Here is a 42,580-nt window from a genome sequence, read left to right as displayed (position 1 = left end):
ATAATATCTGGTGGTTATGGCTTGAAGGTAACACCCGTTCCCATTCCGAACACGAAGGTTAAGCTTCAAAGCGCCGATGGTACTGCACTGGAGACGGTGTGGAAGAGTAGGTCGCTGCCAGGTAAGAATTAAAGCACTAAGAAATTTCTTAGTGCTTTTTTATTTATTCCTTCTTAGAATTTATTTTAATTTATGGGTAAATAATAATTTATGTATTTAATTTTAAGGAGGAATAAATGTGATAAAGAAAATTGCTATAGCTATTATGGCTGGAGTACTTATGATAAGCTTTAACAAATACAATTCTTTAACCAATACAACAGCAAAAACTATAGCTATGACTACTAAATCAAAATATGTAGAAGATATTGTATATAAATTTATGCCAAAAGATATGGAATTATACTCAGCAATAAAATCTAAAAGAAATAATACGATTAAGTATAAAGATTTAGATGGAGATAAGGAAAAGGAAATACTATTTACATTTAAGTCTATAAAAAATGATAATGTAGGAGGAATAATTGTATTAAAAGAGGATGGAGGAGAATGGAAGGAAATATTAAGAGATTATGGAGAAGGCAGACTAGTTTATGATATATATTATGCAGATATAAATGGAGATAATAAAGATGAGCTTTTAATAGGAAGCTTTATTGGATATAAGGAAGGAAATGATTTAAGAATATATAAGTTCAATGATGACTGCAAATTACAGCTTATTGGAGAAGAAGGGTACCACAAAATACTCATAAAGGATATGCCTAATACACAAGGAAGATGTGATGGAAGAGATGAAATTGCGCTATGGCAAAAGGCAAATGGAGATGCATATGTTGTTAAGGTATTAAGATTTAATGATGGAGGATTAGTTGAGGCAAGAGATGTATATCCTTACTACTTTAAAAAGGTAGTTGATTATTATAAGTTTAATTTAAAAAAAGATTATAATAAAAATAATGCATTAATGTGGTATTATTTCATAGATGCTCAGCTTAAAGCAAATAATCCTAAGGAAGCTTTAAATAGTATTTATGAGGTTAAAAAATTGTGTCCAGAGGGATATGGTAATATGAAAAAAATGTTTGATAGGTTAGAGAAACAGGCAATAGGAAGTTATAATTAGTTAAAGGATAGGAGTATAAACATACACACCTATCCTAATTTTTTATTTTTTTGTATAATTATAAATAAAGTTTTATTAGGAGATGATTATTATGGATAAGTTAAAATTGTTTAAAGAAATGATTGATAAAAGTTCAAATATTGTTTTTTTTGGAGGAGCTGGTGTCTCAACTGAAAGCAATATACCTGATTTTAGGTCTGAAAATGGTTTGTATAAGACTAAAAATAATTTTGCTTATTCTCCAGAGGTTATGTTAAGTCATAGTTTTTTCATGGAACATACAGAGGATTTCTTTGATTTTTACAAGGCGAAGATGATATATAAGGATGCAAAGCCTAATTATGCTCATATTGTTCTTGCAGAACTTGAAAAGAGAGGAAAGCTTAAAGCTGTAATAACTCAAAATATAGATGGATTGCATCAAATAGCTGGTTCAAAAAATGTGTTAGAACTACATGGTTCTGTCCATAGAAACTATTGCATGAAATGCGGCAAGAGTTTTGATTTAGATTATGTATTAAATAGTAAAGAGTTGACTCCATATTGCGATGAATGTAGTGGAATTGTAAAACCTGATGTGGTATTATATGAAGAACCTTTGGATATGGATGTGATGGAAAGGGCAGTGAAACATATTCAAGAGGCGGATACCTTAATTGTAGGAGGAACTTCATTGGTAGTATATCCAGCGGCAGGACTTATACAGTATTTTAATGGAGAAAATTTAATTCTTATAAATAAGAGTTCTACATCATATGACAATAGAGCAGATCTTGTGATAAATGATAGCATAGGAAAGGTGCTAAAAAGCCTCATGAGTTAATGAGGCTTTTTTTATATTTTATATTATAAGTTTTTAATTAATCTTTACTTTTTATAATCAATTATTGTATACTATTTACAATATATTTTCTGCAATGATTTTAGTTCTTAATTGGAATTAAGTACCAATTGATATTTTGATTATGGAGGAATAAGAGATGAAAAACAATAAGGGAAGAGAAGGATTTTCATCGGGCTTGGCAGCATTTTTTGCAACTCTAGGTTCGGCAGTAGGGTTGGGAAATATATGGAAATTTCCTTATGTAGTTGGCTCTAATGGTGGAGCAGCATTTTTATTAGTATACTTCATATGTATAATTTTTGTAGGACTTCCTGTTATGATAAGCGAATTTTACATGGGAAGGAAAACAAGAAAAAGCGTTGTAGGAGCAGTACAAGAATTAAACTCTCATAAGAAGTGGAGAAGTATAGGAATTTCATCTATTTTATCTTCATACTTTATAGTGTTTTTCTATAGTGCTGTAGGAGGATGGGTTTATTCCTATGTATTTAGAGCAATAAAAGGAGATTTCAATGAAGCTACTGCAGAAAATGTACAAGTGATGTTTATGGATACCATAACTAATCCAGTGAGTGCTATAGCTTGGCAGCTTGTTGTTATTGCTGTAGTCTCTATTATTCTAGCATCAGGAGTAAAGAATGGAATTGAGAGAATAACAAAGACTCTTATGCCTATATTGTTTGTATTGATTCTAGTATGTGATGTAAGAGCATTAACATTACCAGGTGTGAAGGACAGCTTTAAATTCTTATTTAAAGTAGATTTTTCTATGTTAACTCAGCAGGGAATACTCGTTGCTATGGGACTGGCCTTCTTTAAAATGTCCTTAGGAATGGGTACTATGACTACCTATGGAAGTTACTTTACTGAAAAAGATAATATGATGTCCACAGCTGCTAAGGTAGCTATATCAGATACTATAGTTTCCCTTTTAGTGGGCATAGCTGTTTTTGGAGCAGTTTTTTCATTTAATATGGAGCCAACAGCAGGACCAGGATTATTATTTATGACTGTACCTCTTGTATTTGGCAAATTGCCTTTTGGAAGCATACTTTTAGTAGTATTTTTTATATTATCTTCAATTGCAGCAACCACTGCTATGATTTCTATGTGTGAGGTTGCAATTGCATATTTTGTGGAACAAAAAGGATTTTCTAGAAAGAAAGCTGTTTTGATAAATGCAATTATAATACTTATCTTTGGGATACCAGCAGCTCTTTCAGCAGATGCATCTGGAGTTCTTGGAGGAATAACTGTATTTGGTAAAACATTATTTGATTTGTTTGATTATGTATCCTCTAACATATTATTGCCTTTAGGGGGCCTTATTATAGCAATTTTTATTGGTTATACAGTACCTAAAAAAGATATAGAAAAGGAATTATCCAATCAAGGTGCAATAGAGCAAAACAAACTTATAAATTTCTATTATTTTATTTTGAGATATGTTACACCTGTATTGGTGTTTATAGTATTCCTATCATCTATTGGAGTATTTGATAAAATATTAAAATAAATTTGATTAAAAGTCCTTTTAATATGGTTTATTTGGGGAATTATATTAAAAGAGCTTATTTTATTTTTTGAAAGGAAGATATTTATGGATGATTTTTATAGAAAAACAATTGAAGAAGCAATGGAAGCCTTAGAAGTTACGGAAAAAGGATTAAGTGCTGAAGAAGTAGAAAAAAGCCGACAAACATATGGCTTTAATGAGCTGGATGAAGGAGCTAAAAAAAGCACTTTTCAAATATTTTTAGAACAGTTTAAGGATTTTTTAGTAATAATACTTATAGCTGCAGCTGTAATATCAGCTTTTCTTGGAAAATTTGAAAGTACTATTGTTATATTAGTTGTATTAATTATAAACGCTATTTTGGGAACTGCACAACATGTTAAAGCAGAGCAGTCTTTAAGAAGTTTAAAAGCTCTTTCTTCTCCTACAGCTAAGGTATTAAGAAATGGAGAAAGAATAGAAATACCTTCAAGAGAAATAGCTGTAGGAGATATACTATATTTAGATGCAGGAGATTATGTAAGTGCTGATGGAAGAATCATTGAATCTCATAGCCTTCAAGTAAATGAAAGTTCTTTAACAGGAGAATCTGAAAGTGTACTAAAGGTTACAGAAAAAATAGATCAGGAAAATGTAGGTATTGGAGATAGAAAAAATATGGTCTTTTCAGGCAGCTTTGTCACTTACGGAAGAGGAGTTGTTTTGGTCACTGCTGTTGGTATGAATACAGAAATAGGTAAGATAGCTAATCTATTAGAAAATGCGAAAGAGAAGAAAACTCCTCTACAAGTGAGCCTAGATAAGTTTGGAAAAAAGCTTGCTGTAATAATATTAATAATATCTGCAATAATTTTTGCAATAAATATATTCAGAGGATCTTCTATCCTTGATGCTTTGATGTTTGCTGTATCTTTGGCAGTAGCTGCAATACCAGAGGCTTTAAGTTCAATTGTAACCATTGTTCTAGCTCTTGGGACTCAAAAGATGGCAAAAGAAAATGCCATAGTAAGAAAGCTTCATGCAGTTGAGAGCCTCGGAAGTATTTCTGTCATATGTTCAGATAAAACGGGAACCTTAACTCAGAATAAAATGACAGTTCAAAAAATATTTGTGGATGATAAAGTTATAGAAAAGGATAAGCTTGACAGCAATGAAAAGCTTCAGCGATTATTGGTGTTTATGGCACTTTTATGTAATGATGCGGTTACAACCGAAAATAAGGAAATTGGAGATCCAACAGAGGTTGCTTTAGTAAATTTAGGAGCTATATATGACTTAGATGAGTTAGAGATAAGGAACAAGTATCCGAGATTAGGTGAGATTCCATTTGATTCGGATAGAAAGCTTATGAGTACCATTAATAAATGTGAAGATGATAAAGTTTATATGATAACTAAAGGTGCTTTAGATGTGCTTTTACAAAGATGTACTCATATAAGAAAATCTGATGGAGTACATCCTCTTGCAGAAGAACAAAAAAAAGAAATAGAACGCATAAATAAGGAGTTTTCAGAAAGTGGGCTTAGAGTTTTAGCTTTTGCCCATAAGGAATTTGAGGAAGGAAAAGAAGCTACTCTAGAGGATGAAAGCAATTTAATCTTCTTAGGATTGATTTCTATGATGGATCCTCCAAGGAAGGAATCTAAAGATGCTGTAGCAAGCTGTATTAGTGCTGGAATTAAGCCTGTTATGATAACTGGAGACCATAAAGTAACTGCCTCAGCTATAGCAAAGGAGATAGGAATACTTCAAGGTGAAGATAAGGCTATGGAGGGATATGAACTTGATTCTCTAAGTGATGAAGAACTAAAGGAAAAAGTAGAAAATATAGCTGTATATGCTAGAGTATCTCCAGAACATAAGATAAGAATAGTAAGAGCATGGCAGGAAAGAGGAAATGTAGTTGCCATGACAGGAGATGGGGTAAACGATGCTCCAGCATTAAAGCAGGCAGACATAGGCATAGCTATGGGAATTACAGGAACAGAAGTTGCTAAGGATGCAGCATCTATGATATTAACAGATGATAACTTTTCAACTATTGTAAAATCAGTAGCAAACGGAAGAAGTATATATGCTAATATTAAGAATTCCATAAAGTTTTTATTGTCGGGAAATACTGCAGGTATAATATCCGTATTATATGCATCAATTGCAGGACTTCCAATTCCATTTGCGCCAGTACATTTGTTGTTTATAAATTTAGTTACAGACAGCCTTCCTGCTATAGCTATAGGTCTGGAACCTTATAATAAGCATATTATGAATGAAAAGCCAAGAGGTATAAATGAGCCTATATTAAATAGGGCTTTTGGAATTGAGGTAATAGTAGAGGGAATAATCATAGCTATATGTACCATGATAGCCTTTCATATAGGCTTGTTAACAAATAATACACTAATTGCTAGTACAATGGCCTTTGCTACATTATGTCTTGCAAGGTTATTTCATGGATTTAATTCTAGATCAAAAGAATCCATATTTAAAATAGGAGTGTTTTCAAATAAATTTATTTGGATTGCCCTAATAATAGGAATTATATTGCTGCAAATAGTTATAGGCTTTAAGCCACTGGAGAGGGTTTTTGAAGCTGCACAACTTAATTCTAATCAATATTTATGGGTTTACGCACTATCACTTCTTCCATTAGTGCTTATTCAAATATACAAATTGATATTTGTAAGAGAAAGAAAATAGTATAAAAATGATTATAGCCCAGGAAATTAAGAGCTTAGAGAGTTTAGTCGCTGCACTTAGTTTAGAAAAAACTAAACTCTCTAAGCTAATATCACTGAACTACCCGCTCTAGTATGTCAATTTCTCCTTTATAGCAGTCTATTCTTGCTTCAGCTCCTATTGGAATAGTGAGCTTTGGATAATCGTGTCCGGACATAAAGTTAGATAGAGTTGGCTTTTTAAGAGACAAGATTCTATCTTTTATAACTTCATTCAAAGTCAAACTTCTCTCATAATGAGGTAAGAAGCAATTTGTAAATTGACCAAGTATAAATCCTTTGCACTTTTTAAGTTTCCCAGCTAAATGAAGATGAGTGAGCATTCTGTCTATGGCATAAGGCTGTTCACCTACATCTTCAATAAATAGAATATTATCTTCTGTATCAATTTCGTAAGGAGTTCCCAAAGTAGAAGCAATTAAAGAAAGATTTCCGCCTACAATTTTACCTTTAGCATATCCTCGTATATTGCAATTCAGATTTATGTTTGAAGGGTTTGAGAGCTTATATGGACGATATCCGTTCATAAGAGTGCTTAAAAAGTTTTTTAAAGTTTCTTCATCCTGTAGATTAGAGCTTCCCATAGGGCCGTGAAAAGTTATAAGATCACATTTTTGAAAAATTGTATTTAAAAATACAGTTATATCACTAAAACCTACTAAAATTTTAGGATTATGTCTTATGACTTTAAAGTCTAAGAAGGGAAGTATTCTCATAGAGCCGTATCCGCCTCTTACACATAAAATCATATCTACTTCGTCATCTAAGAACATATTCATAAAATCTTCTGCTCTATCTCTATCATTTCCAGCAAGATATCCCCATTTATCGTATAAATGCTTTCCTTCCTTTATCTTAAAACCAAGGCTTTTAAAAAACTCAATTGATTTCTTTATTTTATCTGGATCTTCAGGGCTTGCAGGAGCAATAAGTCCTATGGTATCACCGAACTTTAATCGTTTTGCTATCAAAGTATCACATCCCGCTTAATTATATTTACTAACTATGATATGCTCAAGAACTAAATTGTGCAACAATTTAATTTTAGTGGATGTGCTGTAGGCACATCCACTCCTCCATTTTCCGCGAAGTTAAGCTTTTCTAAATGCAAATCCCATAAGTGATGTTAAAACATTCCTTTTCTATTAAGTATGATAATACTTGCAATAATGCTGACAATGATTAAGCCTAGTGAAATAGCAAACCCTGGGCCGTCAGGAGCTGAAGACCAAGGAAGTCCCGTAACGTTCATACCGAATATACCTGAATATATATCAGGTATAGACATAACTATGGTTATAGAGGCAAGGAGCTTCATAACTAGGTTCAAGTTGTTGGAAATTATATTAGCTGAAGCATCCATGGTTGCAGTTAAGATATTGGTGTATATTCCTGTCATTTCTATAGCTTGTTTATTTTCAATTATTACATCTTCCAGTATATCTCTATCTTCTTCATATTTTTGCATAACTTCAAGCTTTAACATTTTCTCTAAAGTTATCTCATTGGCTTTGAGGGAAGTGGAAAAATATACAAGAGAATTTTGTAGAGAAAGCAACTGCATAAGTACTTTGTTGCTCATAGATTTATGCAACTTTTTTTGAATCATTAAACTCTTTTTACCAATTTGACGAAGACAGAGCAAAAAGTAACTAGATACTTTATAAAGAATCTGAAGAGTGAATCTAGAACGCTTAAAGGTATAAAAAGAGCGTATGTTCCCATCAACAAAGTCTGTTAATAATTTACTATTTTTTAAACATACGGTTATAATAGCATTTTCACTATGTATTATAGCAAGAGGATATGTATCGTAAGTTAAAGAGTTTTCCTCCATCTCTGTGAAAGGTATGTCTACTATAAAAAGCAGATTATTATCTTCAACATCTATACGGGATGTTTCTTCTTCGTCTAGGGCTGCATTTAAAAATTGAGGCGATACTCCAGTTTTTTTAGATATTAGTAATATTTCTTGCTCAGAAGGAGATACCATATTGATCCAGCACCCAGGCTCAACAGTATCAAGCTCTTGCAATGTAGTATTTACTTCACTTACAGTTTTATATATACAAATCATAAGACTCAATCCTTTCCAGTATATATATTTATATTATAACTTAGTAAAAAGTATTTCTAAAGATAAAACGAAGTTTTAAGAAGAGTTTTATCTTGACTGAATATACTTACTATTTAGAAATATAAAGAAAGTAATAAGTAAGGATATAAAATATCATATCTTATTATATATAATCCGTAAAAATTTAGTTAAATAAACTTAAATAGATAGATAAAAGGACTAAAAGGGTTGAGAAGGATTATAAAAAGAAGTATAATTTGTATTGGACTATTAAAAATAGTGGAGGATAATATAAAATGTATAAGGAAACAGTAGTAAGAAAAAAGATTCCAACTATACTTACAATAATTATTTTGCTAGCTGTTTCTATAATAACGTCATGTGTAATTGAAAAGAGACAAATTTGCAAAAATGAATTTAGTACATATTTTATCATATTGTTAGTATGTATGATATCATTATTGATAATAATGCATATAAACAAATATAGTATAAAGTATAAATACTCTATAATTCAAGATGAACTAATAATATATAAGATTAAAGATTCAAGACAAGAAGTAATGGAGAGTATAAAGATAAAGGATATACAGTCTTTAGAAAATATGGGCAAAATTATTTCAAGGTTCAAAACTATTTTTTGTAGAAAATACAGCTGTTTAAATGTAGCTAATGATTTATATATGTGTTTATATGATAACGGCCGTATGAAAGTTAGATTTTATTTTGAGCCAAGTTATAAGCTTATTAGCAGATTAAACTGGTTAAGAACAAAACAGGTATTTTAAAACACTAGGTCTATTCCCTAGTGTTTTTTATTATACTGACTAAGTTCAAGCTTTGCCTCGGAAATTAAAGCTTCTTGGCTCATCAAATCAAGACCTGTAAATGCAAGAGCTTTAATAGCAGACATCATTTTTTCTTTGGCAAAGGAAGATAAAGTAGCCTTTGCAAACTCTTGTGATGCAAATTTAATGGAGTCATCTTCTGTAATCTTTATAAGAAACCTGAGAGTTGGAACGATGTGGCTTACATTTCCAAGACTTAATCCATGTGGAACATTTACTTCATCATCTAGCTCTATAATACCTTGCTCTTTTAAGTTGTGAGAAAATAGTCTGCACAAGGTTTTGTTTGATATAAGATTTTCATAAGGAGCTCCTGCAAGTGATACTTGTGAATCTATATTCATTAAGTCCTTTAATCCATAGGCAAGTTTTTCAAGCTTGCTTTTAATCTCTTCTGCTAAAGTAAGATTTGGAGCTTTAATGGTAAAGCTGCTTTCTATATTGTTAGTTAATACATTTGGAGCTAAATCTCCATTTATGCTTATTCTGTCAATAGAACATTCCTTAGAATATCCCTTTACTATAGTGTTTATAGAATTCAAGGTAAAAAGACACGCATCAAAAGCAGAGTAAGCATTATTTTCAGTACATCCAGAAGCTTTATTACAACGATATGTAATTTTAACTGGAAGTACAGCAGGAGAAGTATAACAATTAGCATTAATTACATTAGGCTGAACCATTAAAACGGCATCTATATCATTAAAGACACCTTGCTTTGCCATTACTACCTTGGAACCGCTTAAAAATTCTCCGGGACATCCTATTACAACTACAGAGCCATGAGTTTTAGGTATAATCTTTGAAAGTCCAAGAGCTGCACCTATAGACATTGCTGGTACTAAGTTGGTTCCTAAAATATGACCATCTCTACATATGCAGTCATATTCACATATGTAACAAATCTTTGGATGACCTTCACCATATTGAGCCATAAAAGCTGTAGGCATATCTAAATAATTTTCTTCTATTTTAAAGTCATTATTTTTAAGAATATTAGTTAAGTACTCGTAAGCTTTATGTTCACAGAAACTATCTTCTGGGTAATCATATAGATATTTAGCTATATCACAGATATCTTCCTCTATTAAGGTTAAGTGTTTTATAATCTCTTCTTTCATAAAATTTCCTCCTTTTGTAGAATATCATTTATTAGTATGCCCTTGCAAAGAAAATATATATAACTATTGAAAAACATATATAGAAATCGTATAATAGAAGAATAAGTTGTTGGAACAAATTGGAAATAAAAGGGGGGTAAAGTATGACAAAACTGAGAAGTTATTCATTGGTAAAAACAATATTTTTAGCTTTAATAATAACAGTATTTACTGGGGTTACAAGTGCTTATGCTGCAGAATCTCTTCCTAAAATACAGAGGTTAAACCTTGAATATGCAATTGTAAGGGAAGGAGATACTCAGACAATTGATATATTTACAAATTATGCAGGAAAGGTTCAGTATAGAGTCTGGATAGTAAATAGAAAAAACAATATATGGCAGGATATAACTAATGGATATACAGCAGCCCAAGATGGTAAAAAGGTATTTACTGTAACTACTCCTGAGCTAAAAGAAGGGGAATATGGTATATCAGTTTGGGTCAAAAGAGCAGGAGCTACACCAGCTAATACAAAAGGTTATGATAACTTTTTGGGGGATATGATGCTTTGCTTAAAGGATAATGGACAAGGGCCCAACGTTAAATTAAGCAGTATACAAAATAACTATTCAGTAGGAGGAAACATAGAGGTAAAAAAGGAAGAAGGAAAACAGTATTCATATAGTTATAGTATTGATGATCTTATACAAGGTAAAACTCTAGTTTCCTTTACACCTTATAAGGATAGTTTTTCATGGAAAGCCAGCAAAGATGGACTATACTTATTGAAGGTAAAGATTAAAAGCATAGAAAAGATTGCAGTTCCTAAGGTTAAAGAAGATAAAGATGATGAAAAGTCTAAATTAGATATTAAACCTCAAGAAAAAGATGGACAAGTAATTGAAGAAAAAGCTGCTGTAGAAAATCAAGACAAAGTGAATGTAGAAGATAAAAATAATATTTCAGCAGCATCTGATAAAAACAGTGTTGAAGGTGAAAGCAAAAAAGATGAAAATGGAATAGTTGATAATAAAGATGAAAATGGAATAGTTGATAATAAAGATGAAAATGGAATAGTTGATAATAAGGAAATCAGTAATGACAAAACAATTGATGACAAAGTAGTTGGTGATGAGAAAATTAATAATGAGGAAGTTGCTAATAATAAGATAGCAGATGATGGGAAAATAGATGAGGTTTCAACGACTGATGATGCTGCTTTAGAGGAAGATAAAGAAGACATTAGTAATGATACACAAAATCTTGATGTAAACTCTGAAGAAGACAAGGAAGAAATTGAGTACAAAGAAGTAGAAAAAATAACTGAGGTAAAAAAAATAATACTTGTAGGAGATCCATATAAAGTCAAGGAACCTACATCATCTACAGGATCTACAGCTCCAAGTGTTAGTTCTTTAGTAGTTGGAAATGCTGGAGAAACACAGCGTATTTATATTAAAGCACAGCCAAGTGCAAGTTCTAAAAATGTAGGATATTTTTATGGAAGTACAGTAGGAGTTAAAATTCTAAAAACTGTAGGTGACTTTTATTATATAGAAGCAACTGATTATAATTCCTTAAAGCCAGTAAAGGGTTATGTTTATAAATCTCAGTTAAAAACAATAAAGCCAAGAACAGATTACTCAATTAAGGTAGATTTAAGTGAGCAAAAGGTCTATATATTCAAGGAAGGAAAGTTATATAAAAGCTTTGAGTGTTCTACAGGACTAGATTCAACTCCGACGCCAACAGGAACATATGTTATAGGAGATAGAGGACCATATTTCTATACAGGAACGGGAAATTCGGTAATATGCTACAACTGGATTAGATGGAATAATAACTTTTTATTCCACAGTACTCTTCACACAAGAAGTGGACAAGAGATAGCCTCAGAAGCTAAAAAGCTTGGCTCTAAAGCTTCACATGGATGTATAAGAGTAGCAGTTCCTAATATACAATGGATGTATAAATATATACCAAAAGGAACATTAGTAATTATTCAAAATTAATAAAAAAACGCCAAGTTGGCGTTTTTTTATTATCTAGGAATTATTCTTCTAAAGATTTCTTCTATTTCAGCACCAAATTGAGAGAATGGCTTTCCTGCTCTTATACCTTCACCAATATTGGTAATTCTCTTAAATATATCAGCATCAGCACTTACAGCTACAGTTTGAATTCTTTTATCTGCATTTTTTACGACTCTTTCAACATTATTTTTTAACTCAGTAGTCATTTTACCTTCTTGAGCTGATCCAATATCTACACCAACAATTGCTCTATTGCCACTTACAATTACCCTGGAACTTCTAACACCTTTAACTTTATTTACAGCACGTTCTATTGCAGCTGCTCTTTTTATATCATTATTAGATGCATTTATGTTATCACTTCCAGAGTCATCTCTTGTTGTACTTTCTTGTAGTCCTTCCTTTGCAATATTATTATTTCTAGTATCATTAATGATATTAGTATTGTATCTATTAGTATATCCATTATTATATCTTGTAGTGTTATTTTCTATATTAGGATACGTAACTCTATTATTTAGTGTACCATCTGGATTAAGATTAGCTCCCATTCTACCGTTCCTTACTGTATTGTTTTGTCCTGTTCTTCCAGTAGGTGGTGGGTTTGTGCTTTGTTGATTATTACCACATGCTGATAAACTTAATGAAAGTAGTAAAGCTGTAAATACTGATATTGTAGTTTTTGCATTTTTATATTTCATATTTATCACCTCAAATCTAGTATGTACAGTTTGTATATTAACTATGAAAAAAGACAATATTAAATTTTTATAATAAGTTCCATAATATTACTAAAAAATAAATAAAAAAATTTTGTGGACAAAATAAGATTATATAGATCACTGAATAAAATATACTATAAGGGGCAATAATCCGAATATTAGTAATTGTTTTGAGGGGGTAAAAATGCAAAAACAAAAATGTATTATATGTGGAAAGCCTCTAAATGATGGTATAATGATAAATGGAAGAGGAATATGTAAAAGCTGTGAAGATAGAATAACTAATGCTGAAAGCGGTACAGATTTTTATGAGTATTATAAATGCTGTATAAAAAAATATATAGTGAACCATATGATAAGAGGAGAGGAATGCAAGTGCCAAAATTACCCCTTGTAGAAGGAGTTTTAAAGTATATAAAAGAGAATAACATAAGATTTTCTATGCCAGGACATAAAGGAAAGATAGGTTTCAATTCAACTGAAATTGGTAGAGAGTTATATAAAAATTTTATAGATATGGATATAACTGAAGTTGAAGGAGTAGATAATCTTCACAATGCTGAAGGAATAATAAAAGAAGCTGAAGAGGCTTTAGCTAAATTTTATGGAAGTAAAAGGTCATATTTTCTAGTGAATGGAAGCACTAGTGGAAACCTTACCATGATATTTTCTACATTTAATGAGGGCGACAAGGTTATTGTTGAACGAAATTGCCATAAGTCTATATTTAATGGAATTATATTAAGAAAGCTAAAACCTGTTTATATAAAAAATAAAATTAATTTAAAATACGATGCTCCTCTTTCTATAGATGAGGAGCATTTTTTGCATGTACTTGATGAAAATAGGGATGCTAAAGGAATTATAATAACTTATCCTAATTATTATGGAGTTTGCCCTAATTTAAAGTTTATAGTAGAAGAAGCTAAGAAAAGACAAATGAAGGTATTAGTAGATTCTGCTCATGGTGCCCATTTTGGAGTTTCAGAAGAACTTCCCAAAAGTGCAGTATCTCTTGGAGCAGATATGGTAGTAATGAGTTCTCATAAGACGCTTCCAAGCCTTACACAAACAGCTTATCTCCATTTGAATAATAGTGATGACATAGATAAGGTTAAATTTTATTTGAATATATTTTTAAGTACTAGTCCTTCATATATGTTGATGTGCTCTATGGACTATGCTAGATTTTATCTTGAGGAATATGGAAAAGATGACTATAAAAAACTTATAGACATAGCAAACAAGTATAGAAAAAAGATAAATAGGATTAAAGGAATTCATATATTAGGAAGAGAAGACTTAGATAATATAGAAGGAGATTTGGACTTATCAAGATACATAATTAATTTATCAAAAGATTATAATGCGGGAAAGCTATTAAGATACTTAAGAAAAAACAAAATTCAGGCAGAGATGAATGATAATCAAAATGTTATACTTATCTTTTCACCTTTTAATACGGAAGATGAGTTTGAAAAACTGTATAAGGTTCTCAAGAATTGCCCTATGGACATTTTAAAACATGATTGCAATAATATAAATTATAATATGTCAAATCATAATATACCAGAAACTAAGATGTTACCATATGAGGTAATAGATAAAGATAAAGAATATGTTAATCTAAGAGATTCAAAGGGAAAAATATGTGCAGAATCCATAATTCCATATCCGCCGGGAATACCTATAGTAGCTCTTGGAGAAGAAATAAGTGAAGAAGCTATAAAAACTATAGAATATTGCTTAGAAAGCAAAATAGATGTGATGGGAATAATAAACACAGATAATGGTATCAAAGTTAAGGTAGTAAAATTAACAAAAGGGTGATGGTAAACATATGAAGAAGGGTTTATTTGTAACATTAGAGGGGCCAGAGGGTTCTGGAAAGTCAACTATTATAAAGATGATAGAAGAGGATTTAAATAAAAGTAAGATTGAATATGTATCTACAAGGGAGCCTGGAGGTATAGATATAGCAGAGCAGATAAGAGAGGTTATTTTAAATAAAAGTAATACAGCTATGGATAAAAGAACAGAAGCTCTTTTATATGCTGCATCCAGAAGACAACATATGGCTGAGAAAGTAATTCCTGCTTTAGAAGATGGAAAAATTGTGATTTGCGATAGATTTATTGATTCTTCTCTTGCCTATCAAGGTTACGCTAGGGGAATAGGAATGGATGAAGTTATGAAAATAAATGAGTTTGCTATTGAAGGATATATGCCAGACCTTACAATATATCTTGACATAGAACCTAAGATAGGTCTTGAAAGAATAGGTAAAAATAAGGAAAGGGAAGTAAATAGGTTAGATCTAGAGAATTTAGAATTCCATAATAAAGTAAGAGAGGGTTATCTTAAAATTTTAGAAGTTTATAGTAATAGAATAAAAAGAGTAGATGCAAATAGGGAAATAGAATTGGTTTTTCAAGATGTAAGAAGACTTATAAAGGATAAATTAGATACTATTACTAAGGAATAATAAGTTAATATTATAAGGAATTTTTTGGTAAAGAAAAAACTTTTAATGAAATAAGAAATAAATATGTTAAAATATAAGGTAAAGAATAAAATTAATTAATAACAAATGAGGGCTTTAAATGAGTATTAAATTTATATTCATTTAAGATTCGATTAAATAAATTAGACTTTAATTATTAAGGGGGGATATATGGTGAAACTTGTAATTGCAGTTGTTCAAGACGATTATGCAGAGGACTTAACAGACGTAATTACAGAAGCTGGATACGGGGTCACTAAGCTTGCCACCACAGGAGGATTTCTAAAGTCAGGAAATACTACTTTAATGATAGGTGTTAAAAAAGAGGATGTAGATAATGTGATATCTATAATAAAAGATGTTTGTAAAAAAAGAAATCAGGTGGTTACAACACCTCCACCAGTAACTGGATCTACAGGAATTTATGTTCCTTATACAGTTGAGGTTGAAGTGGGGGGAGCTACTATATTTGTAATTGATGTAGATCAATTTATAAAAATATAAGCATAAACTAGTATGTTAATGTGAACTTGGATAAAAATAAAGAGTTCGCATAAAGGGAGGTATAAGATGGGCTTTGAAAATATAATAGGACATGAAGCAATTAAAACTCAAATACAAAACTCTATAGCGCAAGGAAAGTTTTCTCATGCTCATCTTATAATAGGTGAAGATGGACTTGGAAAAAGTCTTATAGCAAAAGGAACTGCTCTAAAGATTTTAGGGAAAGAGATAGATAGAATTTACGTTGACATCATAGAGTGGAGAATTGAAAAAAGCAAGAAATCTATAGGTGTAGATGACATAAGAGACATAATAAAAGAAGTAAATAAAAAGCCATATGAGGGTGATAAAAAAGTTGTAATAGTATATGAAGCTGATAAAATGACAACAGAAGCTCAAAACGCTTTCTTAAAGACCATAGAAGAGCCTCCCAAAGGAGTTACTATAATTCTTCTTTGCCAAAACTCAGAACTTATACTAGAGACTATAAAATCTAGATGCCAAATTCATAGACTTAAAAGATTAAATTTTGAGGAAATGGAACGGTATATTAAAAGAGAGTACCCTGATTTAGATAATGAGATGATAAGGCAGGTTATAAACTTTTGTGAAGGAATACCTGGACGGAGTGAGCTTTTTTTAGAAAATGAAACATTTAAAAATCTTAGAAATATAACTATGGAAATATTAGTTTTACTAAATAAGAAAGAAAAGTATATAATGAAAACATACGAGGAATTTTTCAACAAGTATAAAGAATGGTGGGAGGAAATATTAAATTGTTTTATCTCTTATATAAGGGATATTATCCTTTATAAAGAGATGGGAAAATACGATGTTATTATAAACGTTGATAAAATAAAAGAGATAAAGGGTCTTTCAAATATATATTCTTTTAAAGAACTAAGTAAAATCATTGATATAATAAACGATACGAGAGAGAAGATAGAAAGAAAAGTTAATTTAGTATTAGTTTTTGATATGATGTTGCTTAAGATGCAGGAGGTCTAAAATGGTAACAGTAGTAGGAGTAAGGTTTAAAAAGTCAGGAAAAATATATTATTTTGACCCTAACGAATTAGACATAAAACAAGGCGATAATGTAATAGTTGAAACAGTTAGAGGGATAGAATTTGGTCAGTGCGTTATTGGGCCTAAGAGTATAAGTGAAGATGAGGTTGTAACTCCACTTAAAAATGTTATAAGGAAGGCTACAGAAGAAGATGTAAATAAGCATATGGATAATAAGAGAAGAGAAGAAGAAGCTCTAAAAATATGCGAAGAGAAGATTCAAAAACATCAACTTCCAATGAAGCTTATAGATGTGGAGTATACTTTTGATAACAACAAAATTATATTTTATTTCACAGCAGAAGGAAGAGTAGATTTTAGAGAATTAGTTAAGGATTTAGCAGCTGTATTTAGAACAAGAATAGAATTAAGACAAATAGGTGTTAGAGATGAAGCTAAAATGATAGGGGGACTTGGACCTTGCGGAAGACCTATGTGCTGTGCTTCTTTCTTAGGAGACTTTGTTCCTGTATCTATAAAAATGGCAAAAGAACAAAATCTATCTCTAAATCCTACTAAGATTTCAGGAATCTGCGGAAGACTTATGTGCTGTCTAAATTACGAACAATCAACCTATGAAGATATAAAAAAGAAGCTTCCAAGGGTAGATTCTATTGTTGATACTCCTTATGGAAGAGGTCAGGTTATTAGCAATTCTGTGGTAAAGGAAAGCGTTAAAGTTAAAATAAAGACTCCAGATGGTGAGGATGATATAAAGGAGTTAAAAATACATGAAATATCTTTAGTATCTGGAGAATATGAATATGTACCTATAAATGAAGATGATATTGAATTAGAAGCTGAAGATATAGATGATGAGACTTTAAGAGAGTTATTAGACGATAACTAAGGGGGAGCGACATGAAAGCGATTATAAAAGTTTCTAATCTTCGATCTCAAAGTGACGTAGGAACTATAAGAACGGCTTTAAGTAATGAAGAAGGAATTATAGCTTGTCATATAAAAAAGGAAAAAGGAGAAGTGGATATAGTATATGACAGCTACTTTATAACCTTAGAAAAAATACAAGACTTGTTAGATGATATGGGATATAATGTAATATAAAATTATGGCTTTTAAATTTTAGACAAACGTGGTAAAATAGAAAGGGCATGTACATATTAAATAAATGCATGTATCTAAAGTTTTGAGGAGGTGTTTTTCATGGCATTTAAGATCGGTGATTCATGTGTAAGCTGTGGAGCTTGTGCTTCTGAATGCCCAGTTGGAGCAATCAGCCAAGGAGATACTCAATTCAACATCGATGCAAACACTTGCATAGACTGTGGAAACTGTGCTAATGTTTGTCCAGTTGGAGCAATTTCAGCTGACGAATAATAGTAATAAAAAAGGTCGTCTTTGTGACGACTTTTTTTATTGGACAAGTACATTAAAAATTTTAAATAAAACAGGAGCTAAAAATACAGTAATAAGTCCGGCAATACCAATAGATAATCCACTCATTGCACCTTCTGTTTCTCCAAGCTCTATTGCTTTTGTGGTTCCTACTGCGTGAGATGCTGTGCCTATAGCAATACCCACTGCAACTTTATTTTTTATTTTAAATAAGTTTAAGATTGCAGGTCCTATAACAGCTCCTATAATACCAGTAGAAATTATAGCTGCTACAGTAATAGATGGTATTCCTCCTAGCTGCTTTGATATCTCAACTCCAATAGGAGTTGTCACTGATTTAGGGATTAGAGAAGAATTCAGCGGACTATCTATTTTAAAAATATAGCTCAATATAATTATAGTAATAATTCCAATACAAGACCCGCTAGTTATACCAATCAATATAGGTATAGCATATTTTTTTAGCAGGTTTATTTTTTTATACAAAGGAACAGCTAGTACCACAGTAGAAGGGCCGAGAAAAAAGGATATGAATTGTCCCCCTATATTATAGTAAGTTAAGCTTATATTAAACTTAATAAGAAAACTTATTATCAAAGCAATGCTTATAAGTAGTGGATTAAATAAAGTTATTTTAGTTTTAGAATATATTAAACATCCAATTTCAAAAGCAATTAATGAAATTAATATTCCAAAGAGTGGAGTATCAATAAGACCTCTCATTGGTTTTCCCCTTTCATCATAAGTTGAACTATTATTCCTGTAACCAATAATACTACTATGGTAGAAAGTAAGGATACAATAATAATAGCAAGTAAGTTTCCTTTAAGCATGGAGAAACTTGAAATTAGACCAACGCCTGCTGGTATAAAGAAAAAAGCTAAATGGTCTAATAAAAAGTTGCTGATATCTTCAATCATTCTAAGTTTAATAACTCCTGTGGATAAAAGTAGTAAAAGTATAAGCATTCCAAGTACACTGCCTGGTATAGCAAGGCTTAAGGTTTTTTGGATTACTTCTCCTAAAAAGTATATACTAAAGATAATAGCAATTTGCCTTAATAATTTCAAATTGTCACCTCCAAATAAGTATTCAAAATATAAATTTTTATAATCTATCATTATAATGGCTTTAAGTATATTTTTATGTGCTTTTTAATACCACATTAAATATTTACTAGGTATTATAATACAACTTTTTTGGCGGGAAATAGCAATTGTAAGAATAGGAAAAAAAGAAAGAGTATTCTATACAATTTTAAAAAATTTATAATATGATATATTATAATAGGCTAAGGATAGTATATAATCTTAGAAGATGTTAGAATATTGGGTATAATATTATAAAGTGGTGATATAATTTGGATATGGATTTAGTAAAAAATGATGAAACTTTAGATGATCTACAATTAAAAAATCTTTATGTAATACAAAAAAAGAAAGGATTTAGGTTTGGAATAGATGCAGTTTTACTTGCTAATTTTGCACAGGTAAAGAGAGGAAGTAGTGTTATAGATTTATGCAGCGGAACAGGAATAATTCCTTTTATCCTTGCAGGAAAAACAGAAGCATCAAGTATAACAGGAATTGAAATACAAGAAGAAATGGTTGAAATGGCTAAAAGGTCAGTTCAACTTAATAAATTAGAACATAGGGTAAATTTCATAAATGGAGATTTGAGAAATTTAGATCTTTTAAAAAAGCTTCCTAAAGCAGATGTAGTTACAGTAAACCCGCCTTACAAGCTTGCAAATTCAGGCATAGTAAATCCTGAGGATAAGATGGCAATAGCAAGGCATGAGATTTGCTGCACTTTAGAAGATGTGATAATAGCCTGTAGAATTTTATTAAATAATAATAAGAGAATGTATATGATACATAGACCAGATAGATTAGCAGATATATTAACCTTGATGAGGAAACATAAAATAGAACCAAAAAGAATACAGATGATTCATCCTAATACTAAAAAAGCTCCTAATATTGTATTAGTAGAAGGGCAGAGAGATGGAGGAGCATTTCTTAAATGGGAACCTCCTATTTTTGTTTATGATGAATATGGAAACTATTCGGAACAGATAAATAAAATTTATGGAAGAAGCGGCCAGTAATAAATTAGGAAAGAGTGGAAACAGAGGTTAAAAAGTTTGGGGAGTAAAAAGCGCTTATAGGTACAGTAGATAAGTGGATAAATGGAATTTAGAGCGGAGAAAAGGAGGAGATACTGTGAGTGGTAGATTGTATGTGGTTCCAACGCCTATTGGAAATTTAAAGGATATAACATTAAGGGCCTTGGAAGTTTTAGAAAATGTAGATTTAGTGGCTGCAGAGGATACAAGGCAGAGTCTGAAGCTTTTAAATCATTTTAATATAAAAAAGCCCCTTGTAAGCTATCATAAGTTTAATGAAAACGAGAAAAGTGAGAACATTATAGAGATATTAAAGGAAGGAAAGAATGTAGCCTTAGTGTCTGATGCTGGAACTCCTGGAATATCAGATCCAGGAAGTGTTATTGTGAAAAAGTGCATAGAAGAGGGAATAGAGTTTGATGTGCTGACTGGAGCCACTGCTGTTACTACAGCACTTGTTTATTCAGGACTTGACACAACTAAGTTTTTATTTAGAGGATTTTTGCCTAGAGAAAATAAAGATAGGAAGTCTATTATAGAAGATTTAAAAGATAGAGAAGAGACCTTAATTTTTTATGAGGCACCTCATAGACTTATAAAGACTTTAGAATTTTTATATGAAAATTTAGGGGATAGGCAGATTGCTATATGTAGAGAACTTACTAAAATTCATGAGGAAATAATAAGAAGGAATTTGAGTGAAGCTATAGAATATTATAGAAATAAGGAACCAAGAGGAGAATATGTGCTTGTGGTTCAAGGTAAGAGCAGAGAAGAAAAAAGAAAAGAAGAGGAGGAGGTATGGAGGAAATTAACAATTGAAGAGCATATAAAGAAATATATGAATGAGGGAATAAGCAAAAAAGATGCTATAAAAAAAGTAGCTAAAGACAGAAATATAGCTAAGTCAGAGGTATATAAATATTCTTTAAAGTTGTAATAAGTTACAGAAAGTTAAAGATTTTACCCTGTAAATGTTATCTTTTTATGATATAATATATTGTATGTTTTTCACGTAGAGAAGAAATAATTAAGTTGCAAAGGGGATGGGAATAGTGCATAAGAAAGTGGCGTCAATAGTAACAGCAGCAGTTTTATTAGTTACTATGAGCACAACTGGAGCTGTTGCAGATACGTTATCGGACAAGCTAAAAAGCCAACAGAATACACTACAACAGCATAAAAATCAATATAAAAGTGTTCAAAATAAAATAGCAAATTTAGAAGCAAAAATTGAAGAATTTGATGGAAGAATAGAAAGCTTAATGTCGGAAATTGAAGAAAACAGGAATAAAATTAAATCAATTGAAAGTGATATAGATTTAGCTCAAAGCGAAATAGAAAAGGCACAAAAGGACATAGAAGAAGAACAAGAGCTGTTTAATGAAAGAATTAAGGCAATGTATATGAACGGCATAGGTGGATATTTAGAAGTGTTTTTAGGTGCGGAAGATTTAAGCGATTTCATTGAAAGGATAGAAGCGGTTAAGCAAATTACAGAACTAGATAAAAAGATAGTTAATGACCTAAAACGAAAGCAGGAAGATTTACAAGCAAAGCAGGAAAAACTGCAAAAAGAGAAGAGTAATCTAAAAAAATTAAATATAGCTCAGCAAGAAAAGATTAAAAAATTAGAAGAAGATAAAAAGAAACAAAATAAGCTTATTGAAGAAGCAAAAGCGCAAAGTGCTCTATATGCTAATGCTTTAAAAGCAGATGAAGAACAAATCGCACAAACTAAAAAGCTTATAGAACAAGCAAAAAGAAGATATCAATCAGCAGCCTCAAGTTCAAAGACTAGTTCAAAATCTACTTCATCAAGCAATAGACCATCAAGAGGGTCTCAATCTAGTTCTAGTTATTCATCTGATGCATTAATTAGTTATGCATCTCAATTTCTAGGAACTCCTTATGTTTGGGGAGCAACTGGTCCAAATTCCTTTGATTGTTCAGGATTTACAAAATATGTTTATGCTCATTTTGGAATAAACTTACCAAGAGTTTCGCGTGACCAAGCTGAAGTAGGAACTTACGTTTCAAGAGATGATTTACAGCCAGGAGATTTGGTATTCTTTAAGAATGGTGATAATCCAGTACACCATGTAGGTATATATGTAGGAAATGGCTCTTACATTCACGCTCCAAGAACAGGAGACGTTGTAAAGATAAGTTCACTATTAAGCAGATCAGATTATGCTTGGGCAAGAAGAGTTAGATAAATTAGTATAAAAATACATATGAAAAAGCGCCGAACTTTTTTGGCGCTTTTATATTTTTTAAAAAATAAATGATCCCATAATCAAAAGTTATGGGATCAAAGGGGATATCTGTTAAAGGGGATAAATATTTATTTTGCTTCTTCTTTTAAAGATTCTAAACAAGATCTGCAGATATTTTTTCCTTTGTAGTTTATAACGTTTCTAGCATCTCCACAGAAGATACATGCTGGCTCATATTTTTTAAGTATGATTTGCTCACCATCTACGTATATTTCTAAAGCGTCCTTTTCTGCTATATCTAGAGTTCTTCTTAATTCTATTGGGATAACAATTCTTCCTAATTCATCTACTCTTCTTACTACACCTGTTGATTTCATTAATAATTCCTCCTTAAATTTTAAATTAACATATAATTGACTAGTAATAAGAACTAGAAATTTGCTTTACACATTTCGACAACTTCCACGTTAGATAATAACAAATGTGACAAAAGAAGTCAATATGTAAAATGATTTTTTTTGATATTGTTACAAAATTCTTATTAAATTCCATCTAAAGTTAATATACTACCAAATTATTCAAAAGTCAATATATTTTTTGTAAATAAAATACAAATAGAACAAATAGTTAAATGCTAGAAAAATCAAGGTATAAGACAAGCTTATTAAAAAGTTGTTCAAAAATTAGTAATAAATTGTAAACAAAATAAACAAAATAATTGCCGAATAAAATAGTAATTAAATGGATAATCATATTAGTAATGTCGAAACTATAATGTAAAGTTAGATTTAAATTTAACATATCAGTATATTAATTGGAATATATTAAATTTTTATGGATATTATGTATATAATCCATCCATAATATATAACAATATTTTTTAAATTTTACTATAAATAAAAATAAAAGCGATTCTTTAAAAGGTACTGTAAAAAATAAGAAAAATTTTCATAAAGGTAGTAAGAGAGATTTGCCTTAGTATGTTAAAATTAAAGTATAAGTTAGAGTATACTATAATTATGGTAGGTGAAATAGTGAACAAAATAATAAATGACATAAAAAATATAATAAGAGATATTGGAGGAGATGCTTATATAGTTGGGGGATATATTAGAGATAAACTCCTTCAAAAAAATAAGGAATTTAAGGATTTGGATATAGTATATGATGGAGACATTCATTTCTTTATAAGAGCTTTAGAAAGTAAAGGATATAAAATTTTCCCCATAAAAGAAGACATCAAAATATATAGAGCTGTTATTGAAGATAAAATCTTAGATATAGCTTTGTTAAATGGAAACAATATAGAGGAAGATTTACAAAGCAGAGATTTTACCATAAATGCAATAGCCTTAAAGTTAATCAGTAATAACATAATAGATCCGTTTAGGGGAAGGGAACATATAAGGACAAAGATTATTCATGAGGTGAAGGAAGATAGCATACAGAAGGATAGAATTAGGATATTAAGAGGATGTAGATTTGCTATTAAGTATGGAATGCATTTTAGTAAGCTTTGTGAAGAACATATTAGAAGAGAAAATAAATATATAAAATTTTCTCCTAAAGAGAGGATTTTTAATGAACTTATAGAAATATTAAAGGTGGACGACAATGGAATTGCTTTTGAAGAGTTAGATAAATATGGTGTTTTAAAAGAATTATTGCCTTATATAGATGAGCTTAAAACCGTAGGTAAGTGCAAATATCACATAGAAGATGCTTTTACACATATGAACTTGGTTTATCGTAATTCTAAGGAACTTTTAAGAGGAGAACTTAAAGTAGAAGGACTAGATTTAGATATATTTAAAGTTAATCTAGGAGAGGTTTCTATAGGAGTATATTTTTCGCTAGCAGCTTTTTGTCATGACATAGGTAAAGTAAAGTGTTATAGAAATAATGATGGGAAGATAAGCTTTATAGGACATGATAAAGAGGGAGCAAAAATTATAGAAGAAGCTCTTGAAGTATTAGGTTTTCCTAAAAAAGCACAAAAGTTTATAAAAGCTCTAGTAGAAGCACATATGTATCCTTTAGGCCTTTGCAAGAATAATGTTAAAAACTATAAAAGAAGCTTTTATAAGTTTTTTTCAAGATATGATGAATACATACCTTATATATTAGCCATATCTTATTGTGATATGCATGCTACAAAGATGCTCTATGACCCAGATAATGAGGAGCAGATGTTTAATGAATATATTGAAAACCTTTTAAAAGAATATAAACTATATAAAAATGTTAAGGATAATAGGTTTATAAATGGAAAAGAGATTATTGAAGTTACAGGACTAAAAGGAAAGAATATAGGAAAAGTACTTGAGGAACTGGATAAAAAAGCCTATTATGAAGAAATAATAACTAAGGAAGATGCTCTAAAGTATTTAAAAAGTATCAGTCATAAAAGTTAGCGCTATGTTGAAAAGGTGCTATATTAATTTATTGGCTTAGTTATATATATGAATATTTTGAAAGGGGTACAAGTATGAAAATATTTATTGACACAGCAAATGTAGATGAAATAAGAAAAGTAAGCGAATGGGGGATTTTAGACGGAGTTACTACTAATCCTTCTTTAATAGCAAAGGAAGGAAGAGATGTAAAAGAAGTTGTAGAAGAGATATGCTCCATAGTAGATGGCCCTATAAGTGCAGAAGTAATAAGTTTAAAGCATGAGGAAATGGTTGAAGAGGCAAGACAATTAGCTAAAATACATAAGAATATAGTAATAAAAATACCTATGTGTGAAGAAGGAATAAAAGCTGTACATACTTTATCACAAGAGGGAATAAGGACAAATGTGACTTTAATATTCTCCGCACAACAAGCATTGCTTGCAGCAAAAGCAGGAGCTAGTTTTGTAAGTCCTTTTGCAGGAAGACTTGATGATATAGGAACTGATGGAATAGATTTAATAGCAGATATAGCTCAGATATTTGATATCTATGGTATAGAAACTGAAATAATAGCAGCTAGTATAAGACATCCAATGCATGTTTTAAATGCAGCTAAAGCTGGATCTCACATAGCTACTATACCATATAAGGTATTGATGCAGATGCTAAATCACCCTCTTACAGACAGAGGAATAGAACAGTTTTTAAAAGATTATAATAAGTCTAAAAAGTAAACGATAAATCCACATGTGAAAACATGTGGATTTTTTATATGTAAAATTTGTTTGTAAACATTTTGCCTTAATGATATACTATAATTTAAGAAAATTGCAACATTTTTTTAATACACAAAGTAAAAAATAAAGCTAAATAAGATGGACAAAAATGTCGAAAATTCTACAGAATTATATAAAAAATGAAATATTTAAAGAGCAATATATCGAATTATTCCACATAACATCAACAATTTATCCACAAGAATATGTGTACAATGTGGATAAAAATATTTTGTTACATATATGAAGTCAAATAGAATCAATAAATACACAGGAAATTAGGCTTATCCACAAAAATTGTGGATAAGTTGTGTATAAATGTTAATAACTTTGAGGATTATTAATGTAACTAAAAATATGCAAGGTGTATCTCCAAAATTATTATGAACTATTATGGAACTGTTTATATTATATAATCGAAATAAAAATTAACTGCTAGATAAAAAATGAAATTTGTAATATAGTTACAAATACCGTATAATATATTTTAAGAATAAAATTTATTTAGGATAAAAAATTTATTTATCATTAGAAATTAAGCATAAGTTTTTTAATATATAGGTGTATGGAGGTAACAGTCGTGAAAGATTATAAAGAAATTATGAATAAGATAAACGGTATAGCAAAAGAAGTTTCAAAAAGCAGTTTAGTTTCTTATGAAGACTTACCTCAATATGATTTATTTCTATCTCAAGTTATAGATTATTTGAATGATAGGTTTGAGGAAGAAAAGTATACAAATAACATAGTGCAAAACTATATAAAAAATGAAGTTATATCAAAGCCGGAAGATGGAAAAAAGAGAGGATATACAAAATTACACCTAGTACAGTTAGTGCTTTTAAGCTACATGAGGCCTATCTTAACTACGGAAGAAATAAAAAAGGTGTTTGCTCTTGCTTTTAATGAAATAAATGATAGAAGTGATGATATTATTTCTTGGGAAAGTGCATACAAGATTTTTGATAAAATTCAAGGAGATAGTTTTGACAATTTTTTAGATATAGAGATTTTTAATAAGAATAAGTTTAAACAATTTATTCAAGATAGTAATTTAAAGGAAGAGGAAGAGGAAAGGATATTAGTATTCTTGATAGTAATGACTTTAATAGCTCAAGCTAGTGCTATTAAGAAGCTTGCAAAGAAAATTGTAGATGAGTACGGAGAAAAATAATAATAAGATTATATATTGTGGTTTCCACTGCATATCTACTCTGTGAGGGGAAGGTGATTTGTGTGGAAACTTTGGTGGAACTAGTGGGGAATGTTGGATTTCCTATTGCTATGTCTATTTACTTATTAGTGAGAATAGAAAGCAAGATAGAAAGCCTTACTGCTAGCATCAATGCTTTAACAAATGTGCTTAGTAAGAACGGATAAAAGTACTGGATAAACTCCAGTGCTTTTTATTTTTCATATGTATAAATATTGACAATGAACTTTGTAAAAGTTACCATTGAATTACAATGATAAAATGTTATAAATACAATTTAAGTATATAACTGTAATTATTTGCAAAAGGAGGACCTAAAATGATAAATTTAAAGGGCAAAAGTCTGTTGACATTAATGGATTATACTAAAGAAGAAATTATATGGCTATTAGAACTAGCAGCACAGTTAAAGCGTGATAAGAAGGAAGGAACTGAATGGCAGAGGCTTGTTGGAAAAAACATAGCTTTGATATTTGAAAAGGATTCTACTCGAACAAGGTGTGCTTTTGAAGTAGCAGCACATGATCAAGGGGCTTATGTGACATACCTAGGACCATCAGGTTCTCAGATTGGAAAGAAAGAATCCATTAAAGATACAGCAAGAGTTCTTGGAAGAATGTATAACGGCATTGAGTATAGGGGATATGCTCAAGAGACAGTTGAAATATTAGCCAAGTATTCAGGAGTGCCAGTTTGGAATGGACTTACAGATGAAGATCATCCAACGCAGGTTTTAGCAGATTTTCTAACTATAATGGAACATATAAATAAGCCCTTAGAAGAAGTTACCTTAGTATATATAGGAGATGGCAGAAATAACGTTGCAAATGCGCTTATGATAGGAGCATCAAAGGTGGGAATGAATTTCAGAATAGTATCTCCTAAAAAGTTGTTTCCTAGAGAGGAACTAGTAAATAAGTGTAGGGAATCCGCTGCAAAATCTGGAGCAACAATAACTATTACAGATGATGTGGATAGTGGTGTTAAGGATGCAGATGTATTATATACAGATGTATGGGTTTCCATGGGAGAGCCTGAAGAAGTATGGAAAGAAAGATTAGAACTATTAAATGGATATAGAGTAGATATGGACTTGATAAGAAAAACAGGAAATGAAAATGTAAAGTTTATGCATTGCTTACCAGCCTTTCATGATCTAGGTACAGATATTGGTAAAAAAATATACGAAAAGTATGGAGCTGAATGCTTAGAAGTTACGGATGAGGTCTTTGAAAGTAAGTATTCTATAGTATTTGATGAAGCGGAAAATAGAATGCATACTATAAAGGCGGTTATGGTAGCTACTTTATAGAAACTTATAAGAATAACAAAAGAATAATAGTATGCTGTTGTTGAAGGGAGAGACTGTCATGAAAAATGGTGGTAGGAACTTACAGAAACAAATCATATTACTGATAACTTTTGCAATTCTTGTTCCCTTAGTATTAGTAAGTGGAATAAGTTATTACATTATAGAGGAAAATATAAGAGAAAATTTTCACACTAAGGCTCAGGCTAGTATAGGAGATGCAACTTCTATAATACAAAACGTGATTACAAATAATATGGAATCTATACAAATGTTATCTGAAGACCCTAATGCTAAAGATATTCTATCCAATAAGAACAGTGAATTTTTATTAAAAAGGAGTCTTGATTCTTTTTTAAGATCTCATAAAGGAATTAGTAATGTTTATATAGGTACTGTGAATAATAAATTTATCACAGCAATTTCTCAGACAATTCCAAAGAGATTTGATCTTAGCCAAAGAGAATGGTATAAAAAGGCACTAGAAACTCCAGATAAAGTGGTTGTAACTAATCCATATCAAAATGGAGATAATAAAAATGAATATGATATAAGCATTGCTAGAGCCATAAAGGATGCATCAGGGAAAGTAGTAGGGGTTGCATCAATAGATATAAATCTCACATATATAAGTAATTTAATTAAAGAAATTTCTATTGGAAATAATGGATACGTAATAGTTGTAAATAAAGACGGAAACATAATATCTCACAAAGATTCTAGTAAAATAGGAAAGAATATAAAAGAAGATAAGACAATAGAGACTTTGGTGAACACAGATGAATCTATTTTTAATGGAGATATAGATGGAACTTCTTATAGGGTGTTTAAGTCCAAGGAAGATAATACAGGATATACTATACTTGGAGTTATACCAAGAGTGGAGCTTGAAGCTACTCTTCACAAGATTATTTACTATACTATTATGGTAACAGTTGCAACTTTAGTGTTAGCTATAATTGTAACTAATATGGTTATTAAAAGAAGTATTACTAATCCTATAAAGAAAATTGTAGGTTTATTAGATGGTTTAAGCAAGGGAGACTTTACCGCAGATATTCATAAAGATAAAAAGCTTATACAGGAGTTGGAGAGTATAATAGATGCTATTGATGAGACTAGGAACGGAGTTTTAAGTATTCTCCAAGGTATAGTAAAGGTATCGGAAGATTTAAAAAGCAATTCCCAATCACTTATGGCTGTTACAGAGGAATCTAGTGCTATTGGAGATGAGGTTGCAAAGGCAGTTCAACAAATATCAGAAGGCTCTGTGAGCCAATCAGAAAAGTTAGCTAAAAGCGTAAGTTTATCTGAAGAATTAGGAAAAAGAGTAGATGGCACAGCAAAGAGTTCGGAGAATATGATAAATGCTTCTAAGGAAGCTAAGGAAGTCAGTGAACAAGGCGTTTTGTTTATAAATGATTTATCTCAGGCATTTGAAGAGAGCTATATTGCAAATTTAGACGTGGTTGAAAAGGTGGAAGAACTAGATAAAAAATCAAGCAAAATAGGTGATATTACAAATGTTATAAAAGACATAACGGAGCAGACAAATCTTTTAGCATTAAATGCATCTATTGAGGCTGCAAGAGCAGGAGAAGCGGGAAAAGGATTTGCAGTAGTTGCAGACGAGGTAAGAAAGCTAGCAGAAGAATCTGCAAATTCTGCTTTAGAAATTGAAAAAGTAATAAATGAAGTAAAATTAAGCGTTAATGAAGTTTTTGAAAAGCTAAAATATTCAACAGAACTCAGCGATAAAACGGCACTTAATGTAAGCAATACAAAAAATAGCTTTGATAAAATAAAAGTTGCTATAGAGGAACTAGAAGGAAATGTAGAAAATGTTAACTATTTACTGAGAAAAATGAAAGAAGATAAGGATGCTGTTATAATGAATATTTCAGAAGTTTCTGCTGTGGCAGAGGAAATAGCAGCAACATCACAGGAGGTAAGTGCATCTTCAGAGGAACAAGCATCTGGACTTCAGGAAATAGTTTTATCTGCAGAAAAACTGGATTCTTATTCAAATGAATTAAAACAAATGATCAATAAATTTAAAATATAAAGCATAAGCAAAGAAGGACTCTAAGCTTTTTCTTAGAGTCCTCTATTTATGTTATTCTTCTTTATCTAGTTTTCCACGTGAGTTGAATACGGCTCTCACGCTTTCAGGTTGGCCGTGTTTTATGTTAACTTTTTTAAAATGACCATCTTCTTTTTTATTGTTTTGAGTTCTGCGCATTTTACTATCTGACATAATCTTAAACAATCTCCTTTTTTATTATTAAAATTTATTATATATCTCTTTCTGTAGTTCCCTTAACACCTTTTGATTTATGTTTTCTCATTTCGTCCTCATGGATAATATCAGGTTTAGAAGTTCTTTTATCTAGAATCTTACTATCCCTTTTCTTTGAATTTCCCACTTTAATTCACTCCTTAATATAGATATGTAACTTATTTAATAGAGTAACCGGATTTTAAGAAAATATGCATGAAAGTAAAGTATTAGATAAGTTTAAAATTTATAAATATATTATGCAGCATGCCATAAAGTGGTATAATACTCTATAAGAGGGGACAATCAAATGTTATTTTATGCATATAACAAGTAAAAAACAATTAAATTGTAAGCAATTGAAGGTGAAACATTATGGGGAAATTAGATATTTTATTATTAGCTTTAATGTTGATTTTTGCATCAATAGCTTTATATGAATATATATTGATAAAAGACATTAAGAAAAGCCAAGAATTTATGGAAAAAATGAAGGAAAAGTTTTGTAAAACTAGTGAAAAGATATTAATGACTGAAAATGAAGATGAGATATACTCAATCGTTTTAGATACTGTTGTTGATTTAATACCAAATGCAACAAAGGGCAGCATATTACTTATGGACAAAAATGAAAATTTTTATTTTAAAGCTGTCAAAGGATTTGAAAACGATTTAATAGATTTTAACTTAAGAAAAGAAGAAGCATACCTTTATAGTGTAAATAAATTTAAGGAAACTGCTATAATAGAAAACCCAAGAAAATTTGACGAAGCTAATATTATTGACACAGATACAATAAAGAAACTTAAAGATAAAAGAGCTTTAGACATTTACTGCACCATATCAGCACCTATATATAGATAATAAACTTATAGGACTTTTAAATGTAGATTCTTCAAAACCAGGATATGTATTTACTAAAAAGGAGCTAAACCTTATGAACTTAATAAAAAGTGAGCTCCAAATTGCACTGAAAAATGCTTTTGCACAGAATAAGCTTAAATACTTAGCAAATTTCGATGAACTTACTGGTGTTATGAATAGAAGAAGGTTTAATAAAGAATTAAGTTTTCAAATTGAAAAAGCTAAACAAGAGAGAAGAACATTTTGCCTTGTTATGATAGACTTAGATAATTTTAAAAAGATTAATGATACCTATGGCCATAATTTTGGAGACAAGGTACTCAGATTTTTTTCTTATTTATTAGAAAGTTCTATGGAGAGATCTGGTATAATAGCAAGACTTTCTGGAGATGAGTTTGCTATTTTGTTTTTGAACTGCCCTATGGATGAAGCCAAAAAGAAAATGACCAAAATAACTGAAATAGTGGCATCACACAAAATAAATGGAGTTACTATTTCATTTAGCTATGGTATATGTGAAGTAGAAGGATGTAATAGTATAACTTGCACAGAAGCACTTATTTTAGCTGATGTAGATATGTACAATAATAAAAAACTAAAAAAATTAAAAGGAAGTCTTAATGATAAACGCATAACTTAAATTTTAATTGATAAGAGAATGTAAGATTAAGGGAATTACTCTAAGGAGTAGTTCTTTTTTTATTATAGAATTTAGCATATAGAATTATAAAATTGGACTTAGGAGCAGTGTATTAGTATAATAATATTCAGGGAAATATTAGATTAAATTCAATAAAAATGAAAATATTAGGAGATGGAGATATGTTAAATCAGAATTTTGAAAAGAGCACTTCATGTTATGAGATTAATATTTATTAAAAATTAGATGAATGTGTTATTAAATACCTAAAGCTTAATATATTAACCATAACATTTTTATGTATTTAAATATAATTAATATTATGATTATTTTATTTAACCGTAACATATGATGTAGCTTCAATTGTTTAGATAATTGAAATCTATTTTGTAAAATCAATAATAAATATAATGATAATTATTTACTATATAATAAAAAAATGGTATAATAACAATACGTTGTAAAATATAGAAATATAAGAGTTAATATGGTTTTTTTGTATGTGTAGCAAAAAAATTAATATTGATAATTAGTAGAATGGTGTTTATTAGGAGGTGATATAATGATTAATGAAATAAAGGTGAATGAGTTAACATTGAAAGTGTTTTTATTAAAGGATATTCAAATTACAGAATCTTTAGAGAAAATATCAGATCTTATAGATAAATGCCTAGCAAAAGATAAAAAATTTTTGGAATTTCATAAGAGTAATAAATTTAAAAATTATACTTATAACTCTTTTTTCCCTGTAGAAAGATCTTCAAAAGTTTATAAAGAAGGTAATATATATTCTATAAAAATACGAACTATAGATGAAGAACTAGCTAGTTATTTTAAAAAGAACCTTGGTAATGAATATACAGAGTATATAAAATCGTTAACAATACAAGATAAAATGATAAGTAAAAGACATATAGAAAAAATTTATTCTATAACTTCTGTTGTTATAAAAACAGATAATGGTTATTGGAAAGGAAACTTATCTTTAGACCAATTTGAAAAAAGATTAAAAGAAAATTTAATAAAGAAGTACAATAATTATTTTAATACTAAGATAAATGAAGAATTCCAGCTATTTAACATGATTAGTTTTGACAATGTTAAACCTATTTCCTGTAAATATAAATCCGTATCTCTTTTAGGGGACAAGCTAACCTTGAATATTGCAGAAAATGAAACTGCTCAGAGATTAGCATATTTAGCTATAGGCACAGGATTAGGGGAGATGAATTCAAGAGGATACGGGTTTGTAAATTATAGATGGCTTTAAGGAAGTGATAATGTGTTAAACGACGTTATAAAAACTTTTGAAAAGATATATAAAGCTAAAGGAGATTCCTTTATAACTGACTCTTATGTACCAGTAGATGGAGAATATATAATTGTTGATACTAGCGGAGAAGAGTTTAAAATACTCGATAAAATTGTTATTAAGCAAGATAAAAAAACAAAGCAGTTAGATACTACAAACCAATATTTTGATTTTATACGTAAGGCAGATTATATGAGTAGATATTTAGGGTCTAATAAAGCAATAAAAAATAAGAACATATACAGTAATAATTATTTTACTTTTTTTGTAAAAAAGAAAAATGTCCATAATGGTAAAATAACTAACAACATAATTGAAGAATATTATAATATTTTAAAAAATCCATTATTAAAATATAAAAATCCTAAATCTAAAAAGCTTTATCAAGAAGTTGAAAAGATAAATGGCAAAGCTGATGAAAAAAGGATAGAAAAAATTCAAGAGTGGATTAAAAATAATATATATGATTTAGTACCAAAAGATATAAAGGATGAATCATATATAAAAATTTTTTTTAAATATGATTTAGAAGAATATAGAAAAGAAAGTGAAAAGTACATACTTACAAATATTTATAATAAAAATGATTACAATATTACAATAGACAAGCATATCTACGGACTTCCAAATGATAATATGGGATTAAACTCTAAAAAACCATATCTAGAAAATAAAAGTAGAAAAACAAAGGTTCCTTATTTATTATCTCAAAATGAAGCTTTAATACAAAAAAAATTCTTTGATTACTTAATGAATCAAGCATCTATAGATAAAACTAATGTCTATATAAATGAAGATAATATAACGGCTATTTCTGACGACGAAAAGTTGGATGAAATACTAGACGAAGATTTTAGTGGATATTATCTTCGGATAAGAAAAGGTAAAGAAGAAGTTGAGATTCTTGATTTTGATATAATAGGACTTTATGAAGTTAAAATTAAACCTTTAAGATTAGAAAATGTTTTGCAACTTGAAAAGTCAAGTGTAAATTATGGAAATATATATACATTAGAAGGGCTAAAGAAAGTAATAAATGAAGTGTTTTTTAGCAAGTTTTTAACATCAAACTATTTTACAGAACCTAAAGATTTAAATATAAAAGATATTAATTTAAAAAGAAATCTATTATTAGCAAGAACAACTTTATTTAGATGGTTTTATAAAGGCAATAGAAATAGTGTATGGAAGATTTTAAATGTTACAAGTTTACATTTAATAAAGGGTTCGATAAACAATGGATATTTACAAAAGGCTGGTGAGCAATTTAATCTAAGAGTTTCTTTAAAAAGCTATTTCGAAGGAGGAAAAAGCATGGCTGATATTTTAATGAGTGTTAGAAATTCATTGAGAAGTAAAATAAATGAAAAAGATACATCGTCTATAGATAATGACAATGAATATTGGTTTGCAGTTGGACAATTAGCTAGTTACTTTATTTCATTAAGTAAGGGTAAAAATAAGGTGCATTCTTTAGCTAATCCAATTATTAATGCTAAAACAAATAATAGAATAAAAGAAGAATTAAGAAAGTTATATAAGAAATACAACTACATTATTGACGTTAGAAATAAAAAATTTAACAATTTATTTGCAATGGTTTTCGCGTATAAACCAGAGGGAAAAGTTGAAGAAGATCTAATTATAGCAGGATATTTATACAGTAATTTAATTTATGAAAAGTCAGTTAGGGAGGATGAAAAAGATGAATAAGAGAGTATATGGAGTTTTAGGCATAGTTTCAAGGATGAGTAATTGGAATGCTGATTTTACTGGATATCCAAAAACAACTTCTTCAGGAGATGTTTTTGGCAGTGATAAAGCTTTCAAATATCCTATGAAAAAGATGTGGGAACAGCAGGGAGAAAAGGTTTTATATATAAAATCTTTAAGATTTCAAGAAGGTAAAAAGGGGGAAATAGAACTTTTGCCAAGGTCTCTTAAGGAAAGGTATGAGTATATTTTTAATGAAGAAGATTTAAAAAAGAATAAAGATAGTAAGAAGGTTTTAACAAATTTATTTAGTGCTATAGATGTTAAAAACTTTGGTGCCACCTTTGCTGAGGAAGGAAATAATATATCTATAACTGGAGCTGTTCAAATTGGACAAGGATTCAATAAGTATGATGAAACAAATGCTGAAGAGCAGCAAATACTTTCTCCATTTAGAGATGCATCAAAAAAGGATGGAAAGAAAGAGGATGAGGAAGCTAAATCATCTACTTTAGGAACTAAGATAGTTAGCGATGAAGCTCATTATTTTTATCCATTTACTATAAATCCTTCTGTATATAATCAGTTTAAGGAACTTGGAGTAACTGATGGATATACAGAAGATGATTATAAGAAATTTAAAGAAGCGGCATTAGTGGCTGCTACATCTTTTAGCACAAATTCTAAAATAGGCTGCGAGAATGAATTTGCATTATTCGTAGAGACAGAACCTGACTTATATCTTCCGGACTTATCTCAGTATGTTGATTTTGAAAAGGGAGAAGATAAAAATATAATAATATTAAAATGTAATGATATGCTTAATAAATTAAAAGATAGAATAAAAAATATAGAAATCTATTACAATCCATATACTACAACAATCCAATCTGATATAGAAAAAGCTAAAAAGTTTAATATTTTTACTAAAGAAGAGGTATAAATATGAATGCTTTAAAGTTTACTTTAAGTGGAAAAACAGCTTTTTTTAAAAAGCCTGATGTAAATACTTACTATTATTTCACTTATGGTAATATTCACAAAGTAGCATTGTTAGGTATCTTAGGGGCCATAAGTGGATATAAAGGTTATAACCAACAGAAGTTAGAAGAAACAACATACCCAGAGTTCTATGAAAAACTTGCGGATATTAAGATTGGAATAGTTCCTAAAAACGAAAATGGATATATTCCTAAGAAGATTCAAGTTTTTAACAATTCAGTAGGATATGCATCAAAGGAACTTGGAGGAAATCTTATTGTTAAGGAGCAATGGCTAGAAAATCCAGAATGGGATATATATATTCTTATTGAAGGAGAACTTGAAAAGAAATTAGCTGATAGGATAATAAATTTAAAAACTACGTATATTCCTTATTTAGGCAAAAATGATCATATTGCGAATATTAAAAATGTAGAGACTATTGAAGATATAAATAAAATAAATAATTCAGATAAAATAGATAGCTTATTTATAAAGAATAATTTTGAATTTGTTCCAACTTGTGATGAATTTGATGATGAGTATGTTCCTATTTATAAGTATGAGGAAATGCTGCCAATAGCTTTAGAGAAGACAACTAATAAATATATTTTAGAAACCTTTGTATATAGCAATTCAGAATTAAAACAAATAAAGGATTCAGTAATATATGATTGTAATGGAAAAAAGATATTTTTCTTTTAATACTTTAGGAGGGGGAACCCTCCATATTATTAGATAAAGGAATGAATACATATGTATTTTGATAAAATAAATAAATTTGATATAGAAAATTTAATAAGGAATAGCAATAGGATTTATGCTCATGTTTTAGACGGTAGAAAAGAAAAATTAAGAGAACATTTAGATTTATCATTGAAGTATCTATATAAGATAATTTCAAGTAAAAATCTAGACGATGTATTTTTAAATTTTGAAAATGAGTTTGTAAAAGACTTTAGTAATGAAGGTAAAATATTATATAAGGAAATGTTACTTAATACTATATATATGCATGATTTAGGAAAGATAAATTGTAATTTTCAATATTTAAAGATGAATAATGAATATTTTAAAGATATGATTGATTTAAATCATAATAATTCAAATCATTCTATACTCTCCTCTTTAATATATTTAAATCATTATTTCCCAAAAATAAATCAACATTCTGTTAAAAGTGAAAAGGATATTTTGAGAATGTTTATGTTAATAAATTCTTATGTAATATCTAAACACCATGGAAACTTAGATAGTTTCAGTGAATATAATAAAAAGTTTTTAAGTGATGATGGAGAAGGGAAGAAACTATATACAGATGAACTTTCTATATTTGAGAATTTATATAATGAAAATGTAATATTTAAAGTAAAAACAGAGTGGTTAAAAATATTATTTGGAAAAGTTAGGGAAACTTTATTGAATAAAGAAAAAGAGAAAAAGGGAATTTCTTTTCAATTGTATATATATACAAGATTTTTAAGCTCATTATTATTGAGCTGTGATTATTATTCTACATCTAGCTTTAAGAATGAAAAAGAAGTAGAAAACTTAAGAGAAATAACTGATATAAATAAGTTTTATAGTGTTTTTAAAAGCACGGTAGTTTATAAATCAATAAGAAAATATGAAAGAGAAGCTTATGGAAAGATAAATAATTTAAAAGGAGTAAAAAATATTAACATATTAAGAAATGAATTGTTTTTAGATGCAGAGAAAAAATTTCTAAAAAATATTGATAAAAGCATATTCTATCTAGAGGCACCAACAGGAAGTGGCAAGAGCAATGTGAGCATGAATTTAAGCTTTCAAATGATAAAAAATAATAAAGACATAAATAAGATATTTTATGTATATCCTTTTAATACTTTAGTAGAGCAAAATATAAGTAATTTAGAAAAAGTATTTGAAAATAGCAATATTATTAATGATATAGCTATAATAAATTCAATAGTTCCAATAAAAACGAAGAAAAGTTTAGAAAGCGATATAGATAAAAATGAAGAAAGTTATGTAATAAATTATGAAAAAGCTCTGCTAGATAGGCAGTTTTTGCATTATCCAATGGTTTTAACAACTCATGTAAGTATGTTCAACTATCTATTTGGAACTTCTAAAGATAATTTATTTCCTTTGGCACAAATGGCAAATAGCATTGTAATTCTTGATGAAATACAAAGTTATAAAAATAGCATTTGGAAGGAAATAATAACATTTCTAAAACATTATTCAGAACTTTTAAATATAAAATTTATAATAATGTCAGCTACATTGCCGAATCTAAATAAGCTAATAGATGGTGAAATCGAGACAGTAAATTTAATAGATGATAGAGAAAAGTATTTTAGCAACCCAATATTTAAAAATAGGGTAGAACTAGATTTTTCTTTATTAGAAGAAAAAGAAAATACATTACGGATATTATTAGATCATGTTATTAAGACTGCAAAGGAAAATAAAAAAGACATATTAATTGAATTTATAAAAAAGAAAACTGCTATGGAATTTTTTAATAAATTAAATGAATGTAGCTGTTTTCTAGATGATAATGGAGAAAAACAGATAGAGCTTATGACAGGAGATGATAACAGCATAGATAGAAATACTATTATAAAAAAAATTAAGGATGAAAATAGAAAAGAAAATATAATTTTAGTTGCTACTCAAGTTATAGAGGCTGGCGTGGACATAGATATGGATATAGGATATAAAGATATATCTATGTTGGACTCTGAAGAACAGTTTTTAGGAAGAATTAATCGTTCTTGTAAAAAGACAGGATGTAAAGTATACTTTTTTGATTTAGACTCTGCCAGTAGTATCTATAGAAATGATGTTAGAAAAGAGAAGAATATAAGTCTTTTATCTGAAAGTATAAGAGAAATACTTAAAGATAAGAATTTTAATAAATTTTATGATTATGTTTTGGAGTATTTAAATAAACAAGCAAATGCATGTAATGATAAGAATTTCGATGATTTTATTAATAACTCTGTTAACAAATTAAATTTTAAAGAAGTTGAAGAGAGAATGAGACTTATAGATGAGAATTATGAGTATAGTGTATTTTTAAATAGAAAAATAACCTTGGAAAATGGAGAATTATTAAAAGGAGAAAAGGTATGGAATGACTATGCTAATTTACTTAAAAATAATAAATTGAATTATGCAGAAAAAAAGGTAAAGTTATCTGAAATAACATCTAAACTAAATTATTTTATATACAAAGTAAGAAAAAATGATTTTTCTTATGAGGATAGGATAGGTGGTTTATATTATATCTCTGATGGAGAAAAGTATTTTAAGAATGGAAAATTTAATAGAGAAAATTTTGATAAAGGAATTGGTGATTTTATATAGGAGGCCTTATGAAAGTAAATGGTACATTAATAAATTACTATTTTCATTGCAAAAGACAATGTTGGCTCCATGGAAATAGAATTAACTTAGAAGATAACAGTCAAGATGTAAAGGTAGGAAAAGCAATCCATGAAGTTAAAAAGGAGAAAAGCAAACAATCTGAAATTAGCATTGACAATATAAAAATTGATAAGCTTACATCAGAATATTTAACAGAGATAAAAAAATCTGATGCGGATGTAGATGCTGCTAAGTGGCAAGTTTTATTATATTTAAAGATTTTAAAAGATAAGGGGATAGAAAGAAAAGGTAAACTAGAGTTTGTAGAAAAGAATAAGGTTAAAAATGCAATTATTGTTGAACTAAATGAAGAAAATCTAGTAAGTCTAGAAAAGATAAAAAATGATATAGAAGAACTCATATCAAAAGAAAAGGCACCAGAAGTTATTAATGAGCCTAAGTGTAAAAAATGTGCGTATTTTGAGTATTGTTATATTTAGGAGGAAGAAATGGGAAGTACCAGATATATTACATCTATGGGGGAGTTAACACGAAAAGATAACTCTCTATGTTTTAGAAAAGATAATAAAAATGTTTATATACCAGTAGAAAATACAAAAGAAATTTATTGCATGTCAGAAGTAAGTATAAATAGTAAGCTTTTAGACTTTTTAGCTCAAAATAATGTAGTTATGCATTTTTTTAATTATTATGAAGGCTATAGTGGAACTTTTTATCCTAAAGAGCATTATAATAGTGGAAAAATGTTAATAAAACAAGTAGAAGCTTATAAGAGTAAGAGAATAATAATAGCTAAAGCTATAGTAGAAGCTATTGGGGAAAATATATATGAAGTCTTATACCATTATTATAAGCATGATAAAAAAGAAGTTAAGGGGACAATTGATTGGATAAGGAAGGATATGAAAATAAATCTTGATAAAGCCAATGATATTAAACAAATAATGCAGGTAGAAGGGGAGACTTGGCAAAGATTTTATGGAGAATTTAAACATATACTTCCTGAAGATTTTGTTATGAATAAAAGGGTAAAAAGACCACCTGATAATCCTATAAATGCGCTAATCTCATTTGGAAACACATTACTATATGGAAAAACCATAGCTATTATTTATAATACTCATTTAGATCAAAGAATAAGTTTTTTACATGAACCTTCAGAAGGAAGATTTTCTCTTAGTCTGGATATAAGTGAAGCTTTTAAGCCGATAATAGTTTTTAAAACTATATTTGATTTGGTTAATAATAAAAGATTGCAGGTGGCCAAGCATTTTGATAAAAAAGTTAATTATTGTCTACTTAATGAAGATGGAAGAAAGATATTTATAACGGCTTTTGAGGAGAGATTAGAAAGTGTATTTATGCACAGTAAACTTAAAAGAAAAGTAACCTATAGAACAGCTATAAAACTAGATTGTTATAAGCTTATTAAATTTATATTAGAAGATAAGGAATTTAAACCTTTTAGCTTAAAGGAGAAAATGTAAATGAGTAAAAATTATAATTATAACTACGCATTTCTTTTTTATGATGTAGGTGAAAAAAGAGTAAATAAGGTGTTTAAGATATGTAAAAAGTATTTATCTCATTTTCAAAAGTCTGTGTTTAGAGGAGAATTAGCACCAGCAAACTGCATATTACTTAAGAAAGATTTAAAGAAGGTAATAGATGAAAATGAGGATTTTGTATGTATTATAAAGTTAATGAATAATAATGTCTATGGAGAAGAAGTATTAGGAAATAAGCAAAGCAATACGGGAGAAGATTTAATAATATAGATTGATAAAGTTTTTACCAGGCTATTGAATTTATGAAGTATTATGAAATGTAGTAGATATAAGCATTTGATTAAATTTTATATAAGTAATTTAGTCATTATAAATTCACTTGGTAAAAATATTGTAAACTATTGAGTAAATCTATATTTTTGGTGTAAAATAAAAAACGAGAATGGCTTATTTGCAAAGATTGAACCTTAACATAAGATGTATTTAAATAGAAAAATGTACAATCAAATATCACCTAAAAAAACAATTGAACCTTAACATAAGATGTATTTAAATTATCCTATACTTATATTATATCACGTTTACGTGAAAATTGAACCTTAACATAAGATGTATTTAAATTAAAATATTCTCCTATAAAACACTTTCCGCTTCTCATTGAACCTTAACATAAGATGTATTTAAATTAATTGGTTAAAACCAGGGAATATTGAAGATAAATATTGAACCTTAACATAAGATGTATTTAAATCTCATGCATTCCTCTATCCCTTGACATGGGTCATACATTGAACCTTAACATAAGATGTATTTAAATGCTTTCTTGTAAAAGCCTTTAACCTTGCAGTCCTGATTGAACCTTAACATAAGATGTATTTAAATATATCGGCTACAAGGGTAACTTCCCCTATAGTCGCATTGAACCTTAACATAAGATGTATTTAAATTGGTATTCATTATATTCCCCATAAAAAGTATTTATCATTGAACCTTAACATAAGATGTATTTAAATCATTCCTAATAATTCCCTAACCGTTATTCCCTGTAATTGAACCTTAACATAAGATGTATTTAAATACGTTGAATATGCTTATTATGACTATTGGAGCGACAATTGAACCTTAACATAAGATGTATTTAAATTAAACTGGTTTTAACTTATGTACATCAAATAGATACATTGAACCTTAACATAAGATGTATTTAAATGCTATGACGACGAACAGTTATGAAAAGTTTGTTGATTGAACCTTAACATAAGATGTATTTAAATTTGATATAAAATTTATCTCCTTGGTGTTAGTATATTAGTGTAGACACAAAAAGCCGAACACCTTAAAATATAAAAAGGGAAGGAAGTGTCTACAATGGCAAAAGGGCAAAAGTATTATACAGAAGAATTTAGAAAGACAATTGTAGA

The 42,580-nt window shown here is 29.3% G+C and carries 42 protein-coding genes, 1 rRNA gene and 1 CRISPR repeat array; of the genes, 34 read left to right on the top strand and 9 right to left on the bottom strand.

Annotated elements, in window-relative coordinates; translation table 11 throughout:
* The first annotated feature begins 6 nt into the window (after positions 1–6).
* The 5 genes from rrf (at position 7) to CPAL_RS08295 (ending at position 6,183) form a co-directional block, all read left to right on the top strand.
* Positions 7–123 (top strand): 5S ribosomal RNA (rrf, locus tag CPAL_RS08315).
* A gap of 115 nt (positions 124–238) precedes the next feature.
* Positions 239–1,126 (top strand): hypothetical protein, encoded by an 888-nt coding sequence (locus CPAL_RS08310; RefSeq protein WP_061857831.1) that lies wholly within the window; start codon positions 239–241, stop codon positions 1,124–1,126.
* Between the two features lie 91 nt (positions 1,127–1,217).
* Positions 1,218–1,949, top strand: a complete 732-nt coding sequence (locus tag CPAL_RS08305) for an NAD-dependent protein deacylase (RefSeq protein WP_106024418.1) — start codon at positions 1,218–1,220, stop codon at positions 1,947–1,949.
* 157 nt (positions 1,950–2,106) lie between these two features.
* Complete coding sequence (locus CPAL_RS08300; RefSeq protein WP_106024417.1) at positions 2,107–3,486, top strand: sodium-dependent transporter; 1,380 nt, start codon at positions 2,107–2,109, stop codon at positions 3,484–3,486.
* Positions 3,487–3,570: 84 nt separating this feature from the next.
* On the top strand, positions 3,571–6,183 hold the full coding sequence (locus tag CPAL_RS08295; RefSeq protein ID WP_061857828.1) for a calcium-translocating P-type ATPase, PMCA-type: 2,613 nt from the start codon (positions 3,571–3,573) through the stop codon (positions 6,181–6,183).
* A 91-nt stretch (positions 6,184–6,274) separates the two neighbouring features.
* On the opposite strand, the gene CPAL_RS08290 is transcribed toward CPAL_RS08295, so the two are convergent.
* Together CPAL_RS08290 and CPAL_RS08285 are read right to left on the bottom strand one after the other, a co-directional pair.
* Positions 6,275–7,192, bottom strand: coding sequence for a S66 peptidase family protein (locus CPAL_RS08290; RefSeq protein WP_061857827.1), 918 nt, complete (start codon positions 7,190–7,192; stop codon positions 6,275–6,277).
* Positions 7,193–7,347: 155 nt separating this feature from the next.
* On the bottom strand, positions 7,348–8,298 hold the full coding sequence (locus CPAL_RS08285; RefSeq protein ID WP_061857826.1) for a magnesium transporter CorA family protein: 951 nt from the start codon (positions 8,296–8,298) through the stop codon (positions 7,348–7,350).
* A gap of 296 nt (positions 8,299–8,594) precedes the next feature.
* On the opposite strand from CPAL_RS08285, the gene CPAL_RS08280 reads away from it, so the two are divergent.
* Entirely contained in the window at positions 8,595–9,086 is a 492-nt protein-coding gene (locus CPAL_RS08280) for a hypothetical protein (RefSeq protein ID WP_061857825.1), read from the top strand.
* Positions 9,087–9,103: 17 nt separating this feature from the next.
* On the opposite strand, the gene CPAL_RS08275 is transcribed toward CPAL_RS08280, so the two are convergent.
* Positions 9,104–10,267, bottom strand: a complete 1,164-nt coding sequence (locus tag CPAL_RS08275; RefSeq protein WP_061857824.1) for a zinc-binding metallopeptidase family protein — start codon at positions 10,265–10,267, stop codon at positions 9,104–9,106.
* Positions 10,268–10,410: 143 nt separating this feature from the next.
* Between CPAL_RS08275 and CPAL_RS08270 the strand changes: the two genes are divergently transcribed.
* On the top strand, positions 10,411–12,261 hold the full coding sequence (locus tag CPAL_RS08270) for a L,D-transpeptidase (RefSeq protein WP_242976299.1): 1,851 nt from the start codon (positions 10,411–10,413) through the stop codon (positions 12,259–12,261).
* 29 nt (positions 12,262–12,290) lie between these two features.
* On the opposite strand, the gene CPAL_RS08265 is transcribed toward CPAL_RS08270, so the two are convergent.
* Positions 12,291–12,983, bottom strand: a complete 693-nt coding sequence (locus CPAL_RS08265; protein ID WP_061857822.1) for a YhcN/YlaJ family sporulation lipoprotein — start codon at positions 12,981–12,983, stop codon at positions 12,291–12,293.
* A gap of 205 nt (positions 12,984–13,188) precedes the next feature.
* Here CPAL_RS08265 and CPAL_RS08260 point away from each other — a divergent pair, with 205 nt between their 5' ends.
* The 8 genes from CPAL_RS08260 (at position 13,189) to CPAL_RS08225 (ending at position 18,420) form a co-directional block, all read left to right on the top strand.
* A complete protein-coding gene (locus CPAL_RS08260; protein WP_061857821.1) occupies positions 13,189–13,401 on the top strand; it encodes a sigma factor G inhibitor Gin in 213 nt (70 codons plus the stop codon).
* A complete protein-coding gene (locus CPAL_RS08255) occupies positions 13,380–14,834 on the top strand; it encodes an aminotransferase class I/II-fold pyridoxal phosphate-dependent enzyme (RefSeq protein WP_106024420.1) in 1,455 nt (484 codons plus the stop codon). Before CPAL_RS08260 ends, CPAL_RS08255 begins: the two co-directional genes overlap by 22 nt.
* A 10-nt stretch (positions 14,835–14,844) precedes the next feature.
* The gene (gene tmk / locus CPAL_RS08250; protein ID WP_106024416.1) at positions 14,845–15,489 is read left to right on the top strand and encodes a dTMP kinase; all 645 of its coding nucleotides are present in this window, start codon (positions 14,845–14,847) and stop codon (positions 15,487–15,489) included.
* A gap of 192 nt (positions 15,490–15,681) precedes the next feature.
* On the top strand, positions 15,682–16,011 hold the full coding sequence (locus CPAL_RS08245; protein WP_061857818.1) for a cyclic-di-AMP receptor: 330 nt from the start codon (positions 15,682–15,684) through the stop codon (positions 16,009–16,011).
* Positions 16,012–16,077: 66 nt separating this feature from the next.
* Positions 16,078–17,022 carry a DNA polymerase III subunit delta' gene (locus CPAL_RS08240; protein ID WP_061857817.1) on the top strand — a complete coding sequence of 315 codons (945 nt, stop codon included), beginning with the start codon at positions 16,078–16,080 and terminating at the stop codon, positions 17,020–17,022.
* A gap of 1 nt (position 17,023) precedes the next feature.
* Entirely contained in the window at positions 17,024–17,932 is a 909-nt protein-coding gene (locus CPAL_RS08235) for a PSP1 domain-containing protein (protein WP_061857816.1), read from the top strand.
* Positions 17,933–17,943: 11 nt separating this feature from the next.
* Entirely contained in the window at positions 17,944–18,147 is a 204-nt protein-coding gene (locus tag CPAL_RS08230; RefSeq protein WP_061857815.1) for a heavy-metal-associated domain-containing protein, read from the top strand.
* A 99-nt stretch (positions 18,148–18,246) separates the two neighbouring features.
* Entirely contained in the window at positions 18,247–18,420 is a 174-nt protein-coding gene (locus tag CPAL_RS08225; protein WP_061857814.1) for a DUF362 domain-containing protein, read from the top strand.
* Between the two features lie 36 nt (positions 18,421–18,456).
* On the opposite strand, the gene CPAL_RS08220 is transcribed toward CPAL_RS08225, so the two are convergent.
* Both CPAL_RS08220 and CPAL_RS08215 read right to left on the bottom strand, forming a co-directional pair.
* Positions 18,457–19,161, bottom strand: coding sequence for an LrgB family protein (locus CPAL_RS08220; RefSeq protein WP_061857813.1), 705 nt, complete (start codon positions 19,159–19,161; stop codon positions 18,457–18,459).
* Entirely contained in the window at positions 19,158–19,508 is a 351-nt protein-coding gene (locus tag CPAL_RS08215; RefSeq protein ID WP_061857812.1) for a CidA/LrgA family protein, read from the bottom strand. Before CPAL_RS08215 ends, CPAL_RS08220 begins: the two co-directional genes overlap by 4 nt.
* A 296-nt stretch (positions 19,509–19,804) precedes the next feature.
* Here CPAL_RS08215 and CPAL_RS08210 point away from each other — a divergent pair, with 296 nt between their 5' ends.
* From CPAL_RS08210 to CPAL_RS08200, 3 genes are all read left to right on the top strand, one after another.
* Positions 19,805–20,548 carry a tRNA1(Val) (adenine(37)-N6)-methyltransferase gene (locus CPAL_RS08210; protein ID WP_207654926.1) on the top strand — a complete coding sequence of 248 codons (744 nt, stop codon included), beginning with the start codon at positions 19,805–19,807 and terminating at the stop codon, positions 20,546–20,548.
* A 115-nt stretch (positions 20,549–20,663) separates the two neighbouring features.
* Positions 20,664–21,506, top strand: coding sequence for a 16S rRNA (cytidine(1402)-2'-O)-methyltransferase (gene rsmI / locus CPAL_RS08205; RefSeq protein ID WP_061857811.1), 843 nt, complete (start codon positions 20,664–20,666; stop codon positions 21,504–21,506).
* Between the two features lie 115 nt (positions 21,507–21,621).
* Positions 21,622–22,785: a C40 family peptidase gene (locus CPAL_RS08200; protein ID WP_106024414.1), complete on the top strand. Its 1,164-nt coding sequence runs from the start codon at positions 21,622–21,624 to the stop codon at positions 22,783–22,785.
* Positions 22,786–22,913: 128 nt separating this feature from the next.
* Here CPAL_RS08200 and CPAL_RS08195 read toward each other — a convergent pair whose 3' ends face one another.
* The gene (locus CPAL_RS08195; RefSeq protein ID WP_061857809.1) at positions 22,914–23,162 is read right to left on the bottom strand and encodes an AbrB/MazE/SpoVT family DNA-binding domain-containing protein; all 249 of its coding nucleotides are present in this window, start codon (positions 23,160–23,162) and stop codon (positions 22,914–22,916) included.
* 603 nt (positions 23,163–23,765) lie between these two features.
* Here CPAL_RS08195 and CPAL_RS08190 point away from each other — a divergent pair.
* From CPAL_RS08190 to CPAL_RS08165, 6 genes are all read left to right on the top strand, one after another.
* A complete protein-coding gene (locus CPAL_RS08190; protein ID WP_242976298.1) occupies positions 23,766–25,199 on the top strand; it encodes a tRNA nucleotidyltransferase/poly(A) polymerase-related protein in 1,434 nt (477 codons plus the stop codon).
* A 74-nt stretch (positions 25,200–25,273) separates the two neighbouring features.
* Positions 25,274–25,918, top strand: a complete 645-nt coding sequence (gene fsa / locus CPAL_RS08185) for a fructose-6-phosphate aldolase (RefSeq protein WP_106024413.1) — start codon at positions 25,274–25,276, stop codon at positions 25,916–25,918.
* Between the two features lie 643 nt (positions 25,919–26,561).
* Entirely contained in the window at positions 26,562–27,134 is a 573-nt protein-coding gene (locus CPAL_RS08180) for a DUF1836 domain-containing protein (RefSeq protein ID WP_423230650.1), read from the top strand.
* A gap of 62 nt (positions 27,135–27,196) precedes the next feature.
* A complete protein-coding gene (locus CPAL_RS08175; protein WP_106024412.1) occupies positions 27,197–27,340 on the top strand; it encodes a YvrJ family protein in 144 nt (47 codons plus the stop codon).
* A gap of 152 nt (positions 27,341–27,492) precedes the next feature.
* Positions 27,493–28,485 (top strand): ornithine carbamoyltransferase, encoded by a 993-nt coding sequence (gene argF / locus CPAL_RS08170; RefSeq protein WP_106024411.1) that lies wholly within the window; start codon positions 27,493–27,495, stop codon positions 28,483–28,485.
* Positions 28,486–28,543: 58 nt separating this feature from the next.
* Entirely contained in the window at positions 28,544–30,547 is a 2,004-nt protein-coding gene (locus tag CPAL_RS08165) for a methyl-accepting chemotaxis protein (protein WP_165815380.1), read from the top strand.
* Positions 30,548–30,598: 51 nt separating this feature from the next.
* Here CPAL_RS08165 and CPAL_RS13895 read toward each other — a convergent pair whose 3' ends face one another.
* Entirely contained in the window at positions 30,599–30,739 is a 141-nt protein-coding gene (locus CPAL_RS13895) for a CPC_1213 family protein (RefSeq protein ID WP_165815381.1), read from the bottom strand.
* Positions 30,740–30,776: 37 nt separating this feature from the next.
* A complete protein-coding gene (locus CPAL_RS14185) occupies positions 30,777–30,908 on the bottom strand; it encodes a hypothetical protein (RefSeq protein ID WP_273092575.1) in 132 nt (43 codons plus the stop codon).
* Between the two features lie 227 nt (positions 30,909–31,135).
* Between CPAL_RS14185 and CPAL_RS08160 the strand changes: the two genes are divergently transcribed.
* The 10 genes from CPAL_RS08160 (at position 31,136) to cas2 (ending at position 41,429) form a co-directional block, all read left to right on the top strand.
* Entirely contained in the window at positions 31,136–31,624 is a 489-nt protein-coding gene (locus CPAL_RS08160; protein ID WP_106024409.1) for a hypothetical protein, read from the top strand.
* Between the two features lie 73 nt (positions 31,625–31,697).
* Positions 31,698–32,264, top strand: a complete 567-nt coding sequence (locus CPAL_RS08155; RefSeq protein ID WP_106024408.1) for a GGDEF domain-containing protein — start codon at positions 31,698–31,700, stop codon at positions 32,262–32,264.
* A gap of 562 nt (positions 32,265–32,826) precedes the next feature.
* Positions 32,827–33,534, top strand: coding sequence for a CRISPR-associated endoribonuclease Cas6 (gene cas6, locus CPAL_RS08150; protein ID WP_106024407.1), 708 nt, complete (start codon positions 32,827–32,829; stop codon positions 33,532–33,534).
* A 12-nt stretch (positions 33,535–33,546) separates the two neighbouring features.
* A complete protein-coding gene (cas8b, locus tag CPAL_RS08145) occupies positions 33,547–35,289 on the top strand; it encodes a type I-B CRISPR-associated protein Cas8b/Csh1 (protein ID WP_106024406.1) in 1,743 nt (580 codons plus the stop codon).
* Positions 35,282–36,232 (top strand): type I CRISPR-associated protein Cas7, encoded by a 951-nt coding sequence (locus CPAL_RS08140; RefSeq protein ID WP_061857802.1) that lies wholly within the window; start codon positions 35,282–35,284, stop codon positions 36,230–36,232. Before cas8b ends, CPAL_RS08140 begins: the two co-directional genes overlap by 8 nt.
* Before the next feature lie 2 nt (positions 36,233–36,234).
* A complete protein-coding gene (cas5b, locus tag CPAL_RS08135) occupies positions 36,235–36,975 on the top strand; it encodes a type I-B CRISPR-associated protein Cas5b (RefSeq protein ID WP_106024405.1) in 741 nt (246 codons plus the stop codon).
* 51 nt (positions 36,976–37,026) lie between these two features.
* Positions 37,027–39,630, top strand: coding sequence for a CRISPR-associated helicase/endonuclease Cas3 (locus CPAL_RS08130; protein WP_106024404.1), 2,604 nt, complete (start codon positions 37,027–37,029; stop codon positions 39,628–39,630).
* A gap of 8 nt (positions 39,631–39,638) precedes the next feature.
* Positions 39,639–40,130, top strand: a complete 492-nt coding sequence (gene cas4 / locus CPAL_RS08125) for a CRISPR-associated protein Cas4 (RefSeq protein WP_061857799.1) — start codon at positions 39,639–39,641, stop codon at positions 40,128–40,130.
* A 9-nt stretch (positions 40,131–40,139) separates the two neighbouring features.
* Positions 40,140–41,138 (top strand): type I-B CRISPR-associated endonuclease Cas1b, encoded by a 999-nt coding sequence (cas1b, locus tag CPAL_RS08120; RefSeq protein ID WP_061857798.1) that lies wholly within the window; start codon positions 40,140–40,142, stop codon positions 41,136–41,138.
* Entirely contained in the window at positions 41,139–41,429 is a 291-nt protein-coding gene (gene cas2 / locus CPAL_RS08115) for a CRISPR-associated endonuclease Cas2 (protein WP_061857797.1), read from the top strand. It abuts the gene before it with no gap.
* 189 nt (positions 41,430–41,618) lie between these two features.
* A CRISPR array of direct repeats spans positions 41,619–42,433; the repeat unit is 30 nt; unit sequence ATTGAACCTTAACATAAGATGTATTTAAAT.
* Between the last annotated feature and the right edge of the window lie 147 nt (positions 42,434–42,580).

The sequence above is a fragment of the Clostridium thermopalmarium DSM 5974 genome (genome assembly GCF_002995795.1).
GTDB lineage: Bacteria > Bacillota > Clostridia > Clostridiales > Clostridiaceae > Clostridium_H > Clostridium_H thermopalmarium.
Note: the sequence above shows the minus strand (reverse complement) of the source record. Positions and strands in the feature narration are given on the sequence as shown.

Coding starts and splice junctions, on each gene's coding strand:
- CPAL_RS08260 (WP_061857821.1), top strand. CDS start 13,189: ATGCAAAAACAAAAATGTATTATATGTGGAAAGCCTCTAAATGATGGT.
- CPAL_RS08295 (WP_061857828.1), top strand. CDS start 3,571: ATGGATGATTTTTATAGAAAAACAATTGAAGAAGCAATGGAAGCCTTA.
- CPAL_RS08240 (WP_061857817.1), top strand. CDS start 16,078: ATGGGCTTTGAAAATATAATAGGACATGAAGCAATTAAAACTCAAATA.
- CPAL_RS08155 (WP_106024408.1), top strand. CDS start 31,698: ATGAACTTAATAAAAAGTGAGCTCCAAATTGCACTGAAAAATGCTTTT.
- CPAL_RS08235 (WP_061857816.1), top strand. CDS start 17,024: ATGGTAACAGTAGTAGGAGTAAGGTTTAAAAAGTCAGGAAAAATATAT.
- CPAL_RS08195 (WP_061857809.1), bottom strand. CDS start 23,162: ATGAAATCAACAGGTGTAGTAAGAAGAGTAGATGAATTAGGAAGAATT.
- tmk (WP_106024416.1), top strand. CDS start 14,845: ATGAAGAAGGGTTTATTTGTAACATTAGAGGGGCCAGAGGGTTCTGGA.
- cas4 (WP_061857799.1), top strand. CDS start 39,639: ATGAAAGTAAATGGTACATTAATAAATTACTATTTTCATTGCAAAAGA.
- CPAL_RS08160 (WP_106024409.1), top strand. CDS start 31,136: ATGGGGAAATTAGATATTTTATTATTAGCTTTAATGTTGATTTTTGCA.
- cas5b (WP_106024405.1), top strand. CDS start 36,235: ATGAATGCTTTAAAGTTTACTTTAAGTGGAAAAACAGCTTTTTTTAAA.
- CPAL_RS08130 (WP_106024404.1), top strand. CDS start 37,027: ATGTATTTTGATAAAATAAATAAATTTGATATAGAAAATTTAATAAGG.
- CPAL_RS08190 (WP_242976298.1), top strand. CDS start 23,766: ATGTTAAAATTAAAGTATAAGTTAGAGTATACTATAATTATGGTAGGT.
- CPAL_RS08220 (WP_061857813.1), bottom strand. CDS start 19,161: ATGAGAGGTCTTATTGATACTCCACTCTTTGGAATATTAATTTCATTA.
- CPAL_RS08210 (WP_207654926.1), top strand. CDS start 19,805: ATGGATTTAGTAAAAAATGATGAAACTTTAGATGATCTACAATTAAAA.
- CPAL_RS08305 (WP_106024418.1), top strand. CDS start 1,218: ATGGATAAGTTAAAATTGTTTAAAGAAATGATTGATAAAAGTTCAAAT.
- CPAL_RS13895 (WP_165815381.1), bottom strand. CDS start 30,739: ATGTCAGATAGTAAAATGCGCAGAACTCAAAACAATAAAAAAGAAGAT.
- CPAL_RS08270 (WP_242976299.1), top strand. CDS start 10,411: ATGACAAAACTGAGAAGTTATTCATTGGTAAAAACAATATTTTTAGCT.
- CPAL_RS08285 (WP_061857826.1), bottom strand. CDS start 8,298: ATGATTTGTATATATAAAACTGTAAGTGAAGTAAATACTACATTGCAA.
- CPAL_RS08230 (WP_061857815.1), top strand. CDS start 17,944: ATGAAAGCGATTATAAAAGTTTCTAATCTTCGATCTCAAAGTGACGTA.
- CPAL_RS08265 (WP_061857822.1), bottom strand. CDS start 12,983: ATGAAATATAAAAATGCAAAAACTACAATATCAGTATTTACAGCTTTA.
- CPAL_RS08275 (WP_061857824.1), bottom strand. CDS start 10,267: ATGAAAGAAGAGATTATAAAACACTTAACCTTAATAGAGGAAGATATC.
- cas2 (WP_061857797.1), top strand. CDS start 41,139: ATGAGTAAAAATTATAATTATAACTACGCATTTCTTTTTTATGATGTA.
- CPAL_RS08165 (WP_165815380.1), top strand. CDS start 28,544: ATGAAAAATGGTGGTAGGAACTTACAGAAACAAATCATATTACTGATA.
- CPAL_RS08300 (WP_106024417.1), top strand. CDS start 2,107: ATGAAAAACAATAAGGGAAGAGAAGGATTTTCATCGGGCTTGGCAGCA.
- CPAL_RS08280 (WP_061857825.1), top strand. CDS start 8,595: ATGTATAAGGAAACAGTAGTAAGAAAAAAGATTCCAACTATACTTACA.
- cas6 (WP_106024407.1), top strand. CDS start 32,827: ATGATTAATGAAATAAAGGTGAATGAGTTAACATTGAAAGTGTTTTTA.
- fsa (WP_106024413.1), top strand. CDS start 25,274: ATGAAAATATTTATTGACACAGCAAATGTAGATGAAATAAGAAAAGTA.
- argF (WP_106024411.1), top strand. CDS start 27,493: ATGATAAATTTAAAGGGCAAAAGTCTGTTGACATTAATGGATTATACT.
- CPAL_RS08225 (WP_061857814.1), top strand. CDS start 18,247: ATGGCATTTAAGATCGGTGATTCATGTGTAAGCTGTGGAGCTTGTGCT.
- CPAL_RS08140 (WP_061857802.1), top strand. CDS start 35,282: ATGAATAAGAGAGTATATGGAGTTTTAGGCATAGTTTCAAGGATGAGT.
- cas1b (WP_061857798.1), top strand. CDS start 40,140: ATGGGAAGTACCAGATATATTACATCTATGGGGGAGTTAACACGAAAA.
- CPAL_RS08180 (WP_423230650.1), top strand. CDS start 26,562: ATGAATAAGATAAACGGTATAGCAAAAGAAGTTTCAAAAAGCAGTTTA.